Below are 57,671 nucleotides of genomic sequence, written 5' to 3' on the forward strand. Positions count from 1 at the left end.
TTGTTGGCTTCTCGATCGGCGGGGGGCGTCGATCTCCGTGCGCTGGCCAGACCGAAGTTGGAAGCGCTCGCCGGCACAACCGGCCAGACGTCGTTTCTCGGCATCCCTCATCGAGACGCGGTGACGATCGTCGACATGGTTCACGGGCCGCTCGCGATGTCGGTGTCTGCGCGGGTCGGCTCTTCGATTCCGCTCCTCGCCGGCGCGGTTGGAAAAGCGTTGCTTGCGGCGTGGCCCGAGGTACGCCGCGACGCATTTCTCGCCGGCCGGGAGTTGCCGCGCTTCACCCGCCGCACGCTGACCGACAACCAGCGCTATCGCGCTGCGGTGCGCCGGGCAGACGAACGCGGATTCGCGATCGATGTGGATGAGTACGTGGATGGCATGCGCGCGGCGGCGGCGGCGATCGTCGGTCCCGATGACGAACCTGTTGGCGCGCTTTGGGTTGCCGGCTTCGCGCGGCATATCGATGATGCTGCGCTGGACGAGATAGCGAAATCGGTGGCAATTGCGGCGCGCGAGATCGGGGCGCTTTTATAAGCCGGGGCAAGCGGTGCTTGCCCTAGTACGAGTGACGCATCGGCTCGGCCGACCATAAAGGTCGGCCCCACAGAGTCGTCGTCAACACCAATTTGTTGTTTGGGGCAAGCGATGCTTGCCCTCGTACAGATAGATAAAAAAAGGGGCAAGCGATGCTTGCCCTAGTACGGTTGCCCTAGTACAGATGCCCTCCTACAATAAGATTTTACCGGTGGACGACGTCGCGCGACAAAGCCAGCGCGTGTTCGATGTCCGCGATGATGTCCGACTCCGCCTCGATGCCGACTGAGAAGCGCAGCAAGTTCTCGGTGACGCCGCGCATCTCGCGCATCTCCTTGGGGATGGATCCGTGGGTCATCGAAACCGGATGGCACAAGAGCGATTCGACGCCGCCGAGACTCTCAGCGAGTGAGAAAATGCGCACCGATGAAGCGAACGCGCGCGCGCGCGCAGCGCCGCCTTTGAGTTCGAAGGAAACCATACCGCCAAAGCCCCGCATCTGCTGCTTCGCAAGATCGTGCTGGGGGTGGTCGGGTAAACCTGGATAAAACACGCGCTCCACGTCCGGATGCCCGTGCAAGAACGCCGCCACCGCGCGCGCGTGCCGCTCGTGCTCGCGCATGCGGATAGCCAGCGTCTTCACGCCGCGCAACGTGAGGAAGCAATCGAACGGCCCGGGCACACCGCCGACCGCGTTTTGGTGGAACTTGATGATCTCGTGCAATTCTTTCTTGTTCGTCGCCGCGAAGCCGCCGACGGTATCCGAATGACCGCCGATATACTTCGTCGTTGAATGCACGACGATGTCCGCTCCGAAGTCCAGCGGGTTTTGCAAGAACGGTGTGGCAAACGTGTTGTCCACAGCCATCAGCACGCTGCGGGCCCGGCACACCCCGGCGATGGCTTTTAGATCGCAAAGTTTCAGAAGTGGATTCGTTGGGGTTTCAAGCCAGACCATTTTCGTGGCCGACTTGATGGCATCGTCGACGTTGGCCGTCACCGACGCATCCACGTAATCAAACGTCATTCCGTACCGCTTGAGCACTTTGTCGAAGAGACGGAACGTACCGCCGTACAAATCGTCGCCCACGACGACGTGATCGCCGGCCGACAAGATGTTCATCACCGCCGCGGTCGCCGCCATGCCCGAGGAGAAGCACGACCCGTACGTCGCGTTTTCGAGCGATGCGAGACACTGCTCGAGAGCGACGCGCGTCGGGTTCACCGTGCGCGAGTAGTCGAAGCCTTTGTGTTCGCCCGGCGCAGCTTGTGTGTAGGTGGACGTCTGGAAGATCGGCACGATCGTGGCACCGGTGACCGCTTCCGCGCCCTGACCGACGTGGATGGCTTTCGTCGCAAATTCCATGAGATTAGTTCGCCTTTATGCTCCAGAGAGATAGTTGATGATGTCCATCTTCGTGATCACGCCGATGGGGGCGCCCAGATGGGCAACGATGACGGCCGCGTGTCCGAGCGAGAGCGCCTTGTACGCATGCTCCACCGGCTCGCGATCGTCGAGGACGGCAAACGGCCGGCCCATGACGTCGCGCACTTCGCTGTGCACGACATCGGATCTGTCGTAGACCATCTGCATGACCGAGACTTCGTTGATCGATCCCACGATCTCGCCGTGATCGAAGACCGGGATCTGCGAGATCTGAAATTCGCGCATCAATTCCACCGCGCGCCGCACCGAATCGGTCGGCGAGAGCGTGATCAACTGCGGGATGAGTCCTTTCGCTCGCAGCACCTCGCCGATGGTCGCTGCGCGCCCCTCCTCGCCGATGAAGCCGTTGGCGCGCATCCATTCGTCGTTGAATATCTTCGACATATAGCCGCGGCCGCTGTCCGGCAGCAGCACCACCATGACGGCATCGGCTGGCAGTTCGGAAGCGACTCGCTTCGCCGCGACCGCAGCCGTGCCCGAAGATCCGCCGACAAGCAAGCCTTCCTCGCGGCAAATGCGGCGCGCCATCAGAAACGAGTCTTTGTCGGAGACGCGCTCCATCCGATCGATGGCTTTCAAGTCGACGGTGGCCGGCAAGAAGTCCTCGCCTATCCCTTCGACCTTATACGACTTGGCGGTGTCGCCGGAGTAGATCGAGCCTTCCGGGTCCGCGCCGACGATCACGATGGCCGGATTCATTCTTTTGAGGAAATGCGAGATGCCGGAGATCGTGCCGCCTGTGCCGAGCCCGCCGACGTAGTGCGTGATCTTGCCGGCCGTCTGCTCCCAGATCTCGGGCCCGGTGGTCTGTTCGTGCGCGAGCGGATTCACCGCGTTTGCGAATTGATTCGGCTGAAACGCGCCGTTGATCTCGGCAGCGAGTTTGGCCGATACGCCGTAGTACGACTCCGGGCTGCTGGCCGGCGCCTTCGTCGGCGTGATCACGACTTCGGCGCCGTATGCTTTGAGCAGCGAGACTTTTTCGTCGCTCACTTTGTCCGGCATCACGAGAATGCAGCGATAACCTTTGATGGCGGCCACCATCGCGAGCGCCGATCCGGTGTTGCCTGAGGTCGCTTCCACGATCGTGCCGCCGGGCTTGAGCAATCCGCGTTCTTCGGCGTCGCGGATCATCGCAAGCGAAGGCCGGTCTTTGACCGACCCGCCGGGATTCACATACTCGACTTTTGCGAGCACCATGCACGGCGCACCGTCCATAACGCGCCGCAGCCGCACGAGCGGGGTCCGCCCGACGACATCGAGCGCCGAATCGTAGTAGCGCATGCCGTCATCGCGCAATGGACCTAACGCCGATTGCATCGGTTCGGTTTTCACGTGAGCGCTCCTTAACTAACGCGGCCGGCGAGAAAATCTTCCGTACGGACATCCGATGGTCGGCTGAACAACGCCGGCGTGTCGCCGATCTCGACGACATCGCCACGTTCGAGATAACATGTCACATCCGACAAACGCGCCGCCTGCTGCAGATTATTGGTCGCCAAGACAAGCGTGCACTCGCGCCGCAATCGCGATAGCATATCCTCGAGCGTCTGTGTCGCCACCGGATCCAACGCGGCGCATGGCTCGTCGAGCAACAGCGCTTCGGGTTCCAACGCGATCGCCCGCGCGATGCATAGCCGCTGGCGAACCTCGGCCGAGAGATCGCCGGGCTGTTTGGCCGGTTGTCTCCCGAGCTGTTCCCACAACATGACGCGTCTCATCGAACGCTCGTAGGCTTCTTCGAGCGCGTGCTGCTCTCGTACTCCCATCGCTCGCAAACCGAAAACGACATTTTCGAATACCGACATCGGCAAGACGGCCGGCTGCGAAAACACAAGGCCGAGACGGCGCCGCACCCGGGCGACGTCGATGCCATCGCCGAGAATTTCTTCCCCGTCCACCTTCACACTGCCGGAAACGTGCCACTCCCGGTCGAGGTCGAGCATTCTGCACATCGCGCGCAAGAGCACGGACTTGCCAGACCCGGCGCCGCCGATTACGGAGAGCGACGTGGCGGCCGGCAGCGTGAACGTGATCCCACGCAAGGCCTCCATGCCGCCGCGCGTCACCCGGAGATCGGCAAGAGCGAGCTTTGCCTCTTGGCCGGCGGTGCGGACCGGCGTCATCGGACGGACAACGAGCGGTACGGCTCGCCCTCGAGCCACCGGGCGGCGGCATGGAATACGAGGACGAGCACCACGAGCGTTGCCGCGCGCAACAGCACGACGTGCGATGCCGGCTGGATTGCAGCCGCGAAGAATTGGCCGGCCGCGAACGGCAAGTATGAGATGTCGGGCGAGGACGGCGCGCTCGCTGCGGCCCGCTCCGCGCTTCCAGCGCCTGCAAGCGCGACGACGATCACGCTCGTATCGACGCTCATGCGCGCCGCCGTGCGCAATGCGATCGCGACGACGCTCCGAATCGAGGCGCGCAGATGGACGACGAGCGCGACGTAGTGCGGCGAAGCGCCGGCTGCGATGGCCGCGTACAACCGTTGCCGGGCCTCCGGCGACGTGAAAGTCTCGACGAGCGCGGTCGTCGCCGTGGGAAGGCAGACCGCGCACATCGCGGCAGCCGCGACGAGCCCGATGTTGGTCGTGCCCGTGAGCAGCGCGACGACTGCGACGGCACAGCCCGTGACGACCGGCGGCACCGCGCGTCCGCTTCTTCCGGCCGAACGGACGAGCGGCCCGGCCGCACCCGATGCTTTAGCAGCCACGGACAGCGCCGCGAGCAGCGCGATCAACATGGTGACGGGCAGCGCAAGGCCTACCGCGGCGAACGTCACGCCGATGCCGTCGGAAAGCGACATGGTCGCAAGCTCCACGGTCACGTCCATGCGATGTGCCGGTCGAATCTATTCGCGGCGCTGACTGCGGCGAATCCCAACGCGATCAAGACGAGACCTGCGGCCGACGCTTGTCCGAGCAGTACGAGCGTTTCGTTCGAGCCGGAGGCAGAAACGCCGTGAAGACTGGCGCCGACCAAGACTGCGCCGAGCGGCCGCTGACCAAAGGCAAGCGCAAGAAAGATCAGCGTCACGGCCGATGCCTCGCCGGCGGCGCGCGCAAAACCAAGCGACATCGCTGCCCACAACGTGCGGGCGACGAGCGGGAGCAAAACGGCGACCGCGATGAGCGGGCGCGCAGCACCGGCTGCGGCGGCGCCCTCGCGCGTGACAACCGGGATACGATGAAGCGCGTGCATGGTGGCGCCGAACGCCGGCGCGATAAGCATCAGCGTCAGCATCATCACGGCCACGGAAACGACTTGCCACTCCGGCGGCGCGGCATGACTGCCGGGCCGGCCGAACGCGGTCGGGATGATGATCGCCCAGCCAAGACCGCCCCACACGATGGGCGGAACCGCGCGCAAGCCCGCGATAAAAAGCCGGGCCACACGATTGAGCCACGGCTGCCCGAATTCTTCGCTGACGAACGCGAGCGCCGCACCGATCGATGCCCCAAGGCCTGCGGCCAGCGCAGCGATCGTGATCGTCATCGCGACCGGCGCCGCGTATGAAATGTCGGCCGGGCGATCGCGCACTTCCATCGCGGCAAACGCGATCACGCCCACGACGGCAACCGGTACGGCGACGACAAGCCAGGCGCACAGCCTGCCCGCCGTCATGATGACCCGCGTGCCGAACCCGGTCATATAAGTCCGCGTTCGGCGGCCTTCACGCGGGGACCCTTTGACTATCGGGCGGCGCGGTTACCGGTCGTCATACTGCGCAACAACTACCTTGCCGATACGGCGAAGATACTCGCGGTGCGCCACAAGCGACCGCGCGCCGCGAATCGATCGCCATTCTTGTTCGGGTATCGCCGCCGAATCCGGCCCGTCAAGCAAGAACGACATGCTTGCGGCCTTGCCCGGATTCATTTTCATCGCTATGTTCGATGGCAACGCTGCATATGGTGCGACGGAAGGCTGCGCCGCAAACGCATCGAGCATCGGCGGTGCTGCGGCGTCGTACATGTTCAACGGATCCAGGCCGTAGAGCACCTCGACCGTGCGCAAGATGCTCGGGATGCTGTAGTGCGTGTGGTCCACGTAGCCTTGGCGCACGTATGGCCCGATGACAAACGCGGGTTGGCGATGCGAGTCCACGTGGTCACCGCTTCCTTGCGGATCGTCGGTGGTCACAAAGACGACGGTGTCGCGCCATTCCGGCCGTTTCGATAGCCCTTCGACGATCTGTCCGAGCGCGGCGTCGTTGCTAGCCACATAGGAAGCCGGCGTGTAAAATCCGGCTTTGGTGCCCGCCGTGTGATCGGTTGGCAGCGTCAGGTACGAATACGAAGCCAGACCGTGGGCGTTCACGTCGTCGAGGAAAAGTTTCGCGCGCGCCGTGTCGAGCACGGCGAAGTCGATGTGCGCGCCTGGATACAACTGATCGGCATGGCTGGCCAACCCAGGCGCGATCTTGCCGTCCGCATTCATGGTCATCTGCTCGCCGTAGACGCGAAACGAAACACTTTTGCGTTGCAATTCGTCGATCAGTTCGCCGCGCGGTCCGAACACGGCGCTCACGTTGACTCGCGGTCCCTTCGGCAGATCGGCGAGATCGCGAAACCAATCGAAGTCCATCTGCTGCACGGTGACGGAGTCTTCGCCGGCGACGGCGTACGGCCAGATCGAATAAGCGACGCGCCGGTCTTTCGGCGTTGCGAGATCATCGGGCGTGTGGGCGTTGCGCACGTGATAGTCGTTTGCCATGCCTTGCGTGGCCCACGCGTGTCCGTAGATGCTCGCCTGGCCGTTGCCCATGAAGTTGTCGAACAATGTATACCGTTCGGCCAGGGCGTGCGCATTCGGCGTGTACTTCTTGCCGTAGAGCAGCAGCGCGGGATCGGCGTCGGCTTGCGGTTCGTCGCCGAATTCCTCGTCGAAGTGCTTGTTTTCTTGAACGATGAAGACGACGTGCTTGATCGCCGGGAGCTGGCTTGGCGCGGGTGCGGCGACCGCGAAATGGTTATCGCTCGCCACCGTATCGGTCCATTGCGCAAAGCGCTTGGGTTCCACGACCAGATGTTGCACGAATCCCGTGTACCAGCCGTTCCATTCGGATCCCGGATCGGGCTGGGTGCCAAGTCCCTGCGCACTGAGTATCCACAACTGCGGCTTGTCTCTGGGATCGTCGTCGATCGTGGATTGCCCGCGGAAGAGCACGCTCATCGGATACCATCCGGTGGGGATCCTGCCGATCACGCCGCCGCTCGCAAGATCGACGATCGCGACATCGTTGAAGCCGGACTCCGCGACGAATAACGTCGTACGATCGCTCGAGACCGCCATGCCCGACGGCGTCTGGCCGGCGAACGGGTCCGCGGCCAGGAAAAGGTCGAGATGGCGCGTGACTTTGCGCGAGGCGATATCGATTTGCGCGACGTCATGACCATCCGCGTCGGCGACAAAGACGCGATCGCGATCGACCAGCAGTCTGGTCGGATGCGGGCCGGTCTGGATCTCAACGGGGCTCGACGTGCCCTCGGCCCATGCGTCGACGTGGCCGCTATCGTAGATCGTCGCGATGAGCATGCCGCCGGAAACGGCGACATCGAACGGCTGCCCGCTGGCTTTGAGGCGCTGGATGACAGCGCCGCTCTTGTCGTTGACGACGTCGACTTCGCGCTGTGCCGTGCGCGCGACGATGAGATCGTGCGATCCGGGATCATCGGCGACACCGTTGACCAGGCCGCCGAGCCGGATATCCGGACGCTTTGCGAATACCGGAGCGTCCGTCGAATCGGCAGCGTCGTACGAGAAACGCGAGACCAAACCCGTGTAGCCGCGCGTCACGAAGATGCCGTCGATGGTCCACGCCATGCCGGTAGCAAACGGCACGGACAGACGGTCGACTTGCCGCGCGTCTTCGCCGACGGCGATGACGTCGACCGCGCCGCCATCCTGGGAAAGCACGGCGATCCATTTGCCGTCGGGCGACATCGCCTCGGACGACGCAAAGCCCTCGACGGGAATCGTGAAACCGATGGGAGTCACCGATCTGCCATCGGGAAGGAGAGAGTATGCCGCCGCCCCCGAATGGCCGGCGGTTACGATCGCGGCCGCGCACGCTGTCGCGGCAAGAATGGTGCGCATGTGCATCAACATCCGACTTTCAACGCGATGAGTGATGGGTCTACCCGAATCTACCGGTGATGTAGTCCTCGGTGCGGTTGTCCTTCGGTGTGGTGAACATCCGCGATGATTCGCCGAACTCCACGAGTTCGCCGGGCGCGGCTTCTGCAGCAAGCATGAAGCCGGTGTAGTCCGAGCAACGCGCGGCCTGCTGCATGTTGTGCGTGACGATGATGATCGTGTAGGTCTTCTTCAGGTCGCGCATGAGCTCTTCGATCTTCATGGTTGAGATCGGGTCAAGTGCCGACGCAGGTTCGTCCATGAGCAGCACGTCGGGCTCCACCGCGAGCGCGCGTGCGATGCAGAGCCGCTGCTGCTGCCCGCCCGAAAGCGAAGTGCCGGGCTGGTGCAATTTGTCTTTGACTTCGTCCCAGAGCGCAGAGAGACGCAGGCTATGTTCGGCGATGCTGTCGAGCGAACTGCGATCGGAGATGTTGCCGGCCAGGCGGACGCCGGCGAGCACGTTTTCCTTGATGGACATGGTGGGAAACGGATTCGGGCGCTGAAAAACCATGCCGATCCTGCGCCGCAGCGCGGTGGGATCGACACCCGGATCGTACAGATTCGCGTCGTCGAGCAGCACTTCGCCCTCGACGCGCGTGTTCGGCACCACCTCATGCATGCGGTTCAGACACCGCAAGAGCGTGGACTTGCCACAGCCGGATGGACCGATGAGCGCGGTGATGGCGTTCGGCTCGAAGCGGATGGTGACGCCGCGAACTGCGAGATGCTTGCCATAGTAGGCGTTGAGCGAATGCGTGCGGAGTTCGGTCTTCATTCGGACTTCGTCAGTGCACGCATCAGCGGGCGGTGGTGCGGGCTGGAAACGCCAAACGCGCGATCAGATTCAGCGCGAAGACGAGTAAGATCAAAACGAGCGCACCACCCCAGGCGGCTTGCTGCCAGTCTTTGTACGGCGAGATCGCGTATTGGAAGATGATGAGCGGAAGCGCGGCGGTCTGCGAATTGATGCCCCGGCTCCAGAACGAGCTGCCGAACGCGGTGAACAGCAACGGCGCCGACTCGCCGGCGACACGCGCCACCGCCAACAAGACGCCGGTGACGATGCCGGGTCGCGCGCAAGGCACGGTGACGAGCAGGACCGCCTTCCATGAGGGAATGCCAAGCGCCAACGCGCCTTCACGGATCGTGTACGGCACGAGGCGCACCGCCTCTTCGGTGGTGCGCACCACGATGGGCAGCATGATGACCGCCAGCGCGACGGACGCCGAGAGCGCCGAGAAGTGCTTGCTCGGCAATACGACGAGCGCGTATGCGAAGACGCCGATGGCGATCGAGGGGACTCCGGTGAGGACGTCGCTCAAGAATCGAACGGCCATGGCGGTCTTGCCGCGGCCGAAGAGGGCGAGGTAAATGCCCGCCATGACGCCGACGGGCACGGCACCAAGCGATGCGACGGCGATGATCTCCATCGAACCGAGAATCGCATTCGCGATGCCGCCGCCCGGCACGCCGATGGGCGCAGGCAATCTTGTGAAGAACGCGGGCGTCAATGCCCCTATTCCGTTCTCGACGACGTAAAAGATCACGGCCGCGAGCACACCGGCGGCGAGCAGCGTGCAAAATCCCGCGACGCCCACCATGAACGCGCTATAAGCGCGGCGCGCGGCGAGACCCTTCACTTGCGACCCGCTCTCGGGCCCGAGGCGACGCTCCAGACGAGCGTGCGCGCGATGACGTTGATGACGATGCTCAACACGAACAAAAGCAAACCGACTTCGATGAGCATCGCGACGTATTGCCGTCCGGTTGCTTCAGTGAATTCGAGTGCGAGGACGCTCGCCATCGTGTAGCCCGGCGCGAAGAGAGAAGCGGCGATGGCCGGCTTGTTGCCGATCACCATCACGACCGCCATCGCTTCGCCGAGCGCGCGGCCAAGAGCCAGCACGAGCGCGCCGATGACGCCCGAGCGGGCGTAAGGCAGCACGGCTTTGGAAAGCACTTCCCACTTCGTGGCGCCCAGCGCGAGCATGGCTTCGCGCTGATCGATGGGCACGGCCGTGAACACGTCGCGCGATATCGCCGCGACGGTAGGCAAGATCATGATCGAGAGCAAGACGCCGCCGGTGAGCATGCCGACGCCGTAGATCGGTCCTTGGAATTGCGGCAAGAATCCCAGTGTTTTGCTCAAGAAAGGTTCGACCGTGGTGCGCATCACCGGCGCGAGCACGAACAGGCCCCACAGACCGTAGACCACGCTCGGCACCGCCGCGAGCAACTCCACCAGCATCCCAAGCGGACCCGCGAGCCGGCGCGACGCGAGCTCTGAAAGGAACAGCGCGCACGCGATGCCGATCGGCCCCGCGATCAACAGCGCGATCGCCGACGTGACGACGGTGCCGAACACGAATGGAAGGACGCCGTACTTGCCGTCGGTCGGATCCCACGTGAAATTCGCGATCGACGAAATCGGAACTGTGGACAGCGCCGGCCACGCCGAAACGAAAAGGACGACGAACAAACCGGCCACGACGAGCAGCACGACCCATGCGGCAGCGTGGACGGCGGCGCCAAACGCGCGATCGCCGACGCGCGTGGAAGCGCGCAGCATACGCGGCCGCGCGACGGGTATGGATATGGGGGCTATGTCGACGCTTTGCTGCGACACGACGCTCTCATTAAGAAGGCGAAGACGGTGCGGAACTCAGGTTTGTCGCCTGGTGCCGCGCCGCCTTTTTAGATTACCGGCGTGCGCGCCGGCGTTGTGCGCCGGCTTCGCGGACGATGCTATCGGATGGCCGCGAGCGCCTTGCGCGCCGAGTTCTGCACGTTCGAGGGCAACGGAACGTAGTGCACTTTCGCGGCGTACGACTGTCCCGAGGTCACTAGCCAGTTGAACAAGTCGACCAGTGCCTTGCCTTTGTTCGCATCCGGCTGGCTCCTCCAGAGCATGACCCACGAGTAGCCGCAGATCGGATAACTCGCGGAGCCGTTCTGGTCGACGATGGAGAAGTCGTTCGGATTGACGGTGGCCTTTTGCGCCGCGGCTGCGCGCACGCTGTCAAGGGTTGGCAACACGAACGCGCCGGCCTTATTGCGGACCGCGGCGTACGTCATGCCGTTCTCGAGCGCATACGCAAGCTCGACGTAACCGATGGCGCCCGGATTGTTGCGCACCTGTCCGGCCACGCCTTCGTTACCCTTTGCTCCGAGCGACGCGGCGCCCGGCCAATTCACGCTCTTGCCCGTGCCGATCTGCGATTTCCATGCTGGGCTCACATGACTGAGATAGTCGGTGAAGATGTAGGTGGTGCCGCTGCCGTCGGCGCGGTGCACGGTGACGATGGGAAGATTCGGGAGGTTCGCTTGCGGGTTGAGCTGCGCGATGGCCTTGTCGTTCCAGTTCGTGATCGTGCCCGAGAAGATGGCGACGAGGACGTCGGACGTGAGATGGAGATCGGCGGGAGCGCCGGGGACGTTGTACGCGATGGCCTCGCCGCCAAGCGCGACGGGCACTTGGATGACATCGCCGTTCGACGATGCGGCGGCGGCGAGCTCTTTGGCGTTCATCGGCACGTCAGATGCGCCGAAATCCACGGTTTTAGCGGTGAATTGTTGGATGCCGGCGCCGGAGCCGATGCTTTGATAGTCGACCGTGACATCGTTGTGCACTTCGGAATATTGGTAGAAGGCGCGCGAGAAAAATGGATAATCGAACGACGATCCCGCGCCGACGAGTTGGGAATCGGCCAGAGCCGCGGCCGGTGCTGCGAGCGAAATGCCCGCGAGAACGGTTGCGATGAGTCTGAGGGGGCTATTGCGCACGATTTTTATGCTCCTGCAGTGCAAGTGAAGCGGACGCTTTATTCAATAGTATACCGTGGGGGCATCAAGTTGAAGTTATCGCAAGGTTAAGGAAAGTTAAGACCAGCAGACCTAAGTCTCAGTGCGGCCGGCTTTGAGGAGCGCGTCGCCGTGTGCGGCGACTTCGTTGATCTCAACAACGGAACGCTTGAGCTTCTTCGGGACGCCCTCGACCATGTAAGCGACGCGCTCGCAGACGTTTGTGGCGTGGTCGGCGATGCGCTCCAAGTAGAGCGCGACGAGGATGAGGTTGCTCCCGCGATTGATGGCCTTTGGATCTTTGGCCATGAATTCGATGAGTTCTTTGAAAACGGCGCGATAGAGGCGATCGACTTCGTCGTCTTTTTCCGGGATGAGGTGCGCAGCACCGGCGTCTCGATTGGCAAACGCATCGAGAGATTCGCGCAACATCTCGCGCGCTTTGGCGGCCATCCGCGGAATGTCGATCATCGGCTTGAGCTGCGGCTCGCGAGCCAAATTCTTCGTGATCTGCGCGATGTCGCAGGCGTGATCGCCGATGCGCTCGAGGTCGATGATGATGTCGAGCATGGCCGCGATGGTGCGCAGGTCCGACGCCATGGGCTGCTGCAATGCGAGCAGGTTCAGGCAGTTGGTCTCGATGCGCACGTTGAGGTCGTCGATGTAATCGTCGAAATTCAGGATTTCGTCCGCGAGGGCGATGTCGGACCGGGCGAGCCCGTCGACTGCTTTCGTGATGGCCTCTTCGACCAAGCTTCCCATCCGCAGGACGTCTTGCTGGGTCTCGTTGAGGATCCGGTGGAAGTTCTCCCGGGCCAATATTTCCTCGCTTCCAGGCGATGACCGGTTTTATTGCATTATAAAGCGCGAGCGCGGGTTTGTAAACACGCGAGGCGCGAACGTCGAGCGGCTAGACGCTAAACGTGCACCGGAAGGTGGTCCCGCGATTGAGCTCGCTTTCCGCGGTGATCGAGCCGCCATGCGATTCGACGATGTGCTTGACGATGGCCAGGCCAAGTCCGGTGCCGCCGGCGCTGCGCGAGCGCGACCGGTCGACGACGTAAAAACGCTCGAATATGTGCGGGAGCGCATCGTAGGGAATGCCTGGCCCGTCATCCTTCACGTAGAGCGTCGCGAGACCGGGCGCGAGCGAAATCCCGACCTGGACGTGACCGGCTGTCGAAGAATGGCGCAACGCGTTGTCGAGCAAGTTGAAGACGACTTGCACGAGCCGGTCGCGATCGCCGACGATGGTCACCGCCTGCTCCGGAAGCGAGAGGTCGAGCGCGATGCCCAGGCTACGCGCGCGCGGCATGTGGGTGGCGACCACATCGCGGCAAAGCGCGCTCAAATCGACCGTGCCGAAGCGCATCTCCAGCCTGCCGCTCTCGAGCCGGGCGAGATCGAGCAACTCTTCCACCAGCACGACCATGCGGTCGGTCTCGGCCGCGAGGCTGCGAAGGAATCCAGCCGCATCGGAGCCGTCGGCGCCGGATTGCAGCGTCTCGATCATGATCTTCATGGCCGCAAGCGGCGTGCGCAATTCGTGCGAGACGTTTGAGACGAAGTCGCGGCGGATCGCCTCAAGTTCGCGCATCCGCGTGAGATCGACGACGACCGCGATCGCCTCCGTCGAGCCGTCCGCCCCGTGCACGGCCTTCGTCGTGATCCTCAGGCTGCGATCGGACGCGGCATGAAGCGGCACCTCGGCGGTGCCTTCGACCCCCTCGCGCAATGCCGCCAACAGCCTGCGGTCGAGATCGTAGCTGCGGACGCTTTCGATGAGCGCCCGGCCCACGGCTCGCTCGGGCTGCACGCCTAAGATGTCCGATGCCGCGGAGTTGAACGCCGTCACGCGCGCATCGTCGTCGATGACGACGACGCCGACCGGCAACACATCGAGCAGCGCCCCGAGCCGCGCTGCGGCCGCCGCCGCTGAGATGGACGCGGCCGACTCCACGCCGTTTAACGCTACTTCGGCCTTCGCGTCACGAAGCCGCCGGGCCATTCTCGAATTCGCGATCAACACCGCCAGCAGAGCGATCGCGAGCACTATCGAAACGATGGCCGAAAGCACGTTCACTCTCGAAAAAGATAACCACGGCTGCGGACGGTGATTATATGTTGCGGATCGTTGGGATCGTCTTCAATCTTCTCGCGCAGCCAGCGCACGTGGACGTTGACGGTCTGCTGATCGCCGAAGAAATCATATCCCCACACGCGATCCAGCAGCGTTTGACGCGTGACCACCCGGCCGCGGTTCTCAAGCAGGACGTGCAAGAGCGCGAATTCCTTCGGCGCCAGCTCCACGACATTCTCGCCCTTCGTGACGCGCTGACGCGCCACGTCGAGTTCGATGTCGCCGCCGGTCAACACCGTGAGTTCCTGCGCGGCTTTCGTCGTGTTGCCCAGCCGCCGCAAATGCGCCTTGACGCGCGCCAGCAATTCGTAGATGGAGAACGGCTTGGTGATATAATCGTCGGCGCCGATTTCGAGAAGCAGAACCTTGTCGATCTCTTGATCCTTCGCGCTGAGCATGACCACCGGCATGTTCGACCGCTTGCGGATTTCGCGGCAGACTTCGGTGCCGTCGAGTTCGGGCAGCATGATATCGAGGACGCACAGGTCGGGCTTCTCGATTTCGAGGACGCTTAACGCCTGCCGCCCGTCGCCTGCCGTGCAGACCTGGTAGCCGTTTTTCTCAAGGTTATAGCGCAGCGTCTGTAAGATGTGGACCTCGTCATCGACGACGAGAATTTTCCACGGCTTCGATGGCGCGCGCTCCGGGCCGGCCTGCGACATTGCTCTCATCGGTTTCTCAAGGCTTGATTAAATTGCCTGGAAGAACGAGCAAGTTCGCGCGGCAAACGTTAATGATTCTTAACCATTGCGCGGCGTTGTTCTCGCATTCAAAGCGGCACGACGTGGAACGTGTGATACGTCCACGAAAACCACATACCGTAGACGTTGGCCGCGAGCGAAACGACGACGAGAGCGATCGAGAACCAGCGCGGCGTGCGGTCCATGCCGCGCGCGACGAGCGGCACGAGAAATGCCGTGAAATCCAGCGAATGACGCATACCGAACTGCTCGAAACCGTTCACGTAATAGAGCAGGGACGGCACCGCGACCAAGATCGCCGAACTCCACATCGCGATGGTTTCGCGCCCGCGCGCGGATGCGAGCGCCAGCACGAGCGCCGGACTTGTGAACGTGAGGCTTACGCCGAGGCCGCCCGGTTTGAGCCATGGAAAAGATTGTGTGAATTCGGGCGGCAGAATGAAAAAGCTGTACAGATTGAACGGCAAGTATTGCAGGCGAAACGGACTGCCCGTGGGTTCGCCCACGGAATCCTGATGGTACCACACGGTGTAGCCGATATCGGTCGGCACTCCCCAGCGCGCTTCATTATAGAACGCGTAAAGCACGAAGAGCGGCAGCGCGCCTGCGACGGCCGACCCGAAGGCCCGCAACCGGCGCTCCGGCGGCGTCTCTACCCAAAGCCACCACGCGAACGGCAGCGCCGCCAACACGATTGGGAAGCGCGACAGTGCGGCGCACGCGATCAAGAGCCCGAGCAGCCACGGCCGCCTGTGCCCGTACCACTCGGCAAGCGCGAGCAGCGCGAACATCGCGCCGGCCACGTGCGCGAACATCCAGACCGCGCCGAACGCGCTGCACCACCATAGAATCGTGCCGGCCGTCAAGAATGCGAGCGTCCAGTTGCGCGTGGCCGGCGTCACGTCCATGCGGCCGAGCATCACGTCGGCTGCGGCGACCGCGACAGCGCCGCACAACACGCACGCGAATGTCTGGTTGGCGGCGGCGCCGAATATCAATGCGAGCGGGAGCATGATCACGGCGGGGATAGGCGCTTCGATGATATACCATTTGCCGAGATATTTCAGCGCGTCGATGGCAGGGCTGGGTTCCGGAATGGCGATCGATCCGTGGAGCCACGCGTTGGCGAGAATCGTATAGTTGTCGTAAGCGGTCTGTTTGCCGCCCGATGAAAGAAAATAGAGCACGAATCCGGCGAAGAAGATCACCCACGTGCGAAGGCTGAACGCCGGCTCTATCGAGCGCGCTTGGCTCACGGCGGGAGCAGCCCGGTGCTGCCCGGAGCGGGCGTGGGCGGCAAACCGAAGACCTGCGCCGGGAGCGCATTCGGAAACGAGTAGCTGCTGAACCGGATCGTGTCGCGATACGATGCCCCGGCTGGGATAAGGTCCGCCGCCTCGGGCGCTGCGAGCAACGGGCACGTCACGCTTACGATCTTCGGCAGCCAATAGCCGCCCGTCGGACCGAAGTCGATGCTCCCCGTCGCCGCGCACGTGGAAGAAGTCGCCACGAAACGTTCGCGCAGCGGCATTGCCGTTTTGGCGTCGAGCTCGAGATCGGTGACCGCGAACGCGCCTGCATCCTTCATCACGACCGCGTAATCATAGCCTTTGCGGCCGTCGACGTCGACCGCGCCGCGCAGCGCGATCTGGTAGCTCTCCGGGTCGACAAAAAATTTATCCGCACCGTATGCCCACGATGGCCTGATGTAGATGGAGACTCGTGCGCGTGGGACCGCCAACCCGTTGATGGCCGTGGTCTCGTTTCGTTCGTTGCCGTCGGCGTCGCGGTAGATGCGATGATTCTCCGTGACGACGCGCGTGGGTCCGCTGCGCGTCTGCGTGTACTCTACGACCATGTTCGGCGGCTGTTTCAAGACTTGGATCGCACGCTGGTAGCGCGCGACCAACGCGTCGGCGGGCGGAACCGGAGTCTCTCCTACGGGCGTCGCGATGTCCCCCGGCGCCTGCAGGATCGATATCGCGAGCGCAGCGGCTATGAAGTTAGCCACGAAGCGCCGCGCGGATCAGCGGCGGCACGGATGCGAAGCCGGCCTCGATTCCCGCGCCGTTCTTTCCGGCGCCTTGCGCCATGCCCGGGCCGCCGCCCCCTTTTGCATCGACGTGCGGCGCGATCGCTCCAAAGACGTCTTTCGCCGAGAGGCCGCGCTTCACGAGATCCGGGCTCACCGTGACGACGATGGATAGCTTGCCATTCTCGCCGCCGGCGACGGCAAGCACGCCGTTTCCGAACTTGGCGCGGATGGAATCGGCCAAATCCTTTGCGCTTACCCCGTCGTTATCAGCCGCGCGCACGGCAAGGAACTGCACGCCGTCCACGTCTTGCGCGCGCGAGAGGTACTCGGCCGCGCGGTTGCCTGCGAGCTGCGCTTGCAGTGCGGTGATCTTCTTCTCGAGATCTCGACGCTCGCGGTTGAGTTTGGCCACCGTCTCGGGCAGCTGTTCGATCGTGGACGTGAGTTGCGAGCCCGCGTCTTCGGCTGCGTCGCGCACCCTATTGACATATGAGTCGGCGGCCGCCGAGACGAGACCCTCGACGCGCCGGATACCCGCACCGATGGCGCCCTCGGAAAGCAGCACGAAGTGCCCGATCTCACCTGTGGAATCGACGTGCGTTCCGCCGCACAGTTCGACGCTTGGCCCGAACTTCACCACGCGCACGATGTCGCCGTAGCGCTCGCCCTGCATGAATACCGCGCCCCGCGTCACCGCTTCGGCGAAAGTCAGAGTCTCGACTGCGACGTGATGATCGGCTCGGATCAGATCGTTGACGCGCGCCGACACCTGCGACCGCTGCTCTTTCCCAAGCGCGCCCACCGGTGAATCGAAATCAAACCGCGTGCGATCCGGAAACACCGCGCTGCCGCGTTGTGCGACGGCTTCGCCCGCGACTTCCTTGAGCGCGCGCTGCAGTAGGTGTGTCACGGTGTGATGGCGCCGGATCTCGCGCCGCCAAGCCGGGTCCACCAATGCGTCAACGGTGTCGCCGACCGCGATGTGGCCTTCGCGCATTGCTCCCTTGTGCAGGATGTGGCGGTGCGACTTATCGCGATACTGCGTGTCGGTGACTTCGAAAGACGCGCCGACGCGGGCCAGCACACCATGATCGCCCATCTGCCCGCCGCGCTCGGCATAAAACGGCGTGCGGTAAAGCGCCACGACGCCCTCTTGCCCTGGATCCAGCGCCGTGACGGGGTTGCCGCCGGCGTCGAATAAGGCAAGCACTTCGGCCTTCGCTTCGAGTGAATCGTAGCCGACGAAGTCCGATCCGGGCAGCGGTGCGCCGCCCGCGATATCGGCCACGCGCACTTCGGTGCGCTTCGCCTGTGCGTCGCGTCGGGCACGGTCGCGCTGCTCTTGCATCGCCGCGCGGTAACCGGCCATGTCGATATCGACGCCGGCCTCGCGTGCGATCTCTGCGGTGAGTTCCGGCGGGAAGCCGTAGGTATCGTGCAGTTCGAAGACGTCGTCACCCGTCAGCGCGCGCCCGCCGGCGGACCGTAACGCGTCGAGCGACTCGGTGAGCCGCCGCATGCCGCGCGCCAAAGTCTGCTCGAATTGACGTTCCTCGGCTGAGATCGCGCGCGCTATGCGCTCGCCGGCGCCGTTCAACTCGGGATAACCGTCGGCGAGCGTGGCGATCACCGCAGGAACCAGCGCGCTGAAAAAGCCGGATTCGTATCCGAGCATCCGGCCGCTGCGAATGGCGCGGCGCGTGAGATAACGCAACACGTATCCGCGATCGGTGTTGCCGGGCACCACGCCGTCGGCGATCAAGAAGACGCTCGCGCGCGCGTGGTCGGCGATGATGCGCCGGTGCACAGCCTGGTCGTCCGGCGATAGCGCGCTCGCGGTTTGGCCGGGCAGCGCGGCGATGATATCCTGGTACAGGTCCGTTTCGAAGATCGAGGTTTTGCCGGCCAACACCATGCACAAGCGCTCGAAACCCATGCCGGTATCGATGCACTTCTTGGGCAGCGGATGCAAAGTGCCGGAGCTGTCGCGGTCGAACTCTTGGAACACCAGATTCCATACTTCGATGTAGCGGTCGCAATGCGGGCAGCCGACGGCGCAGTCGGGCCGGCCGCAACCCGCCGCGTCGCCGAGGTCGACGAAGATCTCCGAGCACGGGCCGCACGGGCCGGTCGGCCCCATATCCCAAAAATTGTCTTCCTTGAATCGCGAGATGCGCGTTTTCGCAAGGCCGATATCCGTGTGCCATATCCCGGCGGCTTCGTCGTCGTCGACGTACACGGTGGCGTAGAGACGATCGGCGGGAATCGCGAGCGTGGACGTGAGATATTCCCACGCCCACGCGATGGCTTCGCGCTTGTAGTAGTCGCCGAACGAAAAGTTGCCGAGCATCTCCAAAAACGTGCCGTGGCGCCCGCTGCGGCCGACGTTTTCGATGTCGTTCTTGCCGCCCGCCACGCGAAGGCAGCGCTGCACCGTGACCACGCGCGGCGCCGGCGCAGGCTCATCGCCCAGGAACACCGGCACGAACGGCTCCATCCCCGCGATCGTGAAGAGGGTGGTGGACATCGCGTCGGGCACGAGCGAAGAGCCCGGCAAATGGCGATGACCTTTGCTCGTGAAGAAGTCGACGAAGGAGCGGCGGATTTCCTGAGACGTCATATCCGGCAGTTATTTACGGGTGACGGGGCGGCGCCCTTCGCTTCAGGCGTCCTTGAAGAAGCGCTGAAGCTTCGCGAGCGCCCGCTGCTGAAGCCGCGAGACGTGCATCTGCGAGACGTTCATGCGCTTGGCGATCTCCGCTTGCGCCAAATTGTTGAAGAACCGGAGGTAGATGATGATGCGTTCGCGCCGGTCGAGAACTTCGAACGCGCGCTCGAGTCCGGCGCGGTCGTCGAGCGTGCTGAAACCGCGCTCGTCGCTGCCGACGTAGTCGAGCAAGGTCGCGGGTTTGGCTTCGCCGTCGCCGCCGAGCTCCGTGTCGAGTGAGAGCAGGTTGTAGACCTGGCCGAGCTCCTGAGCTTCGATGATCTCTTCATCGCTGGCGCCCAGCTTCTCGGCAAGATCGTGGACGGTGGGCGAGCGGCCGAGCACCATGGAGAGATTTTCGACCGCGCGGTTGACCGCGAGATTGAGCTCCTGAAGCCGGCGCGGCACTTTTACCGCCCAGCCCTTGTCGCGGAAGTGGCGCTTGATCTCGCCGATGATCGTGGGCGTGGCATAGGTCGTGAACTCCACGCCGCGGCTGGAGTCGAACCGGTCGATTGCTTTTATGAGTCCGAGGGTGCCGACTTGGATGAGATCTTCGAGCGTTTCGCCGCGATTCGCAAAGCGCACGGCGAGATAGCGGACCAAGTTGAGGTGCGCCAGCACGAGTTCGTCGCGCACTGCCGGATCGCTCGACGTGGCGAACTCGACGAAGAGCGCGCGCGTCCGGTCGCGGTCGAAGCGTTCATCCACTCCGCCCTGCGCTTTAGAGTGGCTCATGAAATCCTACTGCCCGAGCACCTTGGTCATCGTGAGCTTTGTGCCGGTCAACGGATCGAAATCGTAATCGACCTCATCCATTAGCGACCGTATGAGAAACACTCCAAGGCCGCCGACTTTCGGCTCGCCTAGTGGTTCCGGAGCAAGCGCCCGGCCGTCGAATCCCTTGCCGCCGTCTTCGACGACCATGGTGAGCCTGCGCCCTGCGATCTCAAACGTGACCAGCACTTCGTCGTTGCCCTGCGCGTGCTGTATGCAATTCGTGCATGCTTCGGCCACCGCGAGCTTCAGATCCTCGACCTCGTCGATCGTGGCCTCGATGCGATGCGCGATGCCGGCGACGGCAAGGCGGGCCACGCTGACCCATTCCGCGCGGCTCGGAATGCGCAGCTGCAACTGCCCGTCGAGCGTGCGGGTGGCGTCGGCCGAGGTCACAGGCTCTCGCATGCCGCCTTCTCGGTATCGTAGATGCCGAAGATCTTCACCAATCCGGTGATGTCGAAGATCTTCTTGATCTGCGGATTGCTGCAGACCAGATTCACGGCGCCGCTATGCTCGCGGACTCGTTTGAGTCCGCCGATGAGCACGCCGAGCCCCGTCGAATCGATGTAGCGGACGTTTTCGAGATTGATGACGAGCCGGTAGTGCTCTTGGTCGATCAATTCCGAAATCGTCTCTTTGACCTTAGGAGACGTGTAGACGTCGATCTCGCCGTTGAGATCGACGACAGTAGGTCCCGACTTGCCGTCGGGTTCCCTAACGCTGACTTTGATATCCACTCTTCGCGCCACCCTTAGTCGTTCTTGAGTTCGTCGATTTTGTTGCGGGCCGCCTGGCGGCCGGACTCGATGGCGTCGCTTACTTGACTGCGCGTGACGTCCGCGAGGTCACGACCCTTCTTCACCAGATCGTCCGCTTGGCCGCGAAGGTCGTCGGCGACCGAAGACGCGCGATCCTTGAGATCGTAGGCGAGATCGAGCGCTTTGCCCTTTGCTTCGTGAGCTTTGCCGCGCAGATAGTCACGAGTCTCCTCGCCGGATTGGGGCGTGAGCACGATTGCCAATATTGCGCCGACGAACCCGCCGAGCACTAAGCCTGAGAGAAATCCGAGTCCGGAATCGCCGCGATCGTTGTCAGACATGATGGTGATTACTCCGTTGCTTCAGAAGTGACGGCACCGTCAAGCGCGGCCGTTGCCGCGTTTGTGCGCGCCGAAAAAAGTTTTCGCGCCCTGCGTGACGCCGGCGACGATGCCGGCGACGCTCGCGACCGTGGGTGAAACCGCCGCCTGTGCCGCGTCCGCAGTTTTCGCGATCGCGCCGGCCGTGGATTCGATGAGTTCGGCGACTCGCTCCACTCTGCCGCTCAGACGCTCTGCATTGGCTGCGACACCGCTCATACTGGCCAGCGTCCGGTTGACCGGTTCGCCGAGACCGTCGAGCTGGGCGTCCACTTTTTCAAGCGTGACCACGGTGCGGTCGAGCACCTTGGCAAGCTTGAACAGCGTCAACGAGAGTCCGGCCGCCACTACGAGGCAGGACACTCCGATGGCCAACCACATGAAATCTTGCGTCGGCATCGTTTAGGTGGTCTCCCTTCCGGGACAGCGGCGGCGTGTCCTTTTCTTTTGCCAGAGAGTGCGCGCCTTCAGCCGTGCAGTTAGGCGCGTTCCCGTGGCTACGCGCCAGCGGCAAGCGTGCCGGCGAGCTGACGCAGCCGTTCTATGATACCCGGCAGCACGCCCAGCAAACGTGCGACATCGTCGCTCGTGTTCGAGCGTCCCAGCGAAAACCGGATCGTTCCGCGAGCGACCGCCGGATCGAGCCCGATCGCGGTGAGAACGTGCGAAGGCTCGAGCGATCCGCTGGTGCAGGCGCTGCCGGTCGACGCCTCGATGCCTTCGACGTCGAGACCGACGACCAACGTCTCCGCCTCGATCTTCGAAAAGCGAAGACTCGCGTTGTTCGGCATGCGCCGGGTGCGGGATCCGTTCAGTGCGGATCCGGGCACGGCGTTCAAAACACCGTCGATAAGCTTGTCGCGCAATCGCGTCGCGGCGCGCTGCGATTCGTCCAGTTCTTTCACAGCAAGATCGAGCGCGGTGGCGAGTGCGACGATTCCCGGCACGTTCTCCGTGCCGGCACGGCGGCCGCCTTCCTGTCCGCCGCCCACGACGAGCGGCGCGATGCGGACACCCGTCTTGAGATACAGCGCGCCCACGCCTTTGGGTCCCTCGAATTTGTGCGCCGAGAGGGAAAGCGCGTCGACGCCGAGCGTCTTCACGTCGACCGGGATGTGCCCGACGGTTTGCACCGCGTCGGTGTGGAAGAGCGCGCCGCGTTCGTGAGCGATCACCGCCAGCTCGGCGATCGGTTGGATCGCGCCGATCTCGTTGTTGGCGTGCATGATGCTCACGAGCACTGTGTTATCTCTGAGCGCGCTGCGCACGTCGTCGGCGCGGACGAGGCCGTCTTTGTCTACGGGCACGATCGTGACGTCGGCGCCTCTCGACTTGAGCGTGTACGCCGCGTGGAGCACCGCGTGATGCTCGATCGCGCTCGTGACGAAATGTTTGCCGCGCGATGCGTACGCATCCATGATGCCGAATATCGCCAAGCTGTCGGCTTCCGAACCTCCGCCGGTGAAGATGATCTCCGACGATTGCGCGTTCAGCGCGGCGGCCGTCTGCTTGCGCGCGCGCTCGAGAGCCGTTTTTGCGCGCTGGCCGCTGCGGTGCGGGCTCGACGGATTGGCATACGATTCGGTGAGAAATGGCAGCATCGCATCCACGGCTTCTCGACGTGGCGCGGTGGTAGCGGCGTTATCGAGATATATGCGATTCATAAGCGGGTTTTGGATTCGATGAGCCCAAGGCGCGGCCCCGCCGCGATCTCGCGCGGGGCGGGCGGTTGCAGCCGTGCGGCGAATCGGATGCGCATGGACGACGGGCCTAACCTTTTCGGCGAAACCGGGCCCGGCGCTTTGGCGCAGGAGCAAGCGTTGCCGGCCGGTGCGCCGCTCGCGGCCCGGATGCGGCCGCGCGCACTGGACGAATTCGTCGGACAGCAGCACGTTTTGGGCGCCGGCTCCGGTTTGCGAGCCGCGTTCGAACGCGGCCGAGCGCCATCCATGATCCTTTGGGGACCGCCCGGCACCGGCAAGACCACGCTCGCGAGACTTGCCGCCACGGCGGGCGATGCGCGATTCGTGCAGCTCTCCGCCGTGAGCGCGGGCGTTGCCGACCTGCGCCGCGCGGTGGCCGAAGCGAAGCTCGCGCGCGCCGCTTCCGGCAAACGCACCATCTTGTTCATCGACGAAATCCACCGCTTCAACAAAGGTCAGCAAGACGCGGTGCTGCCGTATGTGGAACGCGGCGACATCACGCTCATCGGCGCGACGACCGAGAATCCGTCATTTGAAGTGAACAGCGCGCTCCTCTCGCGCAGCCGGGTCGTCGTGCTGCGGCCACTCGAAGATGCCGACATCCTGTTGCTGATCGACCGGGCGCTTGCGGATTCCGATCGCGGTCTTGCCGGTCAAGTGCGCCTCGATCCGACAGCGCGCGCCCAGTTGGCGGCCGCGGCTGGCGGGGATGCGCGAATCGCGCTCAATGCGCTCGAGCTCGCGGCGGAGATCGCGCAGACGCGCGGCGGAGCCGGCTCGATCGTCGAGACCCGCGACATCGAAGAAGCTCTCCAGAGACGCGCACTGCGTTATGACAAAGCGGGCGACGAGCACTACGACGTCATCTCGGCGTTCATCAAGTCCGTGCGCGACAGCGATCCGGACGCGGCGGTGTACTATCTCGCGCGCATGCTTCAGGCCGGCGAAGATCCGCTATTCGTCGCGCGGCGGCTTGTCGTTCTCTCGTCCGAAGACGTCGGACTTGCCGATCCGCATGCATTGCCGCTGGCGATCGCCGCATTCCAGGCCACCCATGTGATCGGCATGCCGGAAGCGTTGTATCCGCTCACCGAAGCCACGATCTATCTCGCAAAGGCACACAAGAGCAATTCGGGACTTCGCGCTTACTTCGCCGCCGTGGATGCGGTAGAGCAAACCGGAGCCCTTCCGGTGCCGCTGCATTTGCGCAACGCCGTGACCGGGCTGATGAAGAATCTCGGATATGGCGCGGGATACAAGTACGCGCACGACTTCGAGGGCGCGAAAGTCGAGCAGCAGCATCTTCCCGATGCACTCGCCGACCGGACATTCTACGTGCCGGACGACGACGACGCGATCTGACTTCGATCGTTCTGAAGCGTGAGTTCGTACTAGGGTTAGCAACGCTAACCCTAGTGGGCAAGCGATGCTTGCCCTAGTACGGGTTGCTCGCCCCAAAAAAAACTAGGGCAAGCGACGCTTGCCCTAGTACGGTTTGCCCTGAAGTAACTATATAAACTAGTCGACGGCGACGCGCAGCACTTCTTCGATCGTGGTGATGCCTTGCGCGACTTTCATAAGGCCATCGTGATACAGCGTCCGCAATCCCTGCTCCAATGCGAGTTTCTTCATGTCGGACGGTAACCCGCGTTCGAGCACGATGCGGCGCATCTCTTCGGTCATCACGAAAAGTTCGTGGACGCCGGCGCGGCCTTTGTAGCCGGTGCCGTTGCAATTCTCGCAACCTTCGCCCTTGACCAGCCGCAGCGATTCCGCCGGAATGCCGTACTCTTCGAACTTCACGGCGAGCGCCTTGATGGTCTTGACGCCGCGCTTGCAGTTCGGGCAGACGGTTCGCACGAGTCGCTGGGCCATGACGCCCTGGATCGACGACGCGAGAAGGAACGGCTCGATGCCCATATCGATGAGCCGCGTGATGGAAGCGACGGAGTCGTTGGTGTGCAGCGTCGACAGCACGAGGTGACCCGTGAGCGCGGACTGCACAGCGATCAAAGCTGTTTCTTGGTCCCGGATTTCACCGACCATCATGACGTCGGGGTCCTGGCGCAAGAACGAACGCAGGCCGATGGCAAACGTCAGACCCACCTTCGGGTTGACCTGCACCTGATTGATGCCGGCGATATTGTATTCGACGGGGTCTTCCACCGTGACGATCTTCGTCTCGGTGTCGTTGATTGAGTTCAGCGTGGCGTAGAGCGTCGTCGATTTACCCGAGCCGGTCGGGCCGGTCACGAGCAGCACGCCGTTCGGCAACACGATGAGCTTTTGCCAGACTTCGAGCAGTTGCGGATGGAACCCGAGCTTGTCGAGGTCCACGTTGACGCTCTTGCGGTCCAAGATACGCATGACGATGGATTCGCCGTAGATGACCGGGAGCACCGAGACACGCAAATCGTAGCGATCGCGCTTCAGAGTCACTTGGATGCGTCCGTCTTGCGGCACGCGTTTCTCTGCGATGTTCAAGTTCGCCATGATCTTGAACCGGGAGATCAGGGCCGGCTGGATCGCCTTGGGCGGGTTCATGACCACGCGCAGCACGCCGTCGATGCGGTAGCGCACGACGATCTCGCGCTCGAACGGCTCGATGTGGATGTCGGATGCTTTTTGCTGGATAGCTTGCGTGACGATCATGTCGGCCAAGCGCACGATAGGGGCGTCGACGACGATGTCGTCGGGCATCTCTTCTCGGTCTTGGATGATGTCGACGCCGTCTTCGGCGTCGCTGATGAGCGATTGCCACTGGCTGTCGTTGGATGTGTAGATGCCATCGAGCGCGCGCTCGATGTCGTCGATGTACGAAAGCACGGGCTCCGGCGTAAGGCCGGTCTTCAGGCGAACGTCATCGAGCGCGAAGATGTCGGTGGGATCGGCCATGGCCAGAGTGACTTTTTTGTCGACGCGGCCGATGCAGATGAGATGGTGCCGCCGCGCGATATTCTCGGGCACGATGTTCGCGATGTCGCTGTCGATCTTGCGATTGCTGAGGTCGACAAAGATCTTTCCGAGCTCCTCGGCGCGCGCCCACATGATCTCTTCTTTAGGCGCGACGCGCAACTCGACGAGGATCTTCTCGAGGGGCTCCTTGCGGCGCAATGCGTCGGCGGTCGCAGTCTTGAGCTGCTCGGCCGTCAATACGCCTTTTTCCATCAAGATGTCGGTAAATTTTTTATCGATGAATTCCAGCACGAACCCGATCCCCGATCTTCAACAACAACCGGCGGCGGAGCCACCGGTCCTTCTTCTAACTATATCGGAATCGGGCTCAGGATAGAGTAGCCGCACACCCGTTCGTAGTGACGGAAATCACTAAAGCTGGGCCTTAAGTGGCGGCCGGCGCGGGAGCCTGCGACGGTGCGGGAGAGGCGGGTTTGGCGCCCTTTGGGAGCGGCGACGGTAAGCTTGAGTTGCCGCCCGGCACGCCCGGTGTCGGCGACGATTTGAGCGGGAACGTGGCTTGAACACCGCCCAATGCTTTGAAATCCTCGCTCTTCGTGTTGTAGAGAACCTCTGAAGAGTCGAATGTCCGGTCCGGCGGCTCCTCGGCGTGTACCCCGCCGGTGAGAGCCGCATCGTGCGTCATGTCGTCGAGGCGCATGAGTGGGGCGGTCAGCGACTTGTCGCCTTGCACGACTTTGACGTGACCCGATGCGATGTAGAGCTTCGCCTTGTTGTGGATCTCAAGTTTGTCGCACGTGAGCGTCACCGGCTCGGTGGGCTTCTTTCCATCTTTGCTCACGCCGCCAAGTCTGTGGACCATCACGTGACCCACAAGCGTGATCTCATCGCGCTTGCTATTGCCAAACGCGCGATCGCCGCGAAAGTTGCCGTCGGTCGAGTGACCGGTGATGGTGCTCGGCATGACGAAATCGCCGGTCTTGAGGTTGCCCTCGCCTTCGCTGAAGTTCACCGTGAGATCGCCGATTTTAGTCTGGGCCGGCCCGCTCGAGATCATGGAACCGCTGCTCGCCGGAGCTGGAGCAGGCGACGCCTTTGGCGGAGCTGAGACTTTAGCAGTCGACAAGCCGGCCGACGCAGCGATGGCGGCGAGCGATAGCATCCCAACACTGAACACGGCGTGGCCTTTGTGCTGCATGGGTCAGGTTTCCAATTCGGCGATGCCGGCGAGAGCGGCACGAATGGCGTCGGCGTCGAGCGCCCCAGCCCGGAGAATCACCGGCATTGCGCCGGTGCAATCGATGACTGTGCTTTCTCGCCGCAACGAAGTCGGCCCTTTGAGCAACGCGAGCGTCGCATCGGGCAACCTCGCGACATCGTCGTCGCTACCGTCATATGCGGATTCTCCGGATATATTCGCCGATGTCGCGACCAACGGTCCGACCGCTGCAAGAATGGCACGGCACGCGTCGTCGTCCGGACACCGCAATCCGATCGTCGCTCCCCCAAGAACTGCGGCCTCGATCGCGTCGGGTGGGCGCTGCACGATGATCGTGAGCGGGCCGGGCCAAAATTTCTCCATCAGCATGCGCGCCGCAGGCGAGACATCGGCGACGTGTGCCGACGCATCGTCAGCACGCGCGACGTGAAGCGAAAGCGGTTTGTCTTCCGGTCTTAGTTTTGCGGCGAACACGGCCGCGACCGCGCGCGGGTTGTCCGGCGCGCAGCCGATTCCGTACACCGTATCGGTGGGAAAGATCAGCGTGCCGCCCGCTCGCACGCAAGCCGCCGCTTCCGACAAAAGCGAAGCGTTGGGAATGCCGGCGAAATTCCGAACGCCAGATGAATGCATCATCCAAAGAGGTCCCGATTGCGGCGAGCGGTAAGTCGGTCGAGGGTGAAACGGCAGCGACCGTATCGCCTAGTACGGAGAACACACGTGTCGCGCCTTCGCGAACAGCTTTTTCTCGGCGGACTGCTCCTTGCCACCGTCGCGGTGCAGTCGGCGCTGCTGTTGCCCCTCTCCCTCGGGCATAGCCTGCGCACGCGCGCGGCCGCCAATGGCCGGCGTTTCATGGCCAACACTCGCCGCCGCATCGCGCGCGCGCGCATGTTCATCGCGTCCTGGTAGATCGTCAGCCGAAGATCCTGTAGTCCAACGCCGCGAAAACATTATCCGCCTCGACGTACATCGCGAGACGCCGCCGCGCATCGTCGTTGAACCTATCCTTTGAAGTCCCGGCCGCGATGCAGTCTTTGAACCGTTCGACGTGTTCTTGGAAGCGCGTCGCCGCGTAATCGCGCGCTTGACCTGTGGTCATGAGAAACGGCCAGTCGCTTGAGGCGAGGAGCAAGAGCTCGCGGCCGGCTTGATTGAGGTACAATTTCATCAGCGGATCGGCTACCGGATGCGCCCGCGCCGCATCGCGCATCGACTGCTCCGCGGCGTGGATCTGAGGCCATATCCAATCGGTCAGTCCATTCGACCACACGCGGAAATCGCCGCCCTCGCCCCACGATGTCGGCGGAAGCTCGACCGCGTCGCGCGGCGGATCGAGCGCGAGCGACTCGCTCGGCGTTGCAGCCTCGACGACACCGCGCGCCGCGAGACGCCGAAGGACGGCCTCGATCCATTCCGGTCCCTCGAACCACCAGTGCCCGAAGAGTTCTGCGTCGTACGGCGCGACGATGCACGTTCCGCCACCGGCGCTTGCCGAAAGCTCTTCGACCAGCCCGGCGAAATGTACCGCATGTTCGCGCACGCGAATTGCGGCGAGCTCAGGATCGTACTCCGCTTTCTCTCCGAGATCCACCGCAGGTCCGCTGACCGCCCAATAGTGGAGGCCGGATGTGTCGGCGCGCTTGTGAAATTCGCGATACGCCGGATCGCCGGGGTAGCCGAAATTCCGCGCCCATACCTGACGGCTCACTTCAACCGACCGCGCGAATGCGACGACGCGCGATCCGGCGACGAAATGCGGGCGCAGGGTCGCATCCGCCGGCCCGCCAACAGCGGCGGCCGCGCGAGTTTCGTCGCGGTCGCGGATGTCGCCACGGCTCAAAACTGCTCCGCTTGAGATGGACACCGCGCTTGCGCCCGTGACCGCGTGCGCGTCGACGAAGAAGTAGCGCAGCCCGATCTCTTCGAGGAAGCGCTCCAAGCCAGGGCGGTACGCACATTCGGGCAACCAGATGCCGGTGGGATCCACGCCGAGGCGCGCGCGAGTGGTCTCGATTCCGACGCGCAACTCGGCGCGCACCATCGAGTCTGTGGCGAGCAGCGGGAGAAATGCGTGCGTCGCCGCCGAGGTGAGCACTTCGATCCGTCCGCGTTGCGCCAAACCCGCGAATGCCGCCACGAGATCACCGCCGCGAGCGGCGAAATCGGCTCGCAGTGAGCGGAAGCGCGCGCCGTACGCGTGTGCGAGCTGCGCGCGCCGGCTCTGCCCGGCCGCGTCCGCGCGATCCGCATCTTCGTCGGCTGCCACTGCAACGCGCGCGACGTACGTATCGAAACCTTCTTGAAGATACGGGTCGGCCAGTTGTTCGAGCAGGACCGGCGTGATGCCGACCGCGGCTCTTGCCGCGACGCCATCGCGTTCTAACCGTTCAAAAACACCGAGCAACGGAAGATACGTGCCGCCAATGGCCTCGTATAACCACTCCTCGCCGAAGGGCCAGAGCCCGGCTTTGCGGACATACGGGAGATGCGCGTGCAGCGCCAATACGAACGAGCCGGTAGACGGACTTGAGCCCGCAGCGCGCGGTGACAGTTCGATCTTCCTCTAGACGCGGACGCGCTGCCCGGTTCCGATGGCGACGCACGACATCGGATCGTCCGCCACGATCACCGGGATGCCCGTGACTTCTGTGAGCAACGCATCCAACCCCCGGAGCAGTGCGCCGCCACCCGTCAGGTAGATGCCGCGATCGATGATGTCGGCCGCGAGCTCGGGCGGCGTTTTCTCGAGCACGCTTTTCACGGCGTCGATGATGGCGCCGATCGGCTCGGCCATGGCTTCGCGCATCTCTTCCGACGAAATATTCACCGTCTTCGGGAGCCCGTTGATGAGATCGCGGCCGCGAATATCCATCCGAAGTTCGGGATCGAGTTTGTATGCTGAGCCAACGGTGACTTTGATGTCTTCTGCGGTGCGCTCGCCGATCATCAGGTTGTACACGCGCCGGATGTGACGGGCGATCGCCTCGTCGATCTTGTTTCCGGCGACCCGGATGGATTGACTGACGACGATGCCGCCAAGCGAGATCACCGCGACGTCGGACGTGCCGCCGCCGATGTCCACCACCATGTTGCCGCTCGGTCCGTCGATGGGCAAGCCGGCGCCGATCGCGGCAGCCATCGGTTCTTCGACGATATCCACGCTTTTCGCGCCGGCCAGCTTGGCGGCGTCGCGCACCGCGCGCTCTTCGACCGACGTGATCTCGGCGGGCACGCAGATGGTGACCGCCGGCTTGGGGCGCAGCCATGAGAAAAACCCGCCGTTGCGGGTGACTTTTTTGATGAAGTAGTTCAGCATCGCCTCGGTGACTTCGAAGTCGGCGATGACGCCGTCGCGCAGCGGACGTATGGCCTGGATGTTGCTCGGCGTCTTTCCGAGCATCCGGCGCGCCTCTTCGCCGACCGCAAGCGTCTTGCCGGTGCGCACGTCGCGCGCCACGACGGACGGCTCTCGCAAGACGATGCCCTTACCTCGCACGTAGACAAGAACGTTTGCAGTGCCGAGGTCGATCCCGATTTCCAAATCCGTCTCCTACGTTATGCCGGCCAATGGGCAAGCGATGCTTGCCCTCCTACAACTACGACCACTACGACGCCCGGAACGGCGTGACGATTCGCGGCATCCTGATGGTCTCGCCTAGGTTCGCTCGCGGCGTCACCGGTTCGACCGCACTGGCGCGCGCGATCGACGCTCCCAACGACGCTAATTTCTCCTCGAAGAACTCGTAGCCCCGATCGATGAATTCGAGGCCGCCGATCTGCGATGTGCCCTCCGCCGCCAAAGCCGCGATGACAAGCGCGCCGCCTGCACGGATATCCGGCGCTTCGACCACCGCGTCCTTGAGCCGTTCGACGCCGGTGACGATTGCACTGCGGCCGGAGACCTTGATATCCGCACCCATGCGGGCGAGCTCGCTGACGTAGACGAAGCGCGCGTCGAAGATCGTCTCCTCGATCGTGGACGTGCCTTGCGCGAGACTCAAATACGCCACGAATTGCGGCTGCAAGTCGGTGGGGAAGCCCGGAAATGGTGCCGTGACGATGTCCACCGGACCCCAGCGCGCGGCGCCTTTCACGCGGATGCTCATCCCGTCGCTCGAGACCGCGGCGCCGGTGGCCGTCAGCGCGTCGGAAAGCGCCGTGAGGAACGCCGGGTCGACGCCCGTCACGCTGACGTCGCCGCCCGTGATCGCGCCGGCCAGCAGGTAGGTGCCGGCCGTCAACCGGTCTGGGATTATGGTGTATTCGCAGCCGCGGAGGCGGCGCACGCCTTCGACCGTGATCACCGAACTGCCGTGCCCGCGGACGCGGCCGCCCATCGCATTGACGAACTCCGCCAGATCGCAGACCTCGGGCTCGCTGGCGGCGTTGCGGATCGTGGTCGTGCCTTTTGCGCGCGTGGCCGCAAGCATGATGTTCTTGGTCGCGCCGACGCTCGCGCGGGCAAGCGTGATATCGGCGCCGATGAGCGCGTCGGCCGCAGCGATGATCGAGCCGTGCTCGAGCGTCACCGACGCGCCGAGGAGCTCGAATCCCTTGAGATGCAGATCGACCGCACGCGGCCCGAGGACGCAGCCGCCCGGCTGCGGCACTTGCGCCCGGCCAAAGCGCGCGAGGAGAGGACCGGTCACGTCGAAGGACGCGTTGAGCTTGCTGACCAGCGCGTACGGTGCGGCGCTTGCGTTCACGGGCGCCGTGTCGATGACGAGCGTGCCGCCGGGCTGCTCGCGCACGCGCGCGCCCAGACTCTCGAGGATCGACGCCATCACATCGACGTCGGTGATGCGCGGGACCGAGTGCAGCACGACCTCGCCTTCGGCGAGGATCGCCGCCGCCATGATCGGGAGCGCCGCGTTCTTGGCGCCCGGCGCTTCGACGGAGCCTTCGAGGCGGCGTCCGCCGTCGATGACGAGCCGAGTGCGCAGACCGTCAAGGTGGTCCATAGGATTCCTTCGGTCGATGCTTTTTGTAGTCGACCGCTATCGTCTACGAGAGCTGTTTGTGCGTTATTTCCAATTGGGCGGCAGCCCAAGCGACGGCGTTGCGTTCGGCGCGGTCGTCTGAGCCACGCTTCTGCGCAAGCGCCTCTTCCGCCCGCTTCTGTTCGAGCAGCACCGCATCGACATGGATCTCGTCTGCGGCAAGCGCCACGTCGGTGAGGACGATGACTTTTGAAGGCGTGATCTGCATGAAGCCGCCGTTCACCGCCAACTCCAGCCGCCTCGTGCCGCTCTCGTCCAGGACGGTTGCGCGAAGCACGCCGATCCGAAGGGTGGTGAGCATTGGTGCGTGGCTGGGCAGCGCAGCCAGATCGCCGGCGCCGCCCGGAGCGACGACGATCTCCGCCATGCCTTCGAACTTGACGGCGCCTGGCGTGATGATGTCGAGATGGAGTGTCGTGGCCATGGTCTTAAACGCCGGCCTTCATCTTTTCGGCCGCTTCTTTGGCTTCGTCGATGTTGCCGACCATGTAGAACGCCTGCTCGGGCAGATCGTCGAGTTTGCCCTCGACCATCTCTTTAAAGCCGGCGATCGTTTCTTTGAGCGGCACGTATTTGCCGGCGCGTCCGGTGAAGGCTTCGGCGACGTGGAACGGCTGCGAGAGAAACCGCTGCAGCCGGCGCGCGCGACCTACGATGATCTTGTCGTCTTCGGAAAGTTCTTCGACGCCGAGGATCGCGATGATGTCTTGCAGGTCTTTGTAGCGCTGCAGCGTCTCTTGAACGCGGCGTGCGACTTGGTAGTGCTCGTCGCCCACAAAGCGCGGCTCGAGGAGGCGCGACGTGGACGCGAGCGGGTCGACCGCCGGGTAGATGCCCTTGTCGGAGATGGAACGCGAGAGCACCGTCGTGGCATCAAGGTGCGCGAACGTGGTGGCGACGGCAGGATCGGTGAGATCGTCGGCGGGGACGTACACCGCTTGCACCGACGTGATCGAGCCCTTTCGCGTGGAAGTGATGCGCTCTTCGAGCGCACCCATTTCGGAGGCCAGCGTGGGTTGATAACCTACGGCCGACGGCATCCGGCCGAGCAGCGCCGATACTTCGGAGCCGGCCTGCATGAAGCGGAAGATGTTGTCGATGAAGAGCAGGACGTCTTTGCCCTGTTCGTCGCGGAAGTATTCGGCCATCGTCACGCCGGTGAGACCCACGCGAAGCCGTACACCAGGCGGCTCGTCCATCTGCCCGAAGATCAACGCGGTCTTGTCGATGACGCCCGAATGCTTCATCTCGAGCCAGAGATCGTTGCCTTCGCGCGTGCGCTCGCCGATGCCGGTGAAGACCGAGTAGCCTCCGTGCTCGGCGGCGATGTTGCGGATGAGCTCTTGGATCAGCACCGTTTTGCCGACGCCCGCGCCGCCGAACAGGCCGACTTTGCCGCCTCGAACGTACGGCGCCATGAGGTCGACCACTTTGATGCCGGTCTCGAACATGACGGTGGTTGGATCTTGCTCGTCGACCTTGGGCGCTTCGCGATGGATGGGATGCATGGCGCTTGCCGCAACCGGCTTGTCGGAGTCGATCGCTTTGCCGAGGACGTTGAATATCCGGCCGAGCGTGGCTTCTCCCACCGGCACCGTGATCGGCGCTCCGGTATCGCGGACTTGCGCGCCCCGCACCATGCCCTCGGTGCCGCCCATCGCCAGGCATCGGACGCAGTTGTTCCCGAGCTCGCCCTGCACTTCGAGGGTCAGCTCACGCTCCTTGCCGTCGACATCTTTGATGGTCGTCAAAAGCGCCGTGAAGATGTTCGGCAGGGTTTCAAGCGTGAATTCGACGTCCACCACGTTGCCGAGGACTTGGGTGACTTTACCGATGCTAGGCATTGTTTGTATTCCTTTACGCGTTGTTTTGTATGAGGGCAAGCTTCGCTTGCCCTGGGCGAGCGTAGCTCGCCCTCGTACTAAATTGAATTATCCTTTTAAAGCCTCGGCGCCGCCGACGATCTCAAGGATCTCCTTTGTGATGGCTGCTTGCCGCGTCTTGTTCATGAGCAGGGTGATTTCGTCGATGAGTTTGCCGGCGTTGTCGGTCGCGTTGCTCATCGCGATGAGGCGAGCCGCGAATTCCGACGCTTGCGATTCGAGCAACGCCTGGAAAATCGTGAACTCGACGTACTTCGGCAGCAAAGCAGCCAACACGCCTTGCGCATCGGGCTCAAATTCGAACGAGTTCTGATTGACCGCGCTTCGTTCAGCCTTTGCTGTGCCCGTGAAGACCGGCAAAAGTTGTGAAGCCGTGGGCTTTTGCACGATCGTCGACACGAATCTGCTGGAGACGAGCGTCAGTTCGTCGATCGTGCCGTCAAGGAAATCGGCGGTGACTTTTGGGGCGATCTCCGCGGCCGATCGGGCGAACGAATCGGTGGTCAGCGGCCAAAACTCGGCGATTCGATGCGGCGATTTTCGAAGCTGCACGCGGCCTTTGGTTCCCACAAGGTAGAGCACGGCCGGTTGGCCGCCTTCTTGCGCAGCGAGCAGACCCGCGCGGACGAGGTTGGAGTTGAACGCGCCGCACAAACCTTTGTCGGCGGTCATCAAGAGGACACCACGAGTTTTCACTTCGCGTTTGCGCAGCAGCGGGTGATCGCTCCCGCCGGCTTGCCCCAGTTCCCCCAACATCTCGCCGATGCCGATCGCGTACGGCCTAGCCGCCCGCATGGCAAGCTCCGCGCGGCGGATCCGTGCGCCGGCCACCATCTTCATGGCGCGCGTGATCTGCTGCGTGTTTTTCAGCGATTTGACGCGGTCGCGAAGTTGCCGTAGGGTGGGCATTCGTCACGCCGCCTTGACGAAGCGCTTCTTGAATTCGACGACCGCCGAGTTCAGCTTCGACTTGACGTCATCGGAGAGAGCCTTGGAATCGGCGATCGATGCAGGCACATCGGGCGCGGCCACTTTCAAGAACTCGTAGAACTGTTTGTGGAACTCGTTGATGGAGGCCGTGGGCACGTCGGCGAGGAGATCGTTCACGGCCACGTAGATCTGGATGACTTGCTTGTCGAGATCCAGCGGCTCGAACTGCGGTTGCTTCAACGTCTCCGTGATCTTCTCACCGCGCGACAACTGCGCTTGCGTGGCACGGTCGAGATCGGATGCCAACTTCGAAAACGCCGCGAGATCGCGGTACTGCGAAAGCTCGAGGCGGAGCTGGCCCGCGACAGCCTTCATGGCCTTGGTTTGAGCGTTGCCGCCTACACGAGAAACAGAAAGACCGACATCGATGGCGGGCCGGATGCCGTTGAAGAAGAGACCCGTCTCCAGATATATCTGTCCGTCGGTGATCGAGATCAGATTGGTGGGGATGTACGCGGATACGTCGCCTTGCTGCGTTTCGATGACGGGCAGCGCCGTCATCGAGCCCGCGCCGAGTTCGTCGTTGAGCTTGGCGGCGCGCTCGAGAAGACGCGAATGGAGGTAGAAGATATCGCCGGGATACGCTTCGCGGCCGGGCGGTCTGCGAAGGACGAGCGAGATCTCGCGATACGCCTGCGCGTGCTTTGACAGATCGTCGTAGATGACGAGCACGTGTTTTCCGGCGTACATGAGCTCTTGGGCCATCGCGCAGCCAGCGTATGGCGCGATGTAGCGCAGACTCGCCGGGTCGGCTGCGTTGGCGGCGACGATCGTTGTGTAGTCCATCGCGCCCGCATCGGTGAAGATCTTGTAGAGCTGTGCGACCGTTGAGGTTTTCTGCCCGATCGCGACGTAGATGCAGATGACGTCCTTGCCCTTTTGATTGATGATCGCATCGATGGCCAGCGCCGTCTTACCCGTTTGCCGGTCGCCGATGATGAGTTCGCGCTGCCCTCGTCCGATGGGCACGAGGCCGTCGATGGCTTTGATCCCCGTTTGCATGGGCTCGTGAACGGGCTGCCGTTCCACCACTCCGGGCGCCTGCGTTTCGATGGGCCGCGTGCGCGTGGTCTTCACGGGACCCTTGTCGTCGAGCGGCTGACCGAGCGGGTTCACCACCCGTCCGATGACGCCGTCTCCAACGGGCACGGAGATGATCCGGCCGGTGCGGCGAACCGTGGCGCCCTCTTTGATGTCGCCATCGGGTCCCATGACCACGACGCCGACGTTGTCCTCTTCGAGGTTGAATGCGATGCCGAACAGACCGTTGGGAAATTGCACGAGCTCGTTCATCTGCACGGCCGAAAGGCCGTAGACGCGAGCGACGCTGTCGCCCACCTCGATGACGGTGCCCACCTCGTCCTCGCGCACTTGCGTGTGCGCGCTGAGGATCTGCTGTTTGAGTATTCCGGCGATTTCGTCGGCGTTGATCATCGTTGTTTCCTTTTCCGGACCTGCGGACTCATATTACGCTTTTTAAGTTGTCTTACCGTTGGCCGACGCCGCATCCGGCGCGTCGATGCCGGCGATCAAGTGGCGGCGGATCTCCTCGAGCTTGCCCGAGACGCTTCCGTCGACATATCGATCTCCCACCTGCATGATGATCCCGCCGAGCAATTCGGGCTCGACCTTTGCTTCCGGCACGATCGTCCGTTTGTACATGTGCGAGAGGCGTCGAGCCAAATCGGCAAGTTCGGCCGGCTCAAGCGCCGTCGGCGTCGCGATCTTGGCTACCGAAATTCCAGCCGAGGCATCGAGCAGCTCGTGCATCTGGCGAGCGATGGTTCCGAGAAGTTTTTCCCTGCGCTTTCGCACGAGCAAGATCAGGAAGTGCTCGACGATTTCGCCGATCTTCCCATGGAGCGATGCCTGCAGTATTTGCGTCTTGTGCGCGCGATCGATGACAGGCGAACCGAAAAACTCTTGCAGCGCGGGATCGGATGCGAGCGCGGCGACGAACGCGTCGACTTCGCGCACCACGGTCTCCACGGCATTCGCGTCTTGGGCCACGGCGAACAGTGCGGCGGAATAGCGTCTCGCCAGCGTTTCAATCGCCACTGGTTCGCTCCAACCCGGCGACGAGATGTCCGATCAAGCCTTGCTGTTGGGCGGGACTCAACTCGCGCTCGACAAGAACTCTGGCTTCCGCGTGCGCCTTGTTGACCGTCTCCTCGAGCAGTTCGCGCCGTACCCGGTACCGCTCTCGCTCCAGTTCGCCCTGAGCGTGTGCGATGGTCCGTGTGCCGTGCTCTTTCGCCGCCGCCCGTTCTTCGGTGATGAGCCGCGCCGCATGCGCCGCGCCTAGTTCGACCATGCGCACTGAATCGACTTTGGCGCTGTCCAACGCTCGCTGTGCTTCTTCTAACACTTTTGCGGATTGGTCGCGGTAGGACGCGGCATCTTCGACCACCTTGTTTTGCGCTTCTTGCTGCGCGACCAACATCGGCGATCCGTAGCGATTCCAAATCCAGACCAGGGCCACGACGAAAATCACAAAGTCGATGACCTTTGCGATGAATACGGGATCGACGACGTCTGATAGATTCACGACCTACGCCGCGCCCTCCAGACCGACCGCGCGCTTGACCATCGCGCGCGCTAGGTCGTCGACGAGCATCCCCTGTTTTTCAACCGCCTGCGCCCTCTCCAACGCGACCGTGGCATGGGCAAGCGTCACGCTTGCCGCCGCATCGTCGTTGGATTTGCGCTCGATTTCATGGACTTGCTCGGCCGCGCGGGCGGCTGCTTCGCGCATGATCTCATCCGTGCGACGGCGCGACGCATCGAAGAGAGTGTCGGCTTCCGCTTTCAGCGCCGCAGCCCGCGCGCGCAGCGTTTGCGCTTCGCGATGCTGCTCGTCGATCAGACGCATGCGTTCTTCGATGGCGCGCCGCGTGGGCGCTATGAACACGAAGTTCAACAAAAGCCAGAACACCACGAAGTTCAGCATTTGGGCGAGGAAGGTGCCGTCGATCGAAAGCAGCATGCGTCGAGGTCTTCCTACTTCCCGAGGACCGGCTTGAGCAGGGCCATCACGCCCAGCCCGCCGCCGCCGATCAGGAGGAAGAAGGCGAGCGCGATCGCGATGATCGGGAAGGCTTCCAGAATGCCGAAGCCCAGGAAGTAGAAGAAAAAGATGTTCGGCCTGGCTTCCGGCTGCCGTGCGATCGATTCGACCGCCTTGCTGCCGATGATGCCGTCGCCGATGGCTGATCCGAAGGCGGCGAACCCGACCATCAGCGCAAACGCGATGATGACGGACGCGACGAGAATGGCATTTTCCATGAGGTGCTCCCTTTAGTGCGGTTCGTCGGATGTCGGAGTGATGAGGTAGGCGATCGTCAACAGCGTGAAGACCAAGGCCTGGATTGCCCCCACAAACATGTTGAACGGATAGATGAGGATGGGTCCGGCGTTAGCAAGTACAGAAATGATGCCGAGGTGCGCGCCGATGACGGCGGCGATCACGACGAGTAGGATCTCACCGGCAAAGATATTGCCGAACAATCGCATGGCAAGCGTGACGGGACGAGCGAGCTCGTCGATGATCATGATGGGCAACAGCGGGATCCCGAGTCCAAGCGGCCGCACGACGAGGTGGCCGAAGTATCCCAGACCTTTGCGGACGACGCCCACTCCCTGCACGAGCAGGATGGCGAAGAGCGCGAGCGCGGCAGTGGTGTTGATGTCGGCCGTCGGAGACTTGCCGACGAATGGGAACAGCCCGATCTCATTGAGCACGAAGATGAACAGAAACAGCGAGATGAGCAGCGGCACGAACGGCACGCCGTTCTTGCCGAGGATCGTGTCGACCTGACCGCTGATCGCCGTCACGATCAACTCCATGAACGTGTAGCGTTTCGAAAGCTTCGTGACGGGATGCGCGCGCGCGAGGATGCCGACGGCGATCAACACGATCGCCATGCATATCCACGTGATGACCACGGTGTCGGCATGCACCGTGTTGAAAGGCGCCGGCATAAAAGAAATATGCCAGAGCGGATGGTCGCCGATGGTTTCGTGCATCGCTACCCTTTAGGCAGCCGCATCGTCGCGGCCGTGCACTATTTGTTGACGATACACCAGAATTGCTACTGCCAACGGTGCGACAAATCCGGCAAGGTATGTGAAGTATCCAAGCCATGGTCCACGGCCGACGATGATAAATGGTGCGGCGCCGGCAAGCAACACGCGCAAGACGCCTTCGATCGACAAAAACGGCACGTACCCTTTGCCGGCCTTCATCAGGCGGTCAAAACTTCCAGCGATGTGGAAAAGGGATGCCAAGCCGATGAGGCAACCGGCGACCAAAGCCGCCGCGGGCAGGTATTGGTGCCAGAGCAGCGAGAGAATCGCGGCTACGGCAAACGCCACCACCAGACTGCGCGATGCCACCGCTGCCTGTATAGGGCGGAAGTATTCCATAGAAGGGCTGATGTTCGGCAGCCGAAACGAGCGCCCTTTTCTTCTCGAACGCTCGTTCGAGGACTCACATGTATGCGGAAAGCCGGCGAAACAGCAGCGCGATTCCCGCACCGAAGCCGACGATGATGCCGGCTGGAACCGCCCAGTCCCAATGCAAGAATCGTGCGGCTGCCAGGCCGATCACCAATCCCATCACCAGCGATCCGATCACGATGGTCCCTGCGCCGGCAAGATTCGCAAGCGTGACCGGCGATGGTTGCTTCACATGTTGGCCTGCGGCAGCGTCGGCGGCAATGTGGGATCGAACTCCGCCGGCGCGGGGCCGCCGCGATAATGTGCGAGCAGCGCTTGCGCGATGCGGCCGGCGGCTTTGCCGTCGCCGTACGGATTGCTGGCCTTTGCCATGCGATCGTAGGCTGCGCGGTCGTCTAACAATTCGTTGAGATTGCGCGTCACCGCGTCTTCATCGGTGCCGACGAGCCGCAAGGTGCCGGCGATGATGCCCTCGGGTCTTTCCGTGACGCGGCGCAGCACGAGCACGGGCCGCCCGAGGCACGGACCCTCTTCCTGCAATCCGCCGGAATCGGTGGCGATCAACGTGGCGCGGCCGATCGCGGCGACGAGATGACGGTACGACATCGGCTGCACCAGCCGCACGCGCGGCACGCCGTCCAACACGCGCCGCACGACTTCGACGACCGCCGGATTCGGATGCACCGGCCACACGATCGAGAGATCCGGATGCGAGTCGACCACCGTTTTCAACGCCCGGCAGATCTGCGCCATCGGCTCACCGAGATTCTCGCGCCGGTGCGCTTCGACGAACAACATACGCGCCGTGGTCACGTCGGGTGCATCGCCAGGCTGCAGGCGCGCGTTCACCCATAAAAACGCGTCGATGACCGTGTTGCCCGTCACCACGATCGATTCGGGCTTCTTCCCTTCGGCAAGCAAGTTGGCTTTTGCCGTCGGCGTCGGCGCGAAGTGATGGGTCGCGATGACGCCGGTCATCCGCCGGTTCATCTCTTCGGGAAACGGTTCGTAGATCGTGTCGGTGCGAAGCCCGGCCTCGACGTGGCCGACGGGAATCTTCTTATAGTATGCGGCGAGCGCGCTCGCGGTGGAGGTGGTCGTATCTCCGTGCACCAGCATGACGTCGGGCTTGCAGTCTTCGAGCACGCTGCTCATCCGTTCGAGCACGCGCGTGGTGACGTCGGTGAGAGTCTGCTCTTCCGTCATCACTTTGAGGTCGTATGCCGGCTTGATTTCGAAGAGCCCGAGCACTTCGTCGAGCATCTCGCGGTGCTGCGCGGTGACGATGGTGATGCAGTTGATCGCAGCATCGCTGGCCATTTGATGCACCACTGGCGCCATTTTGACGGCATCCGGACGCGTGCCGAACACGATCGCGACGTTGAGCGGACGGCTCAAAACAGGTGCGGTCCGCCGGGCCGGGCGAGCACGAGCACGAGCGCGCAAAGAACGCCGCACACCGCGTAGATCAAGTTGACGGCCGCGCGCTGCGAAAGGCCGAGGTCGAGCAGGCGGTGATGCGTGTGGCTGCGATCGGCCGCGAAGAGAGGCGCACCCGAACGCAAGCGGCGCATGATGACGTGCGCGGTGTCGAGGATCGGAAACGCGAGGATGATGAGGAACGGCACGACGAGCGAGATCGCGATCGCGCCTTTTGCCTTGCCTTCGAGGGCCGCGCTTGCGAGCACGAAGCCGATGAAGAGCGAGCCACCGTCGCCCATGAAGATGCGCGCCGGATTGTAGTTGAAAGGCAAGAACCCGGCAGCCGAACCGGCGAGCGCGGCCATGGTGATGGCGACGAGGTACTGCCCCTTCCATACCGACACGACGATCATGGTCATCGCGGCGATGATCGTGACGCCCGTGACGAGCCCGTCGAGTCCATCCAAGAAGTTGATCGCGTTCACCATGCCCATGTACCAGAAGATCGAGAACGGCACGGCGAACCAGCCCAGATCGACGAAGCCGAAATGCGGAAGCCTCATCTGCTGTATGGTGAAGCCGTACATGACCACGGCGACGAGCGAGACGACGAACTGCGCCAGGAACTTGTCGCGCGGCCGCATCGTCATCACATCATCCCACAGCCCCACGCCCATCATCAACGTGCCGCCGAAGAGAAGGCCGATGAGATGCGCGAGATCGGGCGTGTCGAGGTAGTGCTGGATGACGAATGAGTGCGTGAGAGCGAAGTTCAACATGGTGAACAGGGCCAGCATGAAGCCGAGATAGATCGCGATGCCGCCGAGGCGAGGCGTGGGCTGCGTGTGGACGCGGCGGTCGTCGCCCGGTTGATCGAATACGCCCACTTTGAACGCCATGCGGCGAACGAGCGGCGTGACGCAAGCGCAGGCGATGGCCGCAAGCACGAAGGTGATGACGCATAGCCAGATGATGTTCACGTCGCCCGGGAGCGCCTGCAGGCCCGGGGCGGGATGAGGGGTAGCGACGGCGTGGTGCACGGCTTTGACGGCGAGCGGCGCGAGCTTTGGTGCTGCGGCCAACGTCTGCGAGTTCACGCGCCGCCCTCGAAGCGTTCGATCAGCGTTCCGGCTTCCAGGAACAAGTCGTTGGCGAGGTCGTCCGGATACGCGTCCTCATATACGACTCGGGTGATGCCTGCGTTGATGAGCAGCTTCGCGCACGTGAGACACGCGTGAGCCGTGCAGTAGAGCGCGCTGCCCGCGATAGGCACGCCGTATCGAGATGCTTGCACGATCGCGTTCTGCTCGGCATGCGTGGACCGCGCGCAGTGGCCGTGCAGCATGTCGCCGCCATCTGAGTGGTCGCAGTGCCGCAAGCCGACCGGCGCGCCGTTATAGCCGGTCGTGAGAATGCGCTTGTCTTTGACGATCACCGCGCCGACCGCGCGGCGCGAACAGGTGGCGCGGGTCGCGACGGCGCGCGCGATGGCCATGAAGTACGCGTCCCAAGGTGGTCTCGAAGCGGGTTCTTTCATACCGGCCGGAATCCGTGCGTCTCAGGCACCCTGCCCGCACCGCGTCCGAACAAGCGGTCGCCGGCGTCGCCGAGTCCGGGCACGATGTAGCCGTGGTCGTTCAGATGCTTGTCGAGCGCGCACGTGTACACTTTGATGCCGGGATGGGCCGCGAACAGCGCGGCGCATCCTTCAGGCGCCGCGATGAGCGTGATGAAGCGCAGGTCGGAGACCAGCGCTCCGCGTCTGAGCAAGAGATCCACGGCGGCCACCGCCGACGCGCCGGTGGCAAGCATCGGATCGAGAACGAACGCGCGCCTACCGATGAGATCCTCCGGCAGATTCACGTAGTAGGGCATGGCTTGCAGCGTGTCCGGATCGCGATACATGCCCACGTGCGCGACGTGCGCCTGCGGCATCAGCGCGTGGAAGCCGGGTACGAGGCCCAGTCCTGCGCGCAAGATGGGGACGAGCAACGGCACGCGGACCAACGTCTGCGCGCTTGCCCAACCGACCGGCGAAGCCACTTGCGTCTCTGCCGTCTCGAGATCGGCCGTAGCGGGCCACGCCAGCAACATGCCGAGCTCAAGGCACAACTCGCGGAATTCTTTGTTGGACGTGGCGGCGTCACGCAGACGGCCGAGCTTGTCGTGCACGAGCGGATGCTGCAAGATGGTGAGATTCGGGAAGTCGCGCGTCTCCATCGGGTGCCCCACAGATGCGCGCGGCTACGGCACGCCGAACTGCGCCGTGAGTTCGTGCACCTTGTCGCGAAGTTGGACGATGCGCGCGCGCTTGCCGACGTCGTCCATCGCGGCGATCATCAACGCGGCGATCTCCCGCATCTCGGGCTCTTTCATGCCGCGCGTGGTGACGGCCGGCGTGCCCACTCGCACACCGCTCGCGACCATGGGTGGATTCTTGTCGAAAGGTATCGTGTTCTTGTTGACGGTGATGCCGATCTCGTCGAGATAGATCTCGACGTCTTTGCCGGTGAGGCCGCGCGACGAGACGTCGAGCAGCATGAGGTGACTATCGGTGCCGCCGGTGACGATGCGGACGCCGCCGGCCGAAAGCGACTCGGCGAGCGCGCGGGCGTTTGCGACGACTTGGCGCGCGTAATCCTTGAACGACGGCAGCAGCGCTTCGCGGAACGCGACGGCCTTCGCGGCGATGATGTGCATGAGCGGGCCGCCCTGAATGCCGGGGAAGGTGGTCTTTGAGATGCCCTTGCCGAGTTCGCCATTGCACATCACCGCGCCGCCGCGAGGACCGCGCAGCGTCTTGTGCGTTGTGGTCGTGACGAAGTCCGCGTGACCCACCGGCGACGGGTAATACCCGGTGCAGACGAGCCCCGCGACGTGGGCGATGTCGGCGAAGAGCAGCGCACCGTTCTCATGGGCTATGTCGGCGAACGTCTTCCAATCGACCCTGCGCGAGTATGCGCTCCATCCGGTCACGATCATCTTCGGCTTGTGCTCGCGCGCAAGTGCGCGGATCGCATCGTAATCGAACTGCTCGGTTTTCGCGTCCACCATATAGGGCACGACGTTGTACAGCTTCCCGCTGAAATTCACTTTGCTTCCGTGGGTGAGGTGGCCGCCGTGATCGAGCGCCGTGCCCATGATGGTGTCGCCGGGCTTGAGCACGGAGAAGTAGACGGCCATGTTCGCCTGTGCGCCGGAGTGCGGCTGCACGTTTGCGTACTCCACGCCGAACAACTGTTTCAGCCGGTCAAGCGCGAGCGTTTCGGCGATGTCGACGAACTCGCACCCGCCGTAATAGCGCTTACCGGGATACCCTTCGGCGTATTTATTCGTCATGACGCATGACGCCGCTTCGCGCACGGCCGCACTCACATAATTCTCCGACGCGATCAACTCAAGGTTTTTGCGCTGCCGCTCTTCTTCTTTGAGTATCGCGCTGTAGACTTCGGGATCGGCTTGCGCCAGAGCCGCCTGATCGAGCACGCGCGCGTTCACGCGTTGTTCCCCGCACCGCTCGGTGCTCCGACAGCCGGATACTCGTCGATCTCCTTGACGCGGCGTTCGTGCCGGCCGATCTCACCTTCGGTGGTCAGCCACACGTCGAGACATTCTTGCACCATTTCCCAGCCCACGAGGCGCTCGGCGAAGCAGATGATGTTCGCATGATTGTGTTGGCGGGATAAGCGCGCTGAATATGGCTCGGCGACTGGCGCGGCGCGGACTCCCTTCACCTTATTGGCGGCGATCGCGATGCCGATGCTCGACCCGCAGACGAGCACGCCGCGTTCGAATTCCCCGCTGCCAACGGCCTCGCCGACCTTGAACGCGATCAGAGGGTAGTCGACCGGGTCGGTGGAGTACGTGCCGAAATCCACGACTTCGTGACCGAGTTCGCGCAGCCGCTCTGCGACTTTTGCTTTGTACACGAATCCGGCGTGATCGGCGCCGACGGCGATGCGAAATTTCTTCGTGGTCATTGTAATGGCATCTTAGGTTCGCCCGCCGCACTGCGGCCGACCTTTATGCGCTCCACGATCTTCGGCATCCCGCTCTCCAACTGCTCGCGCAGCGCACGATAATCGGCTTCGTCGCCGCCGTACGGATCGGGAATGTCGCCGAGTCCCGTGAGCTCGTCGTAGCTGACGATCTTCGCGCGCTCGCCCGGGAAGAATTGCCGCACGTGGTCGCGGTGTCTGTCGGTGACGCAGACGACGAGTTGCGCTCTGTCGACGAGTTCGCGCGTGAGCGGCTGGGCGCGATGCGCATCGAGCAGCAGCCCAAGGTCTGTCGCGACATCGCGCGCGCGGTCTTCAGCACGGTGACCCGTCAGCGCCGATGTGCCGCAGCTCTGCACGACCGCTTCAATACCGGCTGCCTCCAACGCAGCGTGGGCCATCACTTCGGCGAGCGGGCTCCGACAGATGTTGCCGCTGCACACGAAGAGAACGTGCGGTATCGTGTTTGCCATGCGCGAGTGGAGTTCGAAGCGGCGGGCGAACGGACCTACGAAAGCGGTTAGGAGAACGCGCGCAGCTCGCAGAACGCGACGGCATGAGATTGTGCTGCAGCACCGCGTCGTATCGGCGCGCGATCGAATCGAGAGAACTCACGCAGCTCGAGTGGATCGATCGCTGCGCGCGCGATCTGGCGGTCGACGGCATCGAGTTCGACGCGGGCTTCTTCCCGCGCACCGACGACGACTATTTGGCGCAATTGAAAAAGCTCTGCGCCGACCGGTGTCTGACCGTCGCTGGCGCGACCGCGATCGCTAGCCTCGGCGGCGACGATGTTGAGGCGGCAATCGAATCTTTTGTGCCGTGGATCGATCGCGCCCTCGCCCTCGGCGCGCCGCTCTTGCGATTTGAATGCGGCGGCGCGAGCGGTGCGCCCGGGATCGGATGGCGCGAGTTCGTGCGCGCCCTCAAGCACGTGTGCGCCGAAGCGAAGCGGCGCAATGTCACGCTCGCACTTCAAGCCGGCGCGAGCGGCTCGCTCGTCATCACGCCTGCCGACGTTCGGCGTGCGCTCAAAGAATGCGATTCGGCGTGGCTGCGCTTGGCGATGCGCGCAGCGGATCTGCGCGCCGATGCATCCGGCGAATGGCGAGAACTGATGGACGAGACGGTGATCGCCACCACCGAGACCGGCGACCCATCCGAGATCGCGGCGCTCGGCAATGCCGGCTATCGCGGTTTTGTTTCGCTCTGTTTTGCCGGCGAGCGCGACGAAGCCGAAGCCGTCCCCGCGATCATCAAATCGATGCGTCTGTAGACAATCTCATTTGTAGGAGGGCAAGCATCGCTTGCCCTATTTTTCTTACGCGCGTACTAGGGCAAGCATCGCTTGCCCCAAAAAAATGGGTGAGCGTTGCTCACCCTCGTACGGAACGACAGGGCAAGCGATGCTTGCCCTCCTACGGCGCGTTAACATACGAAGGGCAAGCGTTGCTTGCCCTTCATATAACTAGCTCCCCATTGAGCCGTTGCCTGCCGGAGATTCGAACCCGCTTATAGCAGGTGGGTGCTGACCCGAGCGCCGGAAGGCTTCCCTCTTCGAGGAGGGCTTGCTCAAAAGCGCACGGAGTTCGGCTCCCTCTCGTGTTGTTTGTGGTTCAAACACGAGACAGGCTGACGTACACCGCAGGGAGCGCGCTCGTCGCGCTGTGGCCTCCACCCTAACATGCCGCGCGAACGAAAACAAGACTTGACTTTTTACAATCGGGTGGTCTTGGGGACCTACACTTTCCCAGGTTTCAAAGAGAGATTGCCGCGCCGGCCGCTAACTCTGCCGCATGAACCCGCAGCTGCGTTACGAGACGCTCACTCTTCACCTGCGCCACACGTTCACTATCGCCCGCTCCTCGGAAGACATCGCGCAGACCCTTCTGCTACACCTCAAGGCCGACGGCATCGACGCGGTCGGCGAGTCGGCGCCCATCGCGCGTTACAGCGAGAGCGTGGATTTGGTCGAACGTCAGCTCGGCGTGCTGGATTTTCGTGGCTCGAACCTGTGGCACATCGATGAGATGCTCGCCCGCATTCCGCGCGACCAGCGCGGCGCGATGTGCGCGCTGGACCTTGCGCTCCACGACTGGGCCGGCAAGCGCCTGAACATCCCCGTCTATCAGCTCCTCGGCTTGGATCCAGCGAAGGCCAAGCAGACATCGTTCACAATCGGCATAGACGACGTGGACAAAATGGTCAGCAAAACGCGGGAAGCCGCACACTTGCCCATCCTCAAGGTGAAATTGGGCGCCGGCAACGAGCGAGTGATCCTTCAAGCGCTGCGTTCGGTGTATCGAGGCATCATCCGGGTGGATGCGAACGAAGCCTGGACGCCGGAAGAAGCGGTCGATCATCTGCGCGATCTCGTATCGTTCGGCCTCGAATTCTGCGAGCAGCCCATTGCGGCGGGAAACCCGGCGGGACTGCGCTACGTGCGCGAGAACTCGCCGGTCCCTATCATGGCTGACGAGGATTGCCGGACGCTCGAAGACCTCGCGACGTTGAACGGGTGCGTCGACGGCATCAACATCAAATTGGTGAAGTGCGGCGGAATCCGCGAAGCGGTCGCGATGATCCACGCAGCTCGCGCCATGCGGATGAAGGTCATGCTCGGCTGCATGATCGAGTCTTCGGTGCTTTGCACCGCGGCGGCGCACCTGACGCCCCTTGTGGATTACGCGGACGTCGACGGCCCGTTACTCGTGACCGACGATCCGTACACCGGCGCGGAATACGACGGCGCGCAGTTGCGTCTACCGAGCGCACCCGGCCTAGGGGTGCGGCCGCGGAACGCGGCGTAACACCGCGCTATGGATGAGCGCCGGCGATACGTCGTCCTCACCGAAGGATTCATCGCCGACCGACACGCCAAAACCGCGTTCGGCGTCATGCGCTACGGCGGCGACGCTGTGGTGGCGGTGGTCGATTCGACTGCGGTGGGCAAGCTGGTGTCGGACCTCCATCCGCATCTGCGCTGCGATGCGCCGATCGTGGCAACCGTCGCCGATGCGCTCAAGTTTCAGCCCACCTCGCTGCTCGTCGGCGTCGCCAACGCCGGCGGTTTCTTGCCGCCCGCGTTTCGACCGCGCGTTTTGGATGCGATCGATGCCGGCCTCGAAATCGTCAGCGGCTTGCACGAATTCCTCAACGAGGACGACGAATTTTGTGCACGCGCCCGGTCGAGCGGCGCGAAGTTGTGGGACGTGCGCCGTCCGCCCGACGGCATTCCGCTTTTTTCAGGCGCGGCGTATCGCGTGCCGCAAGTGGTGGCGCTAGCGGTCGGCAGCGACTGCGCGATCGGCAAGATGACCGTCATGCTCGAGCTTGCCGAGGCCGGACGTGCCGCCGGTGGCCGGCCGCAGTTCGTGGCCACGGGCCAGACCGGAATCATGATCGCGGGCAAAGGCATCGCGGTCGACCGCGTCATCTCGGACTTCGTCACAGGCGCCGCCGAGCAGCTCGTGCTCGACGTGCCACCCGACACCGATGTGACGCTCGTGGAAGGTCAAGGAAGCATTCTACATCCGGCATACGCTCCGGTCACGCTCGGTTTGATCCTCGGCTGTGCGCCGGACATGTTCGTGCTCTGCCACCGCGCCGGACAGAAGACCGTCGAGGATTTCGATGTTCCCATTCCGGACCTGCGCTCGCTCGCACGCGATCACGAGCGCGTCGTCGCCCACATCAAGCCGGCTCGTTGCGTGGCCCTTGCACTGAACACCGCAGGCTTCGACGACGTCCGCGCGCGCGCCGCGATCGCGACTGCGGAAGCGGAGACCGGACTGTCCACCGACGACGTCGTCCGCTTCGGCGCGGCCAAATTGTGGACCGCGGTCGCGCACGCCGCTGAACTCACCGACAAGAGGCAACCCGCATGACGAGGTTTGTCGGCCGGTTTATCGTCGCCGCGGCCGCCGTATTCGCAATGTTGTTTGTGGCGTCGTGCTCGAAGACGAGCACGGCGCTTGGTCCGCAGGCAAACGGCGCAAATCCGTGGACGGTTCACGGCACGTTGCGTCTGACCGAGGCCGAAGAGCCGAATTCGCTGATCCGCATGTTCTCAAACCAAGAATCGGCCGATGACGTCACCGCATTGCTCTTCGAACCTTTTTTCCGGTTCGACGACCACGAGAATCCGGTGCCGGCCCTGGTCACCGTTTTTCCGACGCAGAAGAACGGCTTGATCAGCGCGGACGGCAAGCGCATCACGTTCAAACTGCGGCCGGGCGTGGTGTGGTCGGACGGCGCGCCGGTCACTGCCGACGATGTCATTTTCACATGGCATGCGATCGTCGATAAGAACAACCCGGTCGTCTATACCCAAGGTTACGATCAAATCGAACGGATCGTGAAAGACAGCCCGCATCAAGTCACCTTCGTGCTCCGCACGCCGCTAGCAAGCGCGGTCTATCTATTCTCCGAAGGCACGTTCATGCCGCTTCCCGAGCATCTCTTGGACAAGTACACGTCGCTCAGCGGTATCGGCTATGACGCCGACCCGGTCGGCGACGGACCGTTCGTGCTCCAGCAATGGCTCCACGGATCAGATCTCTTCTTCGCCGCAAATCCCCGTTATTGGCGAGGGCGACCGCCTATTCACACGATCGATATCAAGATCATTCCTAACTCCAGCTCGCTGTTCCAAGAATTGAAATCGCACGAAGTCGACATGGTCGACGGCGTACCCAAATCGCTCGTGCCCGAACTCGCCACAATCCCCGGAGTCCGCCAGAGCAACACGCTTCAGGCGAACTATCGCCATCTGGACTTCAACTGCTCGCGGCCCATCCTGCGCGATGTCGCCGTGCGGCGCGCGATCGCGCGCGCGATCGACGTCGACAAGATCATCCGCACGGTCTACGGCGGTCTTGGGGTTCGGGCAGTCACGGACATCCCGCCATTTTCTTGGGCGACGAACTTGCTCGCACCGGTTCCTTACGATCCCGCGGCCGCCGACCGCATTCTCGACGACGACGGCTGGCACGCGGGCGCCGATGGGATCCGCGTCAAGAACGGCCAGCGGCTCTCGCTGACCATCTCGACGGCATCGAGCAATCTGCTCAACGAAGACGCGGAACAGCTCATCGCCGGCGACTTGAAATCCGTCGGCATCGAACTGACCGCGAAGAATTACGCAGGTGCGGTGCTCTTCGCGCCGGACGGCCCGATCTACGGCGGACGATACGACATGGCGTGGATCGTGAACACGGAAGGCACCGACCCCGACAATCTCGGCAGTTGGGGTTGCGATTACATGCCGCATCACGGCGCGAACACGCTTTTCTATTGCAACCGGAAAGTCGACGCCTATCTGAAGGACGCGCAAGTGAACTACGATCATGCGCGGCGGCGTGCGGACTACGAGGCGGCTTGGAAGATCTTGCTCGACGACGCTCCCGAAATCATGATCTACTGGGATTACAACGTGATCGGATATAACTCGGATCTAAAGAACTTCAAACCTGCGCCGGTCATCACCGACTATTGGAACTCGTGGGAGTGGCGGATATGAACACCGCTGCGGTGATCGCGGCGTCCGCTGCGGTCTGGGTGCTACGTTTTCCGCAGCCGATCGCGCACGAATACGAATCCCAAGTCCACGCCGTGCCCGCCGGATTCAGCTCGGCGATCGCGTCGTGGAATGCGCTGGCGCCCGGCGGTTCGTGGATCGACGTGGCGTTGCGCGCGCGCGTTGGCGATCGCTGGACGTCGTGGTACGAGATGGGCCACTGGAGCGAAGGCCTCGCCGGCGATCATCGCACGTCGTTGAACGGTCAGCACGACGTTGACGGCCGGGTCGACACCGACACGCTCGTGCTCGCTCATACCGCCGACGCGATCCAGTTGCGCGCTCGCGTTCATGCGGGTGCGAACGGCGCGGCTCCCTCGATCTCGCTTCTCGCAGTGACGGTCGATCGCGAACCCGATCGCGCATTCGCGCCGCTGTCGGCCGTGAGATCTGCGGCATGGGGCACGGACATCGCGGTACCCGAACGCACGCAGCGCATCGGTGCGCAAGGCGGCAAGTTCGGCGGCGGCGGGGATTCGTGGTGCAGTCCGACGAGCGTTTCCATGGTCATGGCGTACTGGGCCGCCGCAAAAGGTCATCCGGCGTGGGATGTCAGCGTCGCCGACGCTGCGGCGGGAACCTACGATCCGGCGTATCAGGGCTGCGGCAACTGGCCGTTCAACATCGCGTATGCTTCGCGGCATGGCCTAGAGGGATGGGTCGCGCGCCTGCCTTCGCTTGCGGCGATGGAAACGTTCGTGTCCGCGGGCCTGCCGGTCATCGCGAGCATCAAGGTGAAACCGGGCGAGCTCGACGGCTCGCCATATCCGAGCACCGACGGCCATCTGCTCGTGGTGCGCGGCTTCACCGCGGACGGCGATGTCATCGTCAACGATCCGTACGGCGAACCGGGATCCATTCGGAGGATCTACAAACGCGCGCAATTCGAGCGCGTGTGGCAAGACGGCTCGCACGGCGCGGTCTATCTCATCGGTCCGGCAGACGTCTTGTAGCAGGGCAACTGTACTAGGGCAAGCAGCGCTTGCCCATCTAGTTGTAGGGGCCGACTTTTATGGTCGGCCCCGCTTGCCCATTCTATTATTGTAGGAGGGTGAGCAACGCTCACCCATTTTTTGGGCAAGCGATGCTTGCCCTAGTACGGATGCCCCAGTACGGATGCCCTCCAAAGGTCAGACCGGTTGGGGGCCGAGGCCTTTGCGCGCGAGCGCCGTGTTCACGATAAGCCCGGGCAGCATATCGCAGAAGATTCTATTGACAGCCGCGATGCGCGCGCGCTCGGTGGCATCGACATCGTTCCCGGTCAAGAGCGATTGACTGAGCGTGAGCCGGTAGGGGAGCTCGTTCGCGGCGGACATGGCCTCGTCGTAGATCGCCCGGCAAAGCGCCGCATAGCGCGGATCGGAAATCGCGGGTTTGCAATCGCGCCACCAAACTTCCAACCAGTCGGGTGACGTGGCCATCGTCCGGTAATCGCCGCTGACGAACGGCGCTCCGGTCACCGCCTTCAGATCTTCGAAAATAGTTCGGACGCGCAGCGGAGCTTCACCCTCCTCTACGGCCGGCATCGCGAGCGTCCGATAGTCGTAGCCGATGTCGTCTGAATCGCCCGGATGCCGGGGACCAGGACTGCCGACGCCGCCGACGGTTTCACCCGCCAATGCGCCGTCGACGGCGAGAGCGACGATCAACAACTTGGGATTGACTTGACGGAACAGATCGGCGATGTCGCGCATCCTGCGAAGGTCGCCTTCGCTGAGATTGCGTGCGTGCAACAGCGCTGCATGGTCGGCCACCGGCCAGGTCGCGATGCCGCTTTCGGCCAGCGCGGCGATCCGCCGCGCGCGTTCGACGAATGACGCCGCGAGAAGGCTCGGCCGGAGGCGGCGCCAGACGACGTCCAAGAATTTCGGTGACGTGGCATACGCTTGGAATATCCCGTTCACGATCGGCATGCGCAGCGATGCCTTCACATTGCGAAAAGCCTCGCGCACGCGCTCATCGTCGACTTCGTTCTCGCGGACGAACCGCACGAGCACGCTCAAGCCGGCGCCTGCGCGCGGGCCGGCACGTCGGTCTTGAGATGAAGTTCGCGTAAGAGCGCCGCCGGTACGGGGGCCGGCGCTTCGACCATCAGATCCTGGAAGCGCTGATTCTTCGGAAACGCTATGACTTCGCGGATGGAATCCGCCCCGACCATGATTTGGATGATGCGGTCCACGCCGAGCGCGATGCCCCCGTGGGGCGGCGCGCCGTAGGCGAACGCTTCGAGCAAGAATCCGAAGCGCTGCTTCACTTCTTCGTCGGTATAGCCGAGCATCGCAAATATCTTCTTCTGCAGTACGGGGTCGTGGATGCGCAGCGATCCGCTGCCAAGCTCCGTACCGTTGAGCACGATGTCGTAGTGCTGCGCGCGAATCGAGAGCGGATCCCCGCTGAGGTCTTCGCTTCCTAGCGCGGGCGCCGTGAACGGATGATGTGTCGACGTGATCGCGCCGGTGTCCGCATCTTTCTCGAACAACGGGAAGTCGAGGACCCAGCAGAACTCGAAGCGATGCGGATCTCGCAAGCCTTTTCCTTCACCGACATGTAGCCGCAGTTTCCCCGCGAGCGATCGCGCCGTGTCGGGCTCGTCGGCGACCAGCAACACCGCGTCACCGTTCTTCGCACCGCCGGCGCGCCGGACGGCTTCCAGCGCCGTTTCGGTGAGCGCGACCTTCGGCAGCGACGACTTCACGCCGTCGTCTGCAAGGGCGATCCATGCCAATCCCTTGCACCCAAGCGCTTGCGCTTCCGTGACGAGCGCATCGAACTCACGGCGAGAACGCGTTGCGCCGCCCTCGTCCACGAATCCGACGATGGAATTGCCGGCCGCCAGCGCCGAGGCGAATACCTTGAATTCGGTGCCGGCAAACGCAGCGCCGAAATCCTCGAGCTCCATACCAAATCGAATGTCCGGTTTGTCGCTTCCGTAGCGCGCCATCGCCTCCGCGTGTGAAAAACGCGGGAACGGAAGCGCGACGGGCACGTCGATCGATTTCTCGAACATGGCGCGCAGCATGCCTTCGACGACGGTGATGACATCTTCTTGCGTCGGAAACGTCATCTCCAAGTCGATCTGCGTGAATTCAGGCTGGCGGTCGGCTCGCGAGTCCTCGTCGCGAAAGCAACGGGCGATTTGAAAGTAACGGTGAAATCCGCCGACCATCAGCAGCTGTTTGAACAATTGCGGCGATTGCGGCAGTGCGTAGAACTCGCCCGGATGCAGCCGGCTCGGCACGAGGAAATCGCGCGCGCCTTCGGGCGTCTGCTTGATGAGCATCGGCGTTTCGATCTCGAGAAAACCGAGTCCGTCGAGATGATCGCGGACCGCTTTGATCGCACGGTGGCGCAGCGCGATATTGCGCTGCATGTGCGGGCGGCGCAGGTCGACGTAGCGGTATTTCATGCGCAAGCTCTCGTCCACGTCGACGTCGCCCTGCACCGGAAACGGTGGCGTAAGCGACCGGTTGAGCACTGCCACGTCCGTTGCGGCGATTTCTATCTCGCCCGTGGCCAGTTTCTTGTTTTCCGTGCCGGGCGGACGGCGTCTGACGAGGCCGCGCACCGCGATCACGTCTTCGGCACGCAACGTCGCGGCGGTGGCTGTGGCAGCAGCCGCCGCGCTCGGATCGAAGACCGTCTGCGTGATCCCGAAACGGTCGCGCACGTCGATGAAGATGAGTCCGCCATGGTCGCGCGAGCGCGCGACCCACCCGCGGATCTCCGCGGTGCGGCCTTCCTGAAGTCCCGTGAGCTCGCCGCAGTGGGCGCGGAGAGCGCTGTCGTCGGTCAAGATCTCGTTGCTCCGTCGGCGTTGCGCAGTGCGCGTTTCACGCCGGTCAAATAGTGATATTGGTATGCGATCTGGCGCGCGAAGTACGGCCACGAGTTCTTGCGCGGAATCTCTTCGGACGCACCGGCACGTTCGATCGCCCTGCGGACGGGCGCGACCGCTCGGAGCAGCGAGTGAAGCGCGAGCGAGACGGGCGTCATGCCGAGATTCGCCATCACCGTGATTTCCGGATGTTTGCGGTAGAAGCGTACCGTTGAGACGCCGGCGAGTTCGCTTCTCCCGATCTGCTCGGCGAACGGCACGGGATGCCAATGATAGTTGACGGCGTCAGGGTCGTAGCGCAATTCGACCCCGCTTTTCTCCAACCGGTAGCCGAGCTCGAGATCTTCGTGCCCGTAACCCGTGAACGATTCGTCGAACTTGCCGACCGCTTCGACGTCGTCGCGCCGGACGGAAGCGTTGCCCGTCAAGAAATAAAGCCATGAGAGGCGCGTGCGCGACCGCGGATGCAGCGGTCGGCGTATTTCTGGTCGCTCTCTCTGGGCACGGTAATCGGCGAGCGAACGCACTTGCAGCTCGCAGCCGACCACCGCGATGCGTTTGCCCTTCGCCGCACGATGGCCGGCGAGGTGGCGCTCCAGCAGTTGCGGGGACGCGAGGATGTCGGCGTCGGTGAACATGACTACCGGCGCGTTCGCCGCGGCGATGCCCGCGTTGCGGGCCGCGGCTCGCCCGGAATACGCACCGGGCAGATGCCGGACACGTCCGGCATCCAGGCCTGCTGAAAGGTCGCGCAGATACGCGTCGGTTCCGTCGGTGCTCTTGGAGTCCGCGACGATGATCTCGTACGCGGAAGCGTCGAGCGTCTGCGCGAGCAGCGTCGGCAACACTTCGGCAAGCGTATCGATGCGGTTGTACGTCGGTATGACGACGGATATATCCATTCGGCGTTTTGGTTTTATGAAGGGATGGGTGAGCGATGATGGCGGCCGGTCACCGGCCGCGAAGGCGAAGCACCGCGTTGACGATGTCCTCGACGAGCGGCGCAGGGTCTGCGCCATCTGGAGGCTTGCACAAAAGGGCGCTCGGGACCCGCCACGGCGCCCACTCTTGCGAACTCAATCGATAATAACGGTGCTCGAACGCGACCACGACGGGCACGTTCATTGCTGCAGCGACGTGCGTGGCGCCGGTGTCGACGGTCGCGACGACCGAACATCGCGCGATGCATGCCGCCCATTGCAGCACCGTGACGCCGCCCACCCAGGTCACGGCGGACCCCATTTCCGCCGACTGCAGAACACGGGCTTGGTCGGCGACGTCGTCACCAAACGTGATCACAACCGGACTTGCCTCGGCGGCGAGCCGCTCGATGACTGTGCGGGTAGCCGCCAATCCGAAGTTCGGTTCGAACCAGCGAGGCGAAAGGCAGACGCAGACCGCTCCGGCCGGCACGCGCGCCTGCGCGAACGCTTGGTCCTCGGGCCCGGTGATGAGCACCAACTCATCGTTAATCGCCGTGCCGCCGGCGAGCGAGACCAGCGCTTGCACTTGCCGGACTTCGTGAGCGACTGGACGGTCGGGGTAACGATCGGCAAGATCCGGATCCGCATCCGACAACGCGTGCGAAGTCAAGAGAAAGTTCGCCGCGACGCGCGAGATGTAACGGCGCCGATAGACGTACCCTATGCGCTTCGGGGCGCACGTCCACGAAGTCAGCATGTGATCCGGCGCGCGCGGAGCAAGCGCGACCGCGATGTCCGCATTTTCTCCGAGCGTGCGCATGATCGCGCGCGCCTTCGCGGGCGCGACGGCACGGGCCAGTACGTGCACCGCATCCACGTCGGGGCTGTGGCGCATCACCGGTTCGGTGTAATCGTTGACGACTATTTCGATCCGCGCGTTTGGCCAAGAACGGCGGAACGACGCGACGGTCGGCGTCGTCAGCACGAGATCGCCGACCCGATCCGTGCGCACGAGCAGGATCTTTCGGTAAGCCGCGGCCGGCTTGCCGGCGAAGCTCACCGCGCCCGGTCCGCTCGAGCGAGCTCGTCGTAATATGCAGCCCGCGCGAGCCGTGACGCTGCCCAACGCTGCAGCGCTGTCGCCGGTTCGGCCGCTTCGCCGCTCGCGCTTTTGCCTGCGATGCGTTCGAGCATTTGCGGCCACCGTAGCGAGCGGGCGACGCCGCTCCACCAAACGTTCGCCGCCGACTGGCCCGTGGCGAGCCGTACCCGCCAATGCGGATGCTTGCGCGCGAATTGCACGGCGGTGCGCGCTTGCGCGCGCGCCTGCTTGATCATGCCTGCGAATGCCTTCGGCGCCGCCGGCGGTTTGAAGTGGAACACGAGCGCGTCGCGCGCCAGAATCGAAGGCACTCCCATGCGCCGCAAGCGGTAGCCAAGCTCGAGATCTTCCCAACCGTACTCGGAGAAGCGTTCGTCGAAACCGCCCGCTTCGCGCACGAGCGCGAGCGGCGCCGACACGTTCGTCGTCCAAAAATACGCCCCGGAATAGTTGCGCCACGAATAGCGCGCGGGCGGCAGGGAGTCGAACGAGGTGACGTTGATGACGCCGCCGCGGCAGATCGCGCGCGGATGATCGTTGTGAAAGCGCACGTGCGCGGACAAGAGCCCGGGCGTCGCAAGCACGTCGTCGTCCATGAACATGATCACGTCGCCGCGCGCACGAGCGATGCCGACGTTGCGGCCGCGCGCGAGCCCGGCATTGTTCTGACGCACGACATGCAGGGCACACGGCGGCCGAAAGCCGCGTATGACGTGCTCGTAGGTGCCGTCGGTCGAACCATCGTCGACGAGCACGATCTCATAACTGGCGGGGTCGAGGTCTTGCGCGAACAGCGCGTCCATCACCTGGCCGAGCAGCGCGCGGCGGTTGTACGTACAGATCTGCACGGTGATGAGGGGAGCCGCTTTTTTCAATTTCGTCGCGGCGGACTTCTCAACGCCCGACGGATATCCTTGACTCCCGGCTGCTAGTTATCGCACTGCCGAAGAGGTTCAGTCGGCGTCGGTGTCGGCGTTGGCACGGGTGTGTTGAAATTGAAATCGGTGAAGCTCGACGTGCCGAGCGCGTGGATGTGGTGCAAGGTTATCTGCGACATCTGCTTTGTGACGACACGATAACCGTTGACCTTCTCGTAGAGCTGATCGAGGACGACGTGATCGCCGGCATTGTGATAGAACCATTCGATGTGCGGGATTTCTCCCGACTCAGCGACCGTGACATCGATATGGTCCACTTCGCCGCGG

The 57,671-nt window shown here is 63.3% G+C and carries 60 protein-coding genes and 1 other RNA gene (2 of these 61 cut by a window edge); 8 read left to right on the top strand and 53 right to left on the bottom strand.

Annotated features, from left to right (window positions below):
• Window positions 1-540: the 3' portion of an IclR family transcriptional regulator gene (locus VII69_00515; protein HEY5093578.1), read on the top strand. 240 nt of this gene lie to the left of the window's left edge; 540 of the gene's 780 nt are visible here — the last part of the coding sequence; its start codon lies beyond the left edge, outside the window; the stop codon is at window positions 538-540.
• Window positions 541-745: 205 nt separating this feature from the next.
• Here VII69_00515 and VII69_00520 read toward each other — a convergent pair whose 3' ends face one another.
• The 22 genes from VII69_00520 to VII69_00625 all read right to left on the bottom strand — a co-directional run bounded on the left by VII69_00520 (window position 746) and on the right by VII69_00625 (window position 23,100).
• On the bottom strand, window positions 746-1,906 hold the full coding sequence (locus tag VII69_00520; protein HEY5093579.1) for a cystathionine gamma-synthase: 1,161 nt from the start codon (window positions 1,904-1,906) through the stop codon (window positions 746-748).
• A gap of 15 nt (window positions 1,907-1,921) precedes the next feature.
• Window positions 1,922-3,322 (bottom strand): cystathionine beta-synthase, encoded by a 1,401-nt coding sequence (locus VII69_00525; protein HEY5093580.1) that lies wholly within the window; start codon window positions 3,320-3,322, stop codon window positions 1,922-1,924.
• A gap of 11 nt (window positions 3,323-3,333) precedes the next feature.
• Window positions 3,334-4,113: an ATP-binding cassette domain-containing protein gene (locus VII69_00530; GenBank protein HEY5093581.1), complete on the bottom strand. Its 780-nt coding sequence runs from the start codon at window positions 4,111-4,113 to the stop codon at window positions 3,334-3,336.
• Complete coding sequence (locus VII69_00535; GenBank protein ID HEY5093582.1) at window positions 4,110-4,826, bottom strand: hypothetical protein; 717 nt, start codon at window positions 4,824-4,826, stop codon at window positions 4,110-4,112. The genes VII69_00530 and VII69_00535 overlap by 4 nt, the downstream gene beginning before the upstream one ends.
• Complete coding sequence (locus VII69_00540) at window positions 4,817-5,644, bottom strand: ABC transporter permease subunit (protein HEY5093583.1); 828 nt, start codon at window positions 5,642-5,644, stop codon at window positions 4,817-4,819. The genes VII69_00535 and VII69_00540 overlap by 10 nt, the downstream gene beginning before the upstream one ends.
• Window positions 5,645-5,701: 57 nt before the next feature.
• Entirely contained in the window at window positions 5,702-8,092 is a 2,391-nt protein-coding gene (locus VII69_00545) for a bifunctional YncE family protein/alkaline phosphatase family protein (GenBank protein ID HEY5093584.1), read from the bottom strand.
• 40 nt (window positions 8,093-8,132) lie between these two features.
• Window positions 8,133-8,909, bottom strand: coding sequence for a phosphate ABC transporter ATP-binding protein PstB (gene pstB / locus VII69_00550; protein HEY5093585.1), 777 nt, complete (start codon window positions 8,907-8,909; stop codon window positions 8,133-8,135).
• A gap of 22 nt (window positions 8,910-8,931) precedes the next feature.
• Window positions 8,932-9,774 carry a phosphate ABC transporter permease PstA gene (gene pstA / locus VII69_00555; GenBank protein HEY5093586.1) on the bottom strand — a complete coding sequence of 281 codons (843 nt, stop codon included), beginning with the start codon at window positions 9,772-9,774 and terminating at the stop codon, window positions 8,932-8,934.
• Window positions 9,771-10,760 carry a phosphate ABC transporter permease subunit PstC gene (gene pstC / locus VII69_00560; GenBank protein ID HEY5093587.1) on the bottom strand — a complete coding sequence of 330 codons (990 nt, stop codon included), beginning with the start codon at window positions 10,758-10,760 and terminating at the stop codon, window positions 9,771-9,773. The genes pstA and pstC overlap by 4 nt, the downstream gene beginning before the upstream one ends.
• 119 nt (window positions 10,761-10,879) lie before the next feature.
• Window positions 10,880-11,917: a phosphate ABC transporter substrate-binding protein PstS gene (gene pstS, locus VII69_00565; GenBank protein ID HEY5093588.1), complete on the bottom strand. Its 1,038-nt coding sequence runs from the start codon at window positions 11,915-11,917 to the stop codon at window positions 10,880-10,882.
• 111 nt (window positions 11,918-12,028) lie between these two features.
• Window positions 12,029-12,754 (bottom strand): phosphate signaling complex protein PhoU, encoded by a 726-nt coding sequence (gene phoU, locus VII69_00570; protein HEY5093589.1) that lies wholly within the window; start codon window positions 12,752-12,754, stop codon window positions 12,029-12,031.
• Between the two features lie 91 nt (window positions 12,755-12,845).
• Entirely contained in the window at window positions 12,846-14,012 is a 1,167-nt protein-coding gene (locus tag VII69_00575) for an ATP-binding protein (GenBank protein HEY5093590.1), read from the bottom strand.
• 2 nt (window positions 14,013-14,014) lie between these two features.
• Window positions 14,015-14,746, bottom strand: coding sequence for a response regulator transcription factor (locus tag VII69_00580; GenBank protein HEY5093591.1), 732 nt, complete (start codon window positions 14,744-14,746; stop codon window positions 14,015-14,017).
• Window positions 14,747-14,844: 98 nt separating this feature from the next.
• Window positions 14,845-16,032: a hypothetical protein gene (locus VII69_00585; protein HEY5093592.1), complete on the bottom strand. Its 1,188-nt coding sequence runs from the start codon at window positions 16,030-16,032 to the stop codon at window positions 14,845-14,847.
• Window positions 16,029-16,787 carry a hypothetical protein gene (locus tag VII69_00590; protein HEY5093593.1) on the bottom strand — a complete coding sequence of 253 codons (759 nt, stop codon included), beginning with the start codon at window positions 16,785-16,787 and terminating at the stop codon, window positions 16,029-16,031. Before VII69_00590 ends, VII69_00585 begins: the two co-directional genes overlap by 4 nt.
• Window positions 16,780-19,431, bottom strand: a complete 2,652-nt coding sequence (alaS, locus tag VII69_00595) for an alanine--tRNA ligase (protein ID HEY5093594.1) — start codon at window positions 19,429-19,431, stop codon at window positions 16,780-16,782. The genes VII69_00590 and alaS overlap by 8 nt, the downstream gene beginning before the upstream one ends.
• Window positions 19,432-19,473: 42 nt before the next feature.
• Window positions 19,474-20,256, bottom strand: a complete 783-nt coding sequence (locus VII69_00600; protein ID HEY5093595.1) for a SigB/SigF/SigG family RNA polymerase sigma factor — start codon at window positions 20,254-20,256, stop codon at window positions 19,474-19,476.
• 6 nt (window positions 20,257-20,262) lie between these two features.
• Window positions 20,263-20,703: an ATP-binding protein gene (locus VII69_00605; protein HEY5093596.1), complete on the bottom strand. Its 441-nt coding sequence runs from the start codon at window positions 20,701-20,703 to the stop codon at window positions 20,263-20,265.
• On the bottom strand, window positions 20,688-21,035 hold the full coding sequence (locus VII69_00610) for an STAS domain-containing protein (GenBank protein HEY5093597.1): 348 nt from the start codon (window positions 21,033-21,035) through the stop codon (window positions 20,688-20,690). The genes VII69_00605 and VII69_00610 overlap by 16 nt, the downstream gene beginning before the upstream one ends.
• A gap of 14 nt (window positions 21,036-21,049) precedes the next feature.
• Window positions 21,050-21,397: a YtxH domain-containing protein gene (locus VII69_00615; protein ID HEY5093598.1), complete on the bottom strand. Its 348-nt coding sequence runs from the start codon at window positions 21,395-21,397 to the stop codon at window positions 21,050-21,052.
• A gap of 39 nt (window positions 21,398-21,436) precedes the next feature.
• Window positions 21,437-21,835, bottom strand: a complete 399-nt coding sequence (locus VII69_00620) for a DUF948 domain-containing protein (GenBank protein ID HEY5093599.1) — start codon at window positions 21,833-21,835, stop codon at window positions 21,437-21,439.
• A 98-nt stretch (window positions 21,836-21,933) separates the two neighbouring features.
• Window positions 21,934-23,100, bottom strand: coding sequence for a cysteine desulfurase family protein (locus VII69_00625; GenBank protein ID HEY5093600.1), 1,167 nt, complete (start codon window positions 23,098-23,100; stop codon window positions 21,934-21,936).
• Between the two features lie 93 nt (window positions 23,101-23,193).
• Here VII69_00625 and VII69_00630 point away from each other — a divergent pair, with 93 nt between their 5' ends.
• Window positions 23,194-24,501, top strand: coding sequence for a replication-associated recombination protein A (locus VII69_00630; GenBank protein HEY5093601.1), 1,308 nt, complete (start codon window positions 23,194-23,196; stop codon window positions 24,499-24,501).
• A 156-nt stretch (window positions 24,502-24,657) separates the two neighbouring features.
• Here VII69_00630 and VII69_00635 read toward each other — a convergent pair whose 3' ends face one another.
• The 3 genes from VII69_00635 to VII69_00645 form a co-directional block, all read right to left on the bottom strand.
• The gene (locus VII69_00635) at window positions 24,658-26,346 is read right to left on the bottom strand and encodes an ATPase, T2SS/T4P/T4SS family (GenBank protein ID HEY5093602.1); all 1,689 of its coding nucleotides are present in this window, start codon (window positions 26,344-26,346) and stop codon (window positions 24,658-24,660) included.
• A 133-nt stretch (window positions 26,347-26,479) separates the two neighbouring features.
• Complete coding sequence (locus VII69_00640; GenBank protein ID HEY5093603.1) at window positions 26,480-27,253, bottom strand: hypothetical protein; 774 nt, start codon at window positions 27,251-27,253, stop codon at window positions 26,480-26,482.
• A 3-nt stretch (window positions 27,254-27,256) separates the two neighbouring features.
• On the bottom strand, window positions 27,257-27,910 hold the full coding sequence (locus tag VII69_00645) for an L-threonylcarbamoyladenylate synthase (GenBank protein ID HEY5093604.1): 654 nt from the start codon (window positions 27,908-27,910) through the stop codon (window positions 27,257-27,259).
• 84 nt (window positions 27,911-27,994) lie between these two features.
• Here VII69_00645 and VII69_00650 point away from each other — a divergent pair, with 84 nt between their 5' ends.
• A complete protein-coding gene (locus VII69_00650; protein ID HEY5093605.1) occupies window positions 27,995-28,186 on the top strand; it encodes a hypothetical protein in 192 nt (63 codons plus the stop codon).
• A 4-nt stretch (window positions 28,187-28,190) separates the two neighbouring features.
• On the opposite strand, the gene VII69_00655 is transcribed toward VII69_00650, so the two are convergent.
• The 21 genes from VII69_00655 to VII69_00755 form a co-directional block, all read right to left on the bottom strand.
• The gene (locus VII69_00655; GenBank protein HEY5093606.1) at window positions 28,191-29,780 is read right to left on the bottom strand and encodes a glycoside hydrolase family 57 protein; all 1,590 of its coding nucleotides are present in this window, start codon (window positions 29,778-29,780) and stop codon (window positions 28,191-28,193) included.
• 60 nt (window positions 29,781-29,840) lie between these two features.
• The gene (locus VII69_00660; protein HEY5093607.1) at window positions 29,841-30,818 is read right to left on the bottom strand and encodes a rod shape-determining protein; all 978 of its coding nucleotides are present in this window, start codon (window positions 30,816-30,818) and stop codon (window positions 29,841-29,843) included.
• Window positions 30,819-30,882: 64 nt separating this feature from the next.
• Window positions 30,883-32,238, bottom strand: coding sequence for a UDP-N-acetylglucosamine 1-carboxyvinyltransferase (gene murA, locus VII69_00665; GenBank protein HEY5093608.1), 1,356 nt, complete (start codon window positions 32,236-32,238; stop codon window positions 30,883-30,885).
• Window positions 32,239-32,281: 43 nt separating this feature from the next.
• Window positions 32,282-32,701: an ATP synthase F1 subunit epsilon gene (gene atpC, locus VII69_00670; GenBank protein ID HEY5093609.1), complete on the bottom strand. Its 420-nt coding sequence runs from the start codon at window positions 32,699-32,701 to the stop codon at window positions 32,282-32,284.
• 4 nt (window positions 32,702-32,705) lie between these two features.
• On the bottom strand, window positions 32,706-34,121 hold the full coding sequence (gene atpD / locus VII69_00675; protein ID HEY5093610.1) for a F0F1 ATP synthase subunit beta: 1,416 nt from the start codon (window positions 34,119-34,121) through the stop codon (window positions 32,706-32,708).
• An 87-nt stretch (window positions 34,122-34,208) separates the two neighbouring features.
• Entirely contained in the window at window positions 34,209-35,069 is an 861-nt protein-coding gene (gene atpG, locus VII69_00680) for an ATP synthase F1 subunit gamma (protein ID HEY5093611.1), read from the bottom strand.
• Between the two features lie 3 nt (window positions 35,070-35,072).
• Window positions 35,073-36,584, bottom strand: a complete 1,512-nt coding sequence (atpA, locus tag VII69_00685) for a F0F1 ATP synthase subunit alpha (GenBank protein HEY5093612.1) — start codon at window positions 36,582-36,584, stop codon at window positions 35,073-35,075.
• Window positions 36,585-36,626: 42 nt separating this feature from the next.
• Window positions 36,627-37,208 carry an ATP synthase F1 subunit delta gene (atpH, locus tag VII69_00690; GenBank protein ID HEY5093613.1) on the bottom strand — a complete coding sequence of 194 codons (582 nt, stop codon included), beginning with the start codon at window positions 37,206-37,208 and terminating at the stop codon, window positions 36,627-36,629.
• A complete protein-coding gene (locus tag VII69_00695) occupies window positions 37,198-37,698 on the bottom strand; it encodes a hypothetical protein (GenBank protein ID HEY5093614.1) in 501 nt (166 codons plus the stop codon). The genes atpH and VII69_00695 overlap by 11 nt, the downstream gene beginning before the upstream one ends.
• Window positions 37,699-37,701: 3 nt before the next feature.
• Entirely contained in the window at window positions 37,702-38,136 is a 435-nt protein-coding gene (locus tag VII69_00700) for an ATP synthase F0 subunit B (protein HEY5093615.1), read from the bottom strand.
• Between the two features lie 14 nt (window positions 38,137-38,150).
• Window positions 38,151-38,435, bottom strand: a complete 285-nt coding sequence (atpE, locus tag VII69_00705; protein ID HEY5093616.1) for an ATP synthase F0 subunit C — start codon at window positions 38,433-38,435, stop codon at window positions 38,151-38,153.
• A 12-nt stretch (window positions 38,436-38,447) separates the two neighbouring features.
• Window positions 38,448-39,176 (bottom strand): F0F1 ATP synthase subunit A, encoded by a 729-nt coding sequence (gene atpB / locus VII69_00710; GenBank protein ID HEY5093617.1) that lies wholly within the window; start codon window positions 39,174-39,176, stop codon window positions 38,448-38,450.
• Window positions 39,177-39,185: 9 nt separating this feature from the next.
• Entirely contained in the window at window positions 39,186-39,575 is a 390-nt protein-coding gene (locus VII69_00715; GenBank protein ID HEY5093618.1) for a hypothetical protein, read from the bottom strand.
• A gap of 64 nt (window positions 39,576-39,639) precedes the next feature.
• Window positions 39,640-39,840: a hypothetical protein gene (locus VII69_00720; GenBank protein HEY5093619.1), complete on the bottom strand. Its 201-nt coding sequence runs from the start codon at window positions 39,838-39,840 to the stop codon at window positions 39,640-39,642.
• Window positions 39,837-41,006 carry a UDP-N-acetylglucosamine 2-epimerase (non-hydrolyzing) gene (gene wecB, locus VII69_00725; GenBank protein ID HEY5093620.1) on the bottom strand — a complete coding sequence of 390 codons (1,170 nt, stop codon included), beginning with the start codon at window positions 41,004-41,006 and terminating at the stop codon, window positions 39,837-39,839. Before wecB ends, VII69_00720 begins: the two co-directional genes overlap by 4 nt.
• Entirely contained in the window at window positions 41,003-42,127 is a 1,125-nt protein-coding gene (locus tag VII69_00730) for an MraY family glycosyltransferase (protein ID HEY5093621.1), read from the bottom strand. Before VII69_00730 ends, wecB begins: the two co-directional genes overlap by 4 nt.
• Entirely contained in the window at window positions 42,124-42,567 is a 444-nt protein-coding gene (locus VII69_00735; GenBank protein ID HEY5093622.1) for a cytidine/deoxycytidylate deaminase family protein, read from the bottom strand. Before VII69_00735 ends, VII69_00730 begins: the two co-directional genes overlap by 4 nt.
• Window positions 42,564-43,250: a uracil phosphoribosyltransferase gene (gene upp, locus VII69_00740; GenBank protein ID HEY5093623.1), complete on the bottom strand. Its 687-nt coding sequence runs from the start codon at window positions 43,248-43,250 to the stop codon at window positions 42,564-42,566. Before upp ends, VII69_00735 begins: the two co-directional genes overlap by 4 nt.
• A gap of 24 nt (window positions 43,251-43,274) precedes the next feature.
• Complete coding sequence (glyA, locus tag VII69_00745) at window positions 43,275-44,528, bottom strand: serine hydroxymethyltransferase (protein ID HEY5093624.1); 1,254 nt, start codon at window positions 44,526-44,528, stop codon at window positions 43,275-43,277.
• Window positions 44,525-45,010 (bottom strand): ribose 5-phosphate isomerase B, encoded by a 486-nt coding sequence (gene rpiB / locus VII69_00750; protein HEY5093625.1) that lies wholly within the window; start codon window positions 45,008-45,010, stop codon window positions 44,525-44,527. Before rpiB ends, glyA begins: the two co-directional genes overlap by 4 nt.
• Window positions 45,007-45,501: a hypothetical protein gene (locus VII69_00755; protein HEY5093626.1), complete on the bottom strand. Its 495-nt coding sequence runs from the start codon at window positions 45,499-45,501 to the stop codon at window positions 45,007-45,009. Before VII69_00755 ends, rpiB begins: the two co-directional genes overlap by 4 nt.
• Before the next feature lie 83 nt (window positions 45,502-45,584).
• Between VII69_00755 and VII69_00760 the strand changes: the two genes are divergently transcribed.
• The gene (locus tag VII69_00760; GenBank protein HEY5093627.1) at window positions 45,585-46,304 is read left to right on the top strand and encodes a TIM barrel protein; all 720 of its coding nucleotides are present in this window, start codon (window positions 45,585-45,587) and stop codon (window positions 46,302-46,304) included.
• A gap of 193 nt (window positions 46,305-46,497) precedes the next feature.
• Here VII69_00760 and ssrS read toward each other — a convergent pair.
• Window positions 46,498-46,682: non-coding RNA, 6S RNA (gene ssrS / locus VII69_00765), on the bottom strand.
• Window positions 46,683-46,824: 142 nt separating this feature from the next.
• Here ssrS and VII69_00770 point away from each other — a divergent pair.
• From VII69_00770 to VII69_00785, 4 genes are read left to right on the top strand one after another with little or no spacing between them, the layout of a single operon-like run.
• On the top strand, window positions 46,825-47,838 hold the full coding sequence (locus VII69_00770; protein HEY5093628.1) for a dipeptide epimerase: 1,014 nt from the start codon (window positions 46,825-46,827) through the stop codon (window positions 47,836-47,838).
• Window positions 47,839-47,847: 9 nt separating this feature from the next.
• A complete protein-coding gene (locus VII69_00775; GenBank protein HEY5093629.1) occupies window positions 47,848-48,915 on the top strand; it encodes a DUF1611 domain-containing protein in 1,068 nt (355 codons plus the stop codon).
• A complete protein-coding gene (locus VII69_00780; protein ID HEY5093630.1) occupies window positions 48,912-50,549 on the top strand; it encodes a peptide ABC transporter substrate-binding protein in 1,638 nt (545 codons plus the stop codon). The genes VII69_00775 and VII69_00780 overlap by 4 nt, the downstream gene beginning before the upstream one ends.
• On the top strand, window positions 50,546-51,559 hold the full coding sequence (locus tag VII69_00785) for a peptidase C39 family protein (protein HEY5093631.1): 1,014 nt from the start codon (window positions 50,546-50,548) through the stop codon (window positions 51,557-51,559). Before VII69_00780 ends, VII69_00785 begins: the two co-directional genes overlap by 4 nt.
• 177 nt (window positions 51,560-51,736) lie before the next feature.
• On the opposite strand, the gene VII69_00790 is transcribed toward VII69_00785, so the two are convergent.
• The 6 genes in view from VII69_00790 to VII69_00815 are tightly spaced (at most 53 nt apart) and all read right to left on the bottom strand, a layout consistent with a single transcriptional unit that may run on beyond the window.
• Window positions 51,737-52,603, bottom strand: coding sequence for a halocarboxylic acid dehydrogenase DehI family protein (locus tag VII69_00790; protein HEY5093632.1), 867 nt, complete (start codon window positions 52,601-52,603; stop codon window positions 51,737-51,739).
• Between the two features lie 2 nt (window positions 52,604-52,605).
• A complete protein-coding gene (aspS, locus tag VII69_00795; protein HEY5093633.1) occupies window positions 52,606-54,399 on the bottom strand; it encodes an aspartate--tRNA ligase in 1,794 nt (597 codons plus the stop codon).
• Window positions 54,396-55,343 carry a glycosyltransferase gene (locus VII69_00800; protein HEY5093634.1) on the bottom strand — a complete coding sequence of 316 codons (948 nt, stop codon included), beginning with the start codon at window positions 55,341-55,343 and terminating at the stop codon, window positions 54,396-54,398. The genes aspS and VII69_00800 overlap by 4 nt, the downstream gene beginning before the upstream one ends.
• 49 nt (window positions 55,344-55,392) lie before the next feature.
• Window positions 55,393-56,424, bottom strand: coding sequence for a glycosyltransferase family 9 protein (locus VII69_00805; GenBank protein ID HEY5093635.1), 1,032 nt, complete (start codon window positions 56,422-56,424; stop codon window positions 55,393-55,395).
• A complete protein-coding gene (locus VII69_00810) occupies window positions 56,421-57,341 on the bottom strand; it encodes a glycosyltransferase family A protein (protein ID HEY5093636.1) in 921 nt (306 codons plus the stop codon). The genes VII69_00805 and VII69_00810 overlap by 4 nt, the downstream gene beginning before the upstream one ends.
• Before the next feature lie 53 nt (window positions 57,342-57,394).
• A protein-coding gene (locus VII69_00815; protein ID HEY5093637.1) for a hypothetical protein crosses the window boundary here: on the bottom strand, window positions 57,395-57,671 show its final stretch. 446 nt of this gene lie beyond the right edge of the window; only the last 277 of its 723 coding nucleotides appear in the window; its start codon lies off the right edge, out of view; its stop codon occupies window positions 57,395-57,397.

Source organism: Candidatus Eremiobacteraceae bacterium (genome assembly GCA_036511855.1).
Lineage (GTDB): Bacteria > Vulcanimicrobiota > Vulcanimicrobiia > Eremiobacterales > Eremiobacteraceae > JABCYQ01.

Excerpts from the sequence above, each read along its gene's own strand:
- VII69_00520 (HEY5093579.1), bottom strand. The coding sequence starts at position 1,906 with ATGGAATTTGCGACGAAAGCCATCCACGTCGGTCAGGGCGCGGAAGCG.
- VII69_00530 (HEY5093581.1), bottom strand. The coding sequence starts at position 4,113 with ATGACGCCGGTCCGCACCGCCGGCCAAGAGGCAAAGCTCGCTCTTGCC.
- VII69_00535 (HEY5093582.1), bottom strand. The coding sequence starts at position 4,826 with ATGGACGTGACCGTGGAGCTTGCGACCATGTCGCTTTCCGACGGCATC.
- VII69_00540 (HEY5093583.1), bottom strand. The coding sequence starts at position 5,644 with ATGACCGGGTTCGGCACGCGGGTCATCATGACGGCGGGCAGGCTGTGC.
- VII69_00545 (HEY5093584.1), bottom strand. The coding sequence starts at position 8,092 with ATGCGCACCATTCTTGCCGCGACAGCGTGCGCGGCCGCGATCGTAACC.
- pstB (HEY5093585.1), bottom strand. The coding sequence starts at position 8,909 with ATGAAGACCGAACTCCGCACGCATTCGCTCAACGCCTACTATGGCAAG.
- VII69_00580 (HEY5093591.1), bottom strand. The coding sequence starts at position 14,746 with ATGAGAGCAATGTCGCAGGCCGGCCCGGAGCGCGCGCCATCGAAGCCG.
- alaS (HEY5093594.1), bottom strand. The coding sequence starts at position 19,431 with ATGACGTCTCAGGAAATCCGCCGCTCCTTCGTCGACTTCTTCACGAGC.
- VII69_00600 (HEY5093595.1), bottom strand. The coding sequence starts at position 20,256 with ATGAGCCACTCTAAAGCGCAGGGCGGAGTGGATGAACGCTTCGACCGC.
- VII69_00605 (HEY5093596.1), bottom strand. The coding sequence starts at position 20,703 with ATGCGAGAGCCTGTGACCTCGGCCGACGCCACCCGCACGCTCGACGGG.
- VII69_00615 (HEY5093598.1), bottom strand. The coding sequence starts at position 21,397 with ATGTCTGACAACGATCGCGGCGATTCCGGACTCGGATTTCTCTCAGGC.
- VII69_00620 (HEY5093599.1), bottom strand. The coding sequence starts at position 21,835 with ATGCCGACGCAAGATTTCATGTGGTTGGCCATCGGAGTGTCCTGCCTC.
- VII69_00625 (HEY5093600.1), bottom strand. The coding sequence starts at position 23,100 with ATGAATCGCATATATCTCGATAACGCCGCTACCACCGCGCCACGTCGA.
- VII69_00630 (HEY5093601.1), top strand. The coding sequence starts at position 23,194 with ATGGACGACGGGCCTAACCTTTTCGGCGAAACCGGGCCCGGCGCTTTG.
- VII69_00640 (HEY5093603.1), bottom strand. The coding sequence starts at position 27,253 with ATGCAGCACAAAGGCCACGCCGTGTTCAGTGTTGGGATGCTATCGCTC.
- VII69_00645 (HEY5093604.1), bottom strand. The coding sequence starts at position 27,910 with ATGATGCATTCATCTGGCGTTCGGAATTTCGCCGGCATTCCCAACGCT.
- murA (HEY5093608.1), bottom strand. The coding sequence starts at position 32,238 with ATGGACCACCTTGACGGTCTGCGCACTCGGCTCGTCATCGACGGCGGA.
- atpC (HEY5093609.1), bottom strand. The coding sequence starts at position 32,701 with ATGGCCACGACACTCCATCTCGACATCATCACGCCAGGCGCCGTCAAG.
- atpD (HEY5093610.1), bottom strand. The coding sequence starts at position 34,121 with ATGCCTAGCATCGGTAAAGTCACCCAAGTCCTCGGCAACGTGGTGGAC.
- atpG (HEY5093611.1), bottom strand. The coding sequence starts at position 35,069 with ATGCCCACCCTACGGCAACTTCGCGACCGCGTCAAATCGCTGAAAAAC.
- atpA (HEY5093612.1), bottom strand. The coding sequence starts at position 36,584 with ATGATCAACGCCGACGAAATCGCCGGAATACTCAAACAGCAGATCCTC.
- VII69_00700 (HEY5093615.1), bottom strand. The coding sequence starts at position 38,136 with ATGCTGCTTTCGATCGACGGCACCTTCCTCGCCCAAATGCTGAACTTC.
- atpE (HEY5093616.1), bottom strand. The coding sequence starts at position 38,435 with ATGGAAAATGCCATTCTCGTCGCGTCCGTCATCATCGCGTTTGCGCTG.
- atpB (HEY5093617.1), bottom strand. The coding sequence starts at position 39,176 with ATGCACGAAACCATCGGCGACCATCCGCTCTGGCATATTTCTTTTATG.
- VII69_00715 (HEY5093618.1), bottom strand. The coding sequence starts at position 39,575 with ATGGAATACTTCCGCCCTATACAGGCAGCGGTGGCATCGCGCAGTCTG.
- VII69_00735 (HEY5093622.1), bottom strand. The coding sequence starts at position 42,567 with ATGAAAGAACCCGCTTCGAGACCACCTTGGGACGCGTACTTCATGGCC.
- upp (HEY5093623.1), bottom strand. The coding sequence starts at position 43,250 with ATGGAGACGCGCGACTTCCCGAATCTCACCATCTTGCAGCATCCGCTC.
- rpiB (HEY5093625.1), bottom strand. The coding sequence starts at position 45,010 with ATGACCACGAAGAAATTTCGCATCGCCGTCGGCGCCGATCACGCCGGA.
- VII69_00755 (HEY5093626.1), bottom strand. The coding sequence starts at position 45,501 with ATGGCAAACACGATACCGCACGTTCTCTTCGTGTGCAGCGGCAACATC.
- VII69_00760 (HEY5093627.1), top strand. The coding sequence starts at position 45,585 with ATGAGATTGTGCTGCAGCACCGCGTCGTATCGGCGCGCGATCGAATCG.
- VII69_00770 (HEY5093628.1), top strand. The coding sequence starts at position 46,825 with ATGAACCCGCAGCTGCGTTACGAGACGCTCACTCTTCACCTGCGCCAC.
- VII69_00775 (HEY5093629.1), top strand. The coding sequence starts at position 47,848 with ATGGATGAGCGCCGGCGATACGTCGTCCTCACCGAAGGATTCATCGCC.
- VII69_00780 (HEY5093630.1), top strand. The coding sequence starts at position 48,912 with ATGACGAGGTTTGTCGGCCGGTTTATCGTCGCCGCGGCCGCCGTATTC.
- VII69_00785 (HEY5093631.1), top strand. The coding sequence starts at position 50,546 with ATGAACACCGCTGCGGTGATCGCGGCGTCCGCTGCGGTCTGGGTGCTA.
- VII69_00800 (HEY5093634.1), bottom strand. The coding sequence starts at position 55,343 with ATGGATATATCCGTCGTCATACCGACGTACAACCGCATCGATACGCTT.